Here is a 57671-nt window from a genome sequence, read left to right as displayed (position 1 = left end):
GGGCCATCGGGCTGATCAGGAACCGGTCGGTCGCGACCGGGAACACCTGCTCGAGGTCCCGCACGATCGCGTCGGCGTTGCGGACAATGTCGGTGGGGAACAGGATGCGCTGTGCGGCGCCGGTGCGCAGGCCGGCGGTGAGGGCGTCCAGGTCCACTGCGCGGTTGACGCCGAGCAGGCCGCCGGCGCCGGCGAGGAAGAAGCCGTAGCCGAGGGCGATCGGCACGGGCAGGGTCATCGACACGAGGAACAGCAGGGAGAAACCGGGCGAGCCGTCGGGCATCCGGGTGGTGATGATCCCGATCGCGCTGAGTTCGAACTTGCCGAGGACGGCGATCTCGACGGCTCCGACGTAGCGGCCGTGTTCCTCATCGACCAACAGGAACCCGCCCAGCCGCAGGGTGGGTGAGTCGATGGAGAGGCCGACCTGGTCCGGCGGGCGGAAGCCGAGCCCGGCGCCGCCGGCGCCGAAGGTGGCGACGATGCCGACGCGCCGTACCGCGGCGAACAGCGGGCCGACGTCCGCGGACCCGGAGACGGCCGCCTCGAGCCGCAGCTGTCCCCCACCGGCCCTCATGCCGAGCAGCAGCTCGGTGACGTGGATGAGGACCAGGTCCAGGTCGAGCGGTATGTCGAGTTCGATGGAGTCGGTGCTGGCCGGTCCGGTGCCGCCGACCTCCAGGCGCCCGTCGCGGTACGCGACGACCAGGTCGAAGGGTGCCTTGAGCTGCGCCGGCAGGACCGAGGCGAGGAAGCTGTCGGCGTCGTTGGCGGCGAGGTTGAGGTAGCTGCCGACCAGGACACCACCGGCCCCCAGGCCGGAGACGGTCAGCGCCGGTGCCGCTGCCTCGTCGAGGAAGGTGGCGGACAGGAAGAGCAGCCCGCCGGCACCGCCGATGACGACGGCGCCATCGACGAGGGGTTCCCCCCTGATCAGGACGCCGAGGCCGACAGCGTCGAGCCCGGGGTTGAGCTGAAGCGGCGGGCCGCCGGTCGGACCGGGAGCAGCCACCCACAGGGTCACCCCGGACTCGGGGTGCGCGAACCACGGCTCGGTGCCGAAGCGCAGGCTGACCGTGACGTCGCCGGCGTCGACGTCCTGGTGCCCGGACAGCCGCAGCCCGGTGCGGCCCGTCGCCGGATCGTGCACGAGACGGAGGGTCAGCGTGTCGGTGACCTTCACCGACACGCCGGAGGCGGCCGCCCGCAGTGCGCCCAGGACGGCGGCGAGCGGGTCCGGCAGCGGGCGGACCAGCCGCGGCACCGGCTCCGTGGTGCCGGCCGGGATCAGCGTGGCGCCAGCGAGCAGCGTGCGGGTGGTCGGTCCGCCGGCCCACAGGGTCCGGTCCAGCGGGGACGGGGTGCCGGGGGTGTCGGCCACCGCCCGCAGGATCACCTCGCTCGCCAGCGGCAGACCCCAGCCGAGCGCGAGGTCGAGCGCGCCCTCGATGGTCGCGTCGACCGTCATCTGCGGTGCCAGCGCGATCCGGAAGTCGTCGGCCGTACCGGCGCCGAGCGGCAGGATCTGGGCGGTGAAGCCGTCGGCGTCAAACGCGATCTGCAGCGCCGGCGCGACCGGTGCCAGCACGCCGTCGAGCGCCAGCCGCAGGCTGGCCGCGCCGGCCGGCGGTGCGCCGGCCGACACGGTGACGGACTCCAGGACGACCGGGCCGATCGCGACCTGCGCCGCGGTCAGCGTGACGACCGGAGCACCTGAGGCGTCCCAGCCCAGAGCCGCGGTCAGCCTACCGGTGGCCGGCAGCGGCACGGTCCAGGCGACGGTGCCGCCGGACGACGTGATCGCGCCGAGCGGTACCGGCAGCAGCGGCGGTGGCCCGAACAACGCGGCGATGCGTCCAGCGATGGCCGGGCCGTCGGCCGCCACCGAGTCGAGCCAGCCCGGCCGCAGCATCGACGCCAGCACCGCCGCCCGGTCCGGGCGCGTGAACCCGTCGGCGTCGTCGCCGTAGATGCCGAGCGCCTCGGCCAGGCGCAGCACGGCGGCCAGCACGGGCCCGGGTGGCGACAGCTGCTCGACCAGTTGCTGCAGCAGCGACGGCAGCAGGGCCTGCGCGCCGGCGACCAGCGCGCCCAGGCCGTCGAAGTGGGGCAGGATCGCGATCGGGTCGGCGCCGTCGGGCTCCAGCACGAGGCTCACGCCGGCCGCGGAGAAGCCGACGACGACCCGGACGCCGCCCCAGGTCCCGCCGGTCAGCGGGACCGTGAGGGCGAGCGTTCCGTCCGGGGCCGGAGGCTGCCCGGCCGGAAGGGCGAGCCCGAGATCGACGTCCAAGGTGGAGCCGGCGAGCGCCAGGGAGCTGGACAGGCGTACCACGAACGGGTCGACGGCGTACAGGCGCAGGCCGCCCGGCAGTGGCAGACCGTCGACGCCCGGCTGCGGCGGCACGCCGACGGCCGACCGGACCAGGTCGAGCAGGGCGTTCAGTCCCGCAGCGGTGCCGACGAGGTCGCGCAGCACCGTCCCCGGCGAGTGGAGCAGGGCATCCAGCGGCGGTACCCGGACCCCGCCGCTGAGGTGCGGTCCGGCCAGGACCCCGAGCGCCGCGGAGAGCAGGACCCTGGGTACAGCCTGGTCGAGGGCCGAGACGGCGTCGGCGGGCTGACCGGCGGGCCACAGCCGGACGGACGGCAACCACGGTGGTGCGGCCAGGTCGATGCTGCCGGCGCCCCCGGTCAGCCGGAGAGGGCCGACCGTGAGGGCAGCGGCGCCGGTGGCGCCGAAGGACGGAAAGGTCAGGGAGGCGTCCGCCGTGAGCCCGCCGAGGATGCCCGGCGGAGCATCCGGCGGTGTGTCGACGCCCGCCAGGCGCAGCGTCCACGGCGCCGGGGTGAGCGTCAGCGTGTGCGTGCCGGCCAGCACCGGCAGCCGCCAGCCGCCGTCGCCGTCCGGTGTCGCGCCGACCGCAGGGCCGAGAACCGCGAGGATCCCGGGCAGGCGCTGGCCCAGCCAGCCGGCCGGGGCGGCGGCGAACTGCTGCAGTGCGGGCACCGACCAGGTGCCCGCCGGGTCGGCGAGCCCGGCCGCAGCCAGCAGGGCACGGACGAGGTCTCCGGCCGGACCGTCGATCCCGGCGGGCAGGACCGGCGCAGTGGGTCCGGGCCGCAGCAGTGCCAGGATCGCCGCCAGGTCCAGGACCGTGGCGTCGTCGCCGGCCCGGCCCGCCTCGTGCAGCAGCACCACGGGATCGACCCGCAGCGCACCGCTCGGATCCCGTCCGATGCGTACCCGCACCTCGGCCCAGCGGACCCGCGACACCGCCCGGTCCCGTACGCCGCTGTCGCCGACCAGCCAGCCACCGGGTCGCCTGACCGCCGCGGTGACCGTGACCTCGTGCGGGGCCCGTGCCGGCTCCAGGCCGGGGCCGTTCCGGATCCGGGCGAGGTCGACCCGCAGGTCGACGTCCAGCCGGACCTGGCCGGGGACGCCGAGCGGCGTGGTGAACCGCTGCCGCGCCGCGAGGCCGAGGTGGGACACCGGCTCGACCGGTGCGGGCGGCGCCGCGACCGCGGCGGCCAGTGACGGGATCAGCGTGGCGGCCGGCAGCCGGGCGCCGATCGCCAGGCCCGGAACGGTGTCGGTGAGGCCGTCCTGGACGCCGACAAATCCGTCCGGGGTGTACGTCCCGGCGGGCGGCAGCGCGCCGTCGGCCACCGGCCCGCCGTCGAGAATGGACCCGAGCAGCGCGACCACATCGTCGACGGCGGCCGTGGGGCGGTGACCGAGCGCGCGGGCGAGGCGTACCGCGTCGGCGACGTCGTCCCGGGTGAGCGGGGTGAGGTCGGTCCCGACGTGCGGCGCGGCCAGCGTGATGACGCCGGCGACGCCGGCGACGCCGGCGGGGTTGCCGGCGGCGGCCACCCGGGCGACCACGCCGCCCGGTCCGTGACCGATCAGGGCGACGCGCGCCGCGCCGGTCACCGCCCGGACCCGGGCGGCGGCGCGGTCGACCTGCTTCACGAGGTGGTCGAGGCCGCCGACGCCGGGGTCGTCGAGCAGCACCGGGTACGCCGCGGCCACGGCGGTGAGGGTGCTCAGGTCGGCCTCGGGTGCTCCGCGCAGGTCGATGCGCGCGTCCGGGTCGTGACCGGGGTCGATGGCGGCGAGCAGGGTCCGCCAGTTGGTGGCGCTGGCGGTCACGACCAGCAGTGCGGGCGGGCGTCCCCAGGTGGTCAGCTGCGCCGCGACCTGGGCCACCGCCGCCGGGTCGGCCGGCAGCCGGTGATGCCCGACCGGCACCGGCGTGCCCACGTGCCAGGCCGGCGGTACGGCGGTCTGCGAGGCGTACGGGACCAGACCGTCGCCGGCGTCGAACCAGGCGGACAGTTCGTCCAGCGCCTGCGCGGCGGCGGCCAGGTCGCGCCCGCGCAGCGCCGGGGTGCCGGGCGCCAGGCCCGAAAGCAGCGCCAGACTGGTCACGGCGGCCGGGCCGGCGGGACCCGTCGTGGGCGCGGGATCCTGCCAGATCAGCAGCTCCGAGCCGGTGTCGCCGACGGGCAGCTGCCAGGGATCGGCGTGCGTGCCGGCTCCTCGGGGCCGGACACTGTCGGCGGGTGCCGCATCCACGTCGTCGGGCACCAGACCGGTGACGAGCGCGGCGAGCCAGTGCAGCGCGTACCCGGCGAACGGTGTGCCGTCCGACGACACGCCGTTGAGGACCGCGGTGGCGTGCTGGCGGACCGCTCTGACCGGATCGTCCAGGAGGTCGGTCAGGTGCTGCGGGGTCCTGGGCACCAGCGTCGGCCAGTCGTCGGGGACTCCGGCGAGATCACGGTGCAGGCCGAACAGTCCGGCGACGGCGTGGCCGGTGAGGTCGGTGCCCCACAGCGCCCAGGCCTGGGCCAGCAGGATGTGCAGCAGGTCGACCAGGTCGCCCGGGTCGATCGGAACGTTGAGCGTGGACTGGCCGGGGTCTCCGGGCAGCGCGAGATCCACCGGGCCGAACTCGTCGCCCCGCAGCCCCTGGATCGCGGTCCGGACCTGTGGCGGCGTACCTGGTGCCCAGTGGGCGGTGACCTCGACCCGGTCGGCCCACACGGTGGCGGCCTCGAGTTCGGCGAAGGCGAGGGTCAGGTTCTGGGCGCCGACCAGCGCGATGCGGGTCGGTTCCGACGGGGACAGGTCGAACGCGAGCAGCTCGCTGCTCCAGGCGGCCGTCCACGGGCCGGTGCCGGTGGCGACGTGCAGTCCCAGCCGCAGCAGGTGGATCCCGTCCGGCGTGGTCACGCTCCGGTCGTCCCAGGCGGCGAGGCTGATCCGGTACGCGTCGTCACCGGATAGCGGCAGCAGCCAGGGCGAGGTACGGGTTCCCTCGCCGGTGACCTCGTCGGTCAGGCCGAAGATGCCGCCGAGTTCGGCGAACAGGTGCCGCCACGTCCGGTCCGGGTGGTCGAGCGCGGCGCGGTGCACCTCGGCGATCGCGTGGAGCAGGTTGCCCGACAGCGCGGCCGCACCGACGGTCGGTGGGGCCGGACGCGGGTCACCGTCCGCCGGCCGGAAGCCGGTGAGGGCCAGCAGGTGCCGGGCGTTGTCCTGCCCGCCCAGCCCGGCGGTGAGCTGCGACAGCACGTCGTCGGCGACGGCCGCGACGACCGCGTTCGCGTCGGTCAGGTCCACGGTGTGCGGGGTGCCGCCGATGGTGATGTCCCGCAGTCGGAGCACCGGTGTGAGCCCGGCGGCGTCCCAGCTGACCCCGCCGTCCACGTGGCCGCCGCTGACCGGGACGGTGAGCAGCACCGCGGCCGACGGCAGGACGCGGGTGGGGGTGCCTGGGGTCGCGGCGAGCGGGATGGCCGCGACCATGGCGCGGGCCGCCAGCGTTGGCGTCGAGGCCACCGTGGTCAGGGCAGCACCGAGTTCGAGGGTCGGTTCGGTGGCGCTGCCACCGGCGCCGGCCAGGAGTTCGACGGCGACGTCACCGACTCGCAGGACGGGCGACCGCAGCGGGTCGGCGTGGGTGCCGGCGCCGCTGATCACGACGGAGTCGTCGGTGACCACGGCCAGGATCCCGGCGAGGTGGGTGAACCAGGCGGTGAGGGCGTCCGGGTCGCCGGCCACGCCGGCCAGCCAGCCGCGCACGGCAGACGGGTCGGCGATCGGGAAGGGTGGCAGCCTCTCGTCGCCGAGTCCGAACACCCCGGGCAAGTGCGTCACCAGTGACGCGACGGCGTCGTCGGTGCCCGTCTCGTACGCCAGCACCGAGCGCACCAGCAGTTCGACCGCGCGGACGGCCCGTGTGTCCATGGCGGCCGGGTCGAACTCGGTGACCGTGCCGGCGGCGTCCTCGAGACGTACCGCGACGGACACGGATCCGTCGACACCGGCCACCACCCGGATTCCCGCGGCGGTGATGCCCTCGGCTGCGGGGACGGTCGCCACGACGGTGACATCGAGGGGTCCCACCTCGGCTTGGGCGTCCCCGTCGCCGGTACGCACCAGCGGAAGCGTCGCGGTCAGCTGGACCGACGGCAGATCCGGCCGGACCGTCCGGACGGCGACGGTCACTCCGAGGAGTCCATCCTGGATGCTCAGGTGGACGTTGCCGTACGGGTTGGGAGCGAGCAGCGGATGCCAGCGCGCCCCGGCCGGCACCAAGGGGCCGGTGGTTGCCGGCAGCACCTCGTCCAGCAGGTCGAACAACGCCGCACGCTGGGTGTCGTCGTTGAGACAGTTGGCGATGCCGTCGAGCGGGTGCTCGAACCACGACGGGTCGAACGCGCCGTCGGAGTCCACCGCTCCCAGCGCCCGCAGCAAGGTCGAGAGGCGCGGATCGACCTGCACTGTCACACCCATCGACCGACTCCCCCCACCACCGGTCCCGACGACACTTGCACCGCCGTTCGCCACGGTCAACCCCGCGTCCGGCAATGTCGTCCGACCATCCACTTTCCTCACCCGATCCGGCGATGGAACGATGACGGCCTCGCCAAGGGGGTGGCCGATGACGACCGCGACGGTCGGTGGTGGCCTGGTTCAGCAGTTCCTCGGGCTGGTCGCGGGCGCCTTCGAGCCCGATCCGCGGCCGTCGGCAGCGCAGGGCCAGGTGCCCGTGCTGGCTCTTGACGAGCAGGTCGCCCTGCTCGCGCGCCAGCTCGACCACCTCCTCGATGTGCTGAGCCCCCTCCCGGGCGCTCCACCAGACGCGGTGACGAAGCTGCAGCTGCTGCGCGACGAGATCGTGACGTGGCGCGACGGGCGCTTCGATCCCGCCCTGTTCGCCCTCGGCGAGGGTGAACGGCTCGCGGCGCGTGCGCTGTCCACGTCAACCGTGGTGCAGATCGCCGCACCATCGATCATGGCCGCCGCCCAGCTCGCGGCGCCCGGCCGGTGGCTACCCACGGTGCAGGTCTCGCTGGCCACCCAGGCAAGGCACGTCGGCCGCAGGTACGTCGAGGCCATCGGCGAGACCTGGCGGTCCGGCGCCCTGGCCGGCCTGGCCGCGGCGGACGAGGCGATGCGCGGCTTCCCGGGGAAGGTGTGCGATCACTACCTGGGCCTGCGCGACGCGCTGAAGATGGCCATCGACGGGCTGGGTGGCCTGCGCGACAGCCTGGTCGCCCTGAAGAAGGCGAGCGGTCGCCCCACCTCCGGTGAGCCGGCGCTCGACGACATGCAACTCATGGCCGTCGTCGGCCAAGCCCAGACGTGGGGTCCGCTGCGACAGTTGAGAGAGGACCTCGAGTTCGCCCAGGCACCCTACAGCCAGGGCGACGCTAAGCGGGCCTATGCGCTGATCATCCCGCTCGCGGAACGGATTCAGGCCTATCAACTGGTCCTCACCGCGCTGCTCATCGACGAACAACTGGCCACGTTCGTGGACGAGCTCGTCCTGGCCGACGACCTCCGCGCGCGGCTCGGGGCGCACCGCACGACGCTCGCCGGCACCCTCGCGGTGCTGCACGAGGGCTTCACCGGCAAGACCGGCAGGCTCGCCGAGGGCGGCGCACAACTCAGCACGCTGCTACAGAACGAAGCGTTCAGCGACGACTTCGACGCCGCCGTCGACCGGCTCGAGAACCAGCAGATGGTCAAGACGGCCGCCCTGGTGGTCGCCGTCGCCGTGGCCGCGGCGGTGGCCGGTATCGCCGCAGCCGCCGTCGCCGAAATCGCGATCGTCGCGCTCGCCGGCCAGACCGTCGCGGGCACCGCCTGGGTGGCGGTCGGCGGGTTCGCCGCCGACGTGATGGCGTCCACGGTGGTCGACCGGCTCGGCCGGGAAATCCTGATGGGCGAGCAGAGCCTCGCCGGCAGCTCGGCCTTCGGAGACCTGCTCTGGAACGCCGCGTCGGCCGGATTGCTCCGCGGCGTCGGCAACGCCTACGGCAACATGTTCCGAGGGGCCAACGCCAAGAGCCTGCGGTTCCGGGTCGGCAAGGTCGGCACCGATTTCGTGACCATGGCCGCGTTCGGGCAGGTGCAGCAGCTGGCCCGTACCGGCGAGCTGATGGGCGTGCGGGGGACGGGAGAATCCCTGGTCCAGCAGGTCGCGGTGATGGCGGTGATGGGGGTGGGAGCCCGGCTGGCCAGCGCGGTGCGGCCGCGGCTGGGCCAGGTCGCGGAGGTGGCGGACGTGGCCGAGGTGAACGCCGCCGATGCCGGCGCCGCCGACCTCGCCAACCTCATCGACCGAATCAACAGTCCCACCGCGACACCGGCCGAGCGGGACGGGCTTCCCACCCTGGTCCAGGACCAGTACAACCGCGAGGTCCGCATCGTCACGTCGGTCCCGGACGGCACACCCGGCAAGGCGGAGGTGCTGGCCAACTACCGGCAGATCATCGGGGAGATGGAGCTCCGGCTCGCCCTCGCCGGGATGGAGACCGCGCTGGGCGGGCCGGACGCGCCCTCCCGGTTCGGGCCGGTTCAGCCCGGCGTGGTGGCGTTCGCCGACGGGGCCCGGCCCATCGCCGAGAACGTCGAGGCGAGCCGAGGGGCGTCGAGGCTCGCCGAGTCGCCGGCCGTCGAGGGTGCCCTGGAAGCGCCCCACCAGGACGGCACGCTCACCACGTACGTTCCGGCCGAGAAGTTGACTGCGCCGCCGCCTCCGAAGCCCGCCCGGATCGAATCGGCCAAAGCCGACCTCGACCTGGTGACGGTCACCGAATCCGGTGCGCCGGTCACGCTCGCCGACATCGCGCCGCTGACCGACGTCGGCCGGGCGAACCTGGAGAGCCGGTTCTCCGACCTCAGGGTGCGGACCATGCTCGACAAGCTCGACCGGACTTCCCCCGAGCACAAGCTCGGTTTCCTGCAGTTCATGTCCCACCCGGAATTCGCACCACCGGGCCCGAACGAGCCACCACGCAGGTTCTCTGGGGCCGACCTTGAGGCGTTCGCGAACAGCCCCGAGGCGCGTGACTTCGCCAACGCGTACGGCCCGGGGCTGGCCCGGCGCATCAACCACACCATCGCCGGCTCGGCACAGAAGAACTTCTTTCCGAAGGACGTCGTGGCCGCGCTCAGGAAGGCCACCGCGGAGATCGAGGCCGCCGCCCCCGCAGAGCGCGCAGCCGTCATCGAGAAGATCAGACAACGCACCAATACGCAGTGGCTGCTGGACCTCGGCGTAAAGGTGCCGCCGCCACCCCGGCCCGCCCGCCCCACGGCCGCGGACCTCGGCATCGACCGCAAAACGGCGATGTGGAAGGGAATTCTCGAGCTGCACCGCAAGCGGTACGGCACGACGAAGACGGACCCGGAGATCCAGGCCTTGGCCGAGATCGAGATGGTCATGGAGCGGGGACGCCGGGGCGACTTCAAGAAGCTGTCCCACGCGGACCGGATCAAGGTCCTTGTCGGCTTCGCCGCGCGGTGCACCGCGGCGGGCCTCAAGGACGAGGTCAACGGCAAGCTGGGCGCCCTGAACGAATACATGTTCCTGGACGAACCGTTCAAGAAGACGTTCTGGCTGAGCCGGGAGCGCCAACCGGTCAACCGAACCGGCGGGACGGTGCCGGACGCGTACTGGGCCGACCAGCACCGGATGCTCGAGCTCAAGGCCACCCGCTTCGACACGCTGGACCTCGGCGCGCTGAGGAATCGGGCCAGGCAGCACACGGACGAAATCACCGGTGTCTACGACGCGCAGGGCAACCTCAAGGAGACCGGGGATGTGCACAACATGCCGCTGGGGACCACGTTCGACATCTGGTACACGTTCAAGGCCAGCCAGGCGCAGATCGACGTCATGATGAAGGAATTCCAGCGACCGGGTTCCAAGGTAACGCGGGTCAGGTTCCACGACGGTCAATGGCTCGAGGTCAAGCCGGTCGCGCCGTGACTCCCCCGCGGCCAGTCGTCGCGGGCTGTCGGTCCTCAACCATGGTCACCATGGTCAACGGGTCACAGGCGCGGGGTCGGTCCGAACGGCTCCAGGGAGTCATCGCCCCAACCAGGCTGCATCTGCATGAGTCGAGACTACCGAGCGTCGGCAGGGCCACTTGTACGTTGAAAGGTGCATGGACGACGGAGAACGCGAGCAGGCGCTACTCACCGCCCTGACCACCGAGCATTTCGTGCTTCAGACCTCGCGCAGCGCGACCGTCACCGAGTCGGTGGGCCGGGCGACCGTCTTCCTGTCCATGCTCTCTGCCGCGCTGATCGGGCTCGGTTTCGTCGCCAGCAACGCCGCGCTCGTTCGGCCGTACCTCGGGGCGGTGCTGCCGACGCTGGTGATCACCGGACTGCTCACCTTCCTGCGGCTGGTGCAGAACATGGTGGAGAACGAGCTGGATCTCGCGCGGATCCAGCGCATCCGGGCGTACTACCACCGCCGGCTGGCCGGCGAGCACGACTTCTTCGCCGACGCGGTGCAGGGCGAGGGCATCATGCGGGCGACCTGGGCGGCGGTCGGTAACGCACCCCGGCGGGCGCAGCTGTTGCTGACGACGGCGGCGATGGTGGGCGCGGTGAACGCGCTGCTGGTGGGGCTCGCGGTCACGCTGCTGGCCTGGCTCGCGGGCCTGTCGTCCGGGTTCGCGATCGGCGTCGGCACCGTGTTGACTCTGCTGGCCTTCGCCGCCCAGGTCGCCTACATCAACCGCGAGTCGATCTCCCAGCCCGGGTAGGCCATCCTCGTCCTCCAAGTCGCCGACGACGTCCGCTACCCATGATGAAGATGGCTCAGTATCCGGCGTATCCACGTGCCGCACACCCATCAGGCGCTGGTGGAACGGCAGCTCACCATGCTGGCCAGCCGGCGGGCCGACTGGCAGCGGCGACAGCTGGTGGCGCGGCTGGCCGGGGTGGCACCACCGTCGCCGGCCGACCTGGAGGCTTACCGGCGGCTGCGGGCGCTGACCCGCCGCCGGACCGACATGGAGGTGGTGCTGAGCGCCGACCGGGCGGAACGGGAGCGGCTGCGCCGGCAAGCCGGCTCCTCCGCGGAGACCCGTGAGGCCCGTTCCACTGCCCGGGCCCGGCTGCGGGTGCTCTGGCCCCAGATTCAGGAGCAGCAGCAGGAGCTCGCGACGATGAACCGCGAGATCGGCAGCCTCCGCCGGACGCTCAGCGGCGCGACGACCCGACTGGCGCCGGCCGCCGGCGATGGACCATGCGCTGGAAGGCACCGTTGAACGCCTTCCAGATCGCCTTCGAGGGTCGGCTCACCCCGGCCAACCAATGACCGCCTCAACAACCAAGATCAGCCGTTAACTTGATGCTCCCACGCCCGGCGGGCCAGGCCGATCACCTGTTCCCAGGGGCCGTAGTGGTACGGGTTGTCCGCCAGGCGATCGGCCCGAGCAGAGCCACCTTCACGGTGATGTCCCCTCGGCGAGGTCGGCCGGATCGAGACGCAGGGTCGCGAGCAGCCCGGCGTGCCTGTCGGAGTCCACCCGCTCCGGCAGCTCACGCTCGACCCAGTCGGCCCTGGCCTGCTGGCCGCGCTCGCGTAGAGCTTCAACGATCCTGTGCTTGGCGATCCTCATCATCTGCTCCCTTGTGAAGCCGTTCCGGACGGTCATGATCACGGGGTAGCGGCTTGGGACGCGCTGGTCGAATCCCATCACCGGGGCGTCGAGGTGTATCGGCGGGCGTTCGAGCTCTCACCGTGACCGGCAAATCTACGGAAGTGGCATCCCCAGGGGGCGGAGCCGGCGTGGCGGGCACCTCGGATGTGGGATGTCGTCGATTCCGGGTCAACCCCAGGCTACGCCGCTCCGGCCCGGCGTGCCGTGTGCTCCTGAGGCGGTCAGCGGTCAGCGACACACCGTGATGAGCACCAAGGGCAGGAGTAGGACGGTCACCAGAAGGACCACCCGCATACGGAGCGCGCGGACGCCGACGGCCCGCCTGACCCGTACACCGAATGTCGAGGGAGCCGTTTCCCCGCTGACGGGCGGGGAAGACCCGGTCGCGGCGATCGGACGAACGGCCATGACATCGCCTCCTGGCGGCGGACCTCGGCGCGAGCTGCCACACCTCGACGAACACCGCCCGGGTCACGGCGACGGCGAGCGACGGGTTGGCCACACTCTCGCACACCTGGATGAAGACAGCGCGGACGAGACGGCGGTAGAGGCGACCGAAGGCGGCCTGGTCACGGTCGGCGATCCGACTGACGAGATCATTCACAGACTCTGGGTCGGGGATGACGTAGACAGGGGAAACAGGCATCGGATGCTCCTGGTGGTGTGCCTGCGGCTGCGGACACCACCAGGGACCAGGGCGGCCGTTACGCCCCCACCCTACGCCATCGCCCCAGTCATTCCCTGAGGCAACGGTGATGGATGCCGGCCAACCGGCACGGCGCTTGTCCGGCGGGGCCCGATTGTTCGGTCAGCCTGGTCGTGGCGATCGACACGACGCCTGCCCGACTCGACGCGGCCAAGCAGTTCGGCGCCGACATCCTCATCAACAACGCCGAGCAGATCCGATCGCGGCCGTCCGGGGACTTTACCGCGGGGCTTGGCGCGGACGTCGCGATCGAGGCTGTCTGAGGGCCGGCGACCTTCGGACTCGCGGCGGACCTGGTACGCCCGGCGGGACGGGTGCCGAACATCGGGTGTGAACGGCCAACCGATGCGGAGATGTCGACAGTCGCCGATCCGACGGTGCTGGCGTATGTTTAGGCGTATCCGGCAGTTGGTTGGCCCGATATCGGGACCTGCCCATGCCGGCTTCTAAGGGGCGGCATGGCCCGTTCACCCGGATCGACCACCACATTCCCCCGTTGCGGACCAGGGAGACCAGGCCGTCCGACTGTAGGACAGGCGAACAGCAGGGCGGCCCGGCTCGGCGCTACCGCCTGCCAGGGCATCCGGGTGAGGCGCCGGACGACTACACCTCCATCACCGGCTCTATGACCCAACTTTCCTTGAGGAACAGCCGACCCTCACGCAGGGTTGACTTCGCCGTCGTACCACCGCAGTCACCGCCGGCAGCCAGCGAACACCCTACGTCTCGCTGGCGGCGGTGGACAGGTGCGGACCAAGAAGAGGCGATCGTCGACGAGATCGATCGAGCGCAGGCCCTGAACCGTCCGCGCCGACCGGCTCCCGACGAGCCGACGTCGTCCCGGCCGCCCCGGGCAAAACCACCCTCATGCAACCCGAGCAGCACCACGGAGACGACCACCATGCGCTACCTCAGCGACGTCAATCTGCGCGCCGTACTCAACGTCCTCATCAGCCGGTCCGGTGGCACTGTGGAAATCCGCAACGAAGAACTGTACGACGCGATGCTGCCAGACCAGGGCCACGGCGAACAAGTGCTCATCGAGGAAACAGAAACGGGCCTCCGACTGTCCATCGTTTCCCGCCCGTAGGCCCGGCCCCGAAACGTCAAAGCCGCCAGGTCCCCGGACCGCGCGTCGCTGAGTCGTACGCCTCATCCACGAGCGCTGATCTCCAGTTCGCCGCGATACCGACCGCAGAACCTGCGGATTTCGCGCGACCGGTGAGCCCGCCTTACCGCGTTGACCTGCAGATACTCCCCCACCAGACGACATAGAGCGCCGTTGACGTCCGCTCACTGTGGCTGAGCACTCCGTGTGAATCCGGAAGCTGCACCGCCCCTCACCCGCGGAAACGTGAAGTCGCAGGCAGGAGCGGGTGCGGTTGGGCGCAGTTGAGAGCTGTTCGACGCCGTTCAGCATCGTTGACTGCACCTCGCCGCTCCCAATCCGCTCCCCGCTGCGACCGGTCCGGCGCTTGCCTCAGCTCATGCAAGTGGGTTGAGGCGCACCGGCGATGATGGGGTTCCGCAACGTCCCAATCCCGTCGATCTGGCACTCCGCCACATCGCCTGGGTGGATCTGCACGGCGCCGGGTGTCCCTGTGGAGATGACGTCGCCAGGGAAGAGCGGCATCACCCTACTGTGGAAGCTGATGAGATGCTGCGGGCTGAACATCATGTTCGCGACGTTGTTCTTGCGGTGGACATCGCCGTTGCGGACGGTAGCCACCGCGACGGAGGCGATGTCTCCGAACGTGGTCAGCACGTCGCCCATCGGCATGATGTGCGGGCCGAAGGAGAAGAAGCCCGGGAAGTTCTTCGCCCGGGTCAGGAAGCGTGGGTTGCGCGCGAGAATGTCCTCGGCCGTCTGGTCCAGCACTGGCACGACACCCCACACGTAGTCGAGCGCCTCATCGATGGTCACGTCCCGGCAGTAGCGGCCGATCACGAGTCCAAGCTCCGCCTCCGCCGTCACGCGCTCGCTCTGCCACGGCAGCGAGATCGCCTCGCCCGGCCCGACGATGGTGTGGTCGCCCTTGATGAACGACGCCGGCTCGTCCCTGGGGCTGGACTCGGCGAGGTCCGCCGCGTGTTCGACGTAGTTGAGACCGATGCCCCAGACCTTGCGGGGGTGGCGGTAGGGCGCGGTGAACCGGACGTCGTCGACCGCTCGGAAGCCGGAGTCGGCGGCGTCGGCCAGACGCTCCTGCAGCTCCGCCGCCGTGAACCGGGTGAGAACCTCAAGTGCGGTCGGGAAGTTGCCGTCGACGACCTGGTCGACGGCCACCATCCCCCGCTTGTCGTCGAGCAGTACGGCGGTTTCCCGATCGCTGAGGACAGCGGTGGCAAGTTTCATCAGAACTGCGGCGTGGAAACCCGGCCGTTTGGGGCCGGGAGGAAACGCCGCTGCCTCCCTTCGATGATTGTCTTACGTGGACGATAAAATGTGAGGTGTGGGTGGCGTGGTGAAGCGGGCGTACAAGTACCGCTTCTATCCGTCTTGTGAGCAGGCTGAGTTGCTGGGCCGCACCTTCGGTTGTGTGCGGAAGGTGTACAACCTGGCGCTGGAGGCACGTACCCGGGCGTGGGCGGTGGACCGGCAGCGGACCACGTACGTGCAGTCCTCGGCGTGGCTGACCGAGTGGAAGCGCACGGAGGAGTTGGCTTTCCTCAACGAGGTGTCCTCGGTGCCGTTGCAGCAGACGCTGCGGCACTTGCAGGCTGGGTTCGCGGCGTTCTGGGACAAGCGGGCCCGGTACCCGCGGTTCAAGTCCAAGCGCACGTCGCGGGCATCGGCGGAATTCACCCGCTCGGCGTTCCGCTGGCGTGACGGGCAGCTCACCCTGGCCAAGATGGACACCCCGCTGGACATCGTGTGGTCCCGGCCCCTGCCTGAGGGCGCGGAACCGTCGACCGTCACCGTGTCCCGGGACGCTGCGGGCCGCTGGTTCGTCTCCATCCTGGTCGAGGACCCGGCGGTGAAGCCCCTGCCGCCCGTCGATGCCGAAGTCGGCGTGGACGCTGGCATCACCAGCCTGCTCACCCTGTCCCGTCCGGTGCCCGGGGTGAGCGACGAGCAAGGCAAGGTGGCCAACCCGCGTTACGGGCAGGCCGACCGGCGCAAGCTGGCCAAGGCTCAGCGGAACCTGGCTCGCAAGCAGGAGGGCTCCGCGAACCGGGCGAAGGCCCGGCTCAAGGTGGCCCGAATTCATGCCCGCATCGCCAACCGGCGGCGGGATCACCTGCACAAGCTGACCACCCGACTCGTCCGTGAAAACCAAACGGTCGTGATCGAAGACCTCAGCGTGCGCACCATGCTCCACAACCACCGACTTGCCCGCGCCATCTCCGACGCGGCCTGGTCCCAGTTCCGCAGCATGATGGAGTACAAGGCCGCCTGGTACGGGCGCACGGTGATCCCCGTCGACCGGTGGTATCCCTCGTCCAAGACCTGCTCGGCGTGCGGACGGATCAACACCGCGCTCACCCTCACCGTGCGCACCTGGACGTGCCCCGGCTGCGGGGTCGAGCATGACCGGGACATCAACGCCGCTAAGAACATCCTCGCCGCCGGGCTTGCGGAGAGGTGAAACGCCTGCGGAGCTGATGTAAGACCTCAAGGGAGTCCTCCCAGCGGGCAGTCGGCGATGAAACAGGAAACCTCACGGGTGACCGTGAGAATCCCGGTCCTTCAGGACCGGGAGGATGTCAAGAGAGCCTTTCGGTGAGGGGGGGGGGAACTAGTACGAGCCGACGAGGCCGCCGTCGCAGCGGATCTGCTCACCCGTCACGTACCCGGCGGGTGTGCCACAGAGGAAGGTGACGACCGAGGCGAACTCCTCCGGTCGCCCGTACCTGCCTGCGGGAATGGCCGCCTGCGACCGGGCCCGGACGTCGTCGACATCGGCGCTCTCCCGCTCCGCCTGAGCGCGGTCTAGGGCGGAGACCCGGTCGGTGTCGATGCGACCGGGCAGCACCATGTTGACGGTCACCCCGTCAGCGGCGACCTCGCGCGACAGCGTCTTCAGGTAGGCCGCCAGCGAGGCGCGCCCGAGATTCGACAAAGCGAGGTTCGTCAGCGGCTGCTGAACTCCGCTGGAGCCGATTGCCACGATCCGTCCCCAGCCGCGCTGTCGCATGCCGGGAAGGACCTGGGACACCAGTTCGATCTGCCGTACGAGCAAAGTCTCGACGGCGGCGCGGGCGGCGTCGGGGGTCAGTGTGGCGGCGGGTCCCGGCGGTGGCCCGCCGGCGTTGAGGACCAGGATGTCCACCTCCCCGAAGGCGTCACGGGCGGCAGTGACGAGGGCGGTCGCCGCATCCGGACGAGTCAGGTCGACCTGCACGCCGACGGCGCTGGGCAATCGGGCTGCCTCGGCATCGGCGACGTCGCCGCGGCGGCCGGAGAGGACGACGCTGGCGCCCTCGGCGGCCAGGGCGCGGGCGACGGCCAGCCCGAGCCCCGAGGTCGATCCGGCCACCAGGGCCGTACGTTTGTTGATACCGGTATCCATCAGGGCTTTGCTCCCTCATATACATCGAGGTGCATGGTCAGGATCCGGCTCAGCGCCTCGGGCATCGGCGGCGCGGGCGGACGTACCGCGGCGTCGGCGAAGATGCCCCTTCTGCGCAGCGCCTCCTTGCGCAGTGCCAGGCTGATACCGGGTTGCGCCTCGAAGTTCGCCAGCGGCAGCCACCGCGCGTACGCCTCATGGGCTGCGGACATCTGCCCGGCCTTCCAGGCCTGCAGCGCGGCGAGCAGTCCCTCGGGACGGGAGAAGCCCGTCATGGCGCCGGCCGCGCCGGCGGCCAGCTCGTCGAGCAGGCCCACGCCGCCGAGCCCGCCGAACACCGGCACGTCGGTGTCCGCGGTCAGCTCCGCGATGGCCGCCGCGGTGGGCGGCGCCTCGGACTTGACCGCCACGACGAACGGGCACTCCGCGAGGGTGGCCAGGATCTGCGCGGAGCTGATCCGCACCCCGCTGACCACCGGATAGTCCTGCAGGACGATTCCGGCGCCGGTGGCGTGGTGGATCACCGTGAGGTGCCGGGTGAGCGCCTCCGGCGACGCGGTGTTGGCCTGCACCATCAGCCCGGCGAGGGCGTCGCCGGCGGCCCGCACCGCGGTGGTCGCCTGCTCGATGGCCGGGGCGGTGTGGCGGGCGGAGAGGCCCACCACCACCGGCAAACCCCGCGCCTCGTCGACCACCGTCTCGACGACCTGCCGCTGTTCGGCCGTGTCGAGCGCGGCCCCTTCGCCGAACACGCCCAGCGCCACCAGTCCGGTGGCGGGCAGGTCGCGGAAGAGGGCGACCTCGCGGCGCAGCGACACTTCGTCGACGTGGCGGTCGGGGCCGGTGAACGGGGTCGCGAGGATTCCCCACAGCCCGCGCCCAAGCTGGGTGTGACGGTCCGTCACGACTGCCTCCTGTCCTGCACGATCGGTGGGATCACCCCGGAGCGGATGGTGGCCAGCCGCTGTTTCTCCCGCTGGTGCCGGCTGGTGGCGCCGTCCACTGCTGCGGCCAGGTGCCCGCGCGGCAGGGATATCACGCCGTCGGCGTCCCCGATGACGAGGTCACCGGTGCGGACCACCCGGCCGCCGACAGTGACGTCCTCGCCGATGGTGCCGTCGTGGGACTTGCCGGCGTGCCGCATGCACACTCCGATGGCGAAGACCGGGAAGCCGAGCCGCTGGATTTCCTCCACGTCCCGGATCGTCCCGTCGATGACCAGCCCGGCGAGGCCCCGAACCAGGGCGATCTCGGTGAGGATGTTGCCCCAGTGCCCGTACTGGTGGCCGCCGGCGTCGACGACCAGCACAGAGCCCGCCGGGGCCGTGCGGACCGCGCGCTGGATCGCCAGGTTGTCACCGGGGCCGGTGCGGGCCGTGTAGGCCGGGCCGGCCAGGCGTGCGCCCGGCCAGACCGGCCGGATCCGGGTGTCGAGCCAGCAGTCCAGGCCCGAGCCCTCGTAGGCGGTCGACGACCCGAAAGCTGCCAGCTGTCTCACTTGCTCGGCCTCGTCGGCTTCGAGCAGCGGACCGTTCTGCAAGACGTCCATGTAGTTTCCTCAGCCCTGCTCGGCCCTGGCCAGCGGCACCAGCTGGGTCCACTTCTGCTCCAGCTCCGTCCAGGTTTTCTCGGCCCAGGCGGTGTCCTCGTAGCCGAACACGTAGCCCCCGGCCTCCATCTTCGCCTTGAACGCGGCGTCCTGTTCGGCGGCGGCGACGGCGTCCTTGATGGCGTCCTGCAGCTTCTCCAGCACCGGCGCGGGCAGACCGTCCGGGGCGGAGAGCACGTTGTACGAAGCCCAGATGAGGTCGTAGCCCTGGTCCTTGGCGGTGCGGACCTGCTCAAGACCGGGGATGGGCTCGGTGTCCAGCGCGGCGAGCGCCTTGACCTCACCCGTGTCGAGCTGCGACTTGAAGGTCGGCACGGTGCCGAGGGACACGTCGATCTGGCCGCCGATGAGTGCGGTGAGCTTCTCGCTGCCGCTGTCGAACGGCACCACCTTCAGCTGGGTGCCGGTGGCCTGCTGGAACTCCAGCGCGGCGATGTGGTCGTCGCCGGTGAGGCCGTCGACGCCGACCGTGAGCTTGCCCGGAGCCGCCTTTGCCGCGGCAACCAGGTCCTCCAGCGACGCCCAGGGTGCCTTCTTGCCGACCGCGACGATGCCGCGGAACCGGTTGATGCGGGCCAGCGGCTGGAAGTCGTCCTTGCCGTAGGTCGCCTTCTTGTCCGGGTTGATGTACGCCAGCGACGATGGCAGGTTGGTCAGGCCGATGGTGTGTCCGTCGGGCTTGGCGCCGGCGAGGGCGGTCAGGGCGATCTGGCCACCCGCGCCCACCCGGTTCTCGATGACGACCTTGGTGCCCAGTTCCTTGGCGAGGAACGGCTCCAGCTCCCGGACGAGCAGATCGGAGGAGCCGCCCGCGGTGTAGGGCATCAGGATGGTGACCGGCTTCTGGCCCGGGTAGTTCCCGGCGGCTTCGGAGCCGCTGCCGGACAGCGAACCACAGCCGGCCAGCACGGTGAGCCCTGTCAGCAGGGCGGCGGCTCGCAGGGTCAGGCGACGATGCATGGGGGTCTTCTCCTCAGGATTTCGTGTCGGCGAGGGATGTGGGTTCGGGAGACTGGGGGGTCTCGGTGGGGCGGGGGGACGTCGGGACGGTGCGGCGCGCCGGACCGGCGGCGCGTACGACCGGCGGGAGCACCACCGCGCAGAGCGCGGCGATGAGCAGGACGAGGGCAAGCGGGCTGCGGGCGAAGGTGGTGACGTCGCCGTCGGCGAGCAGGAGGGCGCGGACCAGGTTCTCCTCAAGCATCGGGCCGAGCACCATGGTCAGGGCGATGGGAGCCAGCGGTACGTCGAGCTTGCGCAGGATGTAGCCGAGGACTCCGGCGCCGAGCAGCACCAGGATGTTGACCGGGGCCTGGGTGACCACGTAGGCACCCAGCAGCATCAGGCCCACGACAAGGCCGAAGAGGATTCCGTACGGGATGCGCAGGATCGCGAGCCACACGCGGATCAGCGGCACGTTCATCAGCAGCAGGAGCACGTTGCCCACGAAGAGGCTGGCGATGATCGCCCAGGCGATGTCGGGGTGGTCGCGGAAGAGCAGCGGGCCTGGCACCAGGCCGTGGACGACGAAGGCGCCCATCATGATCGCCATGGTCACCGAGGACGGGATGCCCAGGGTGAACATCGGCACCATGGTGGCGATGCCCAGCGCGTTGTTCGCCGTCTCCGGGCCGGCCACGCCTTCGACGGCGCCCTTGCCGAACTGGTCCCGGTGCTTCGACAGGCGCTTCTCCACCACGTACGAGGTGAAGGCCGTCGCGGTGCCGGGCGAGCCGGGCAGCAGCCCCATGAAGAATCCGATGACGCTGCCCCGGGCCATCGGCCCCACCGAGCGGCGCCAGTCCTCCCGGGTCGGCGCGATCCGGCCCAGCCGGGTGACCCCGCGGCCGATCATCCGCTCCTCGAGGCCGACCAGCATCTCGCTGAGGCCGAAGAGGCCCATGATGACGGCGACCAGGTCGATGCCGTCGAACAGTTCGGGCAGCCCGCCGGTGAAGCGGGGGGTACCGAGGACCGGGTCGAGGCCGACCAGGCCGATGCTCAGGCCGATCACCGCGCACGCGAGCCCCTTGACCACGTGGCGTCCGGCCAGCCCGACCACCAGCGCGAGGCCCAGCAGGCCGAGGGCGAAGTACTCCCGGGGGCCCAGCGCCAGCGCCTTGAGCGCCAGCGGGGCGGCGAAGACCATGCCCAGGGTGCCGAAGAGGCCGCCGACGAACGACCCGACGGCGGCGATGACCAGCGCCGGACCGCCGCGGCCCTGGCGGGCCATCTGGTAACCGTCCAGGGCAGTGGCCACGGAGGACGGTTCGCCCGGCACGTTGAGCAGGACCGCGGTGATCGTGCCGCCGTACATCGATCCGTAGAGGATCGCGGCCATCATGATGATGCCGGGGATCGGGCCGATGACGAAGGTGACCGGCAGCAGCAGGGCCGTGGCGGCCGGCGGTCCGAAGCCCGGCAGGATCCCGACGACCATGCCGAGGACGCAGCCGACCAGGGCAAAGGCCAGGTTGGCTGGTTGGAGGACCTCCTCGAAGCCGAGAAGGAGCCCGGAGAAGGCGTCCACCTCAGCACCTCCCCTTCAACAGCTCAGGCGGGGTCACAGCAGCGGCCCCAGGAACGGGGCGAGCACGCCGTACGGAAGTTGGATGCCCAGTGCCGTGGTGACCAGCAGGAACGTGGCGACGGCGAAGAGCGGGCCGGTGATGAGCGCGGTACGCCAGCGGGCACCGGCCAGGGCGGTGAACAGGCTGACCGCCAGGGCCGAGCAGAGCAGGTACCCCAGTGGGCGTAGCAGGACGGCGTAGCCGCCGATCACTGCGAACGTCGTCAGCGCCTTGCCGACGATGCGGCGGTCCGGCGGAGGCTCCACGTCGCCATCGGGGCGGTACCGGCCGCGCAACCCGCCCACGAGCCACAGCGCGCCCAGCGCGACCAGGGCGCCGCCGATCAGGGTCGGGAACAGGCCCGGCCCGGGAAGCTGGCCGACCCGGAAGGCGTAGGACTGCGCGGCGAGCAGCAGCGCGACCCCGAAGGCCACGGTCGCTGCCGCTCCCCCGATGTTGGCCAGCCGGAAAGCCGATGGCGACCAGGCGGGGCGGGCCTTGACCGCCTGCCCAGAGGCCGCTCGTTCGGTCGAGCCGGTCACGACGGTCTCGGCCGATTCACGCGCCGTGGGACGGTTCGTCATCACCCACCACCCGTGCGATGTCGTCGAGCAGGAACAGCGCTTCCTCGGCCGACGACTCGGCGAGGTGGTACAGCGCGAACTGGAGGGCGTAGGAGATTAGGAACGGCACCAGCAGCGACCGCTGGTTGGCGTTGGGGCCGCGGGGCGCAACGATGAGCTGGTTGGGGGCGGGGTCGTAGAGGATGCCGTCCTCGTCGGCGATCACGGCGGTGGACGCTCCGACGCTGTTCGCGTACCCGTTGATGCGGTTGAGGCGACGGTCGGGCCGGCGCAGGACGAACGAGATGATCAGGTCCTCGGGGCGCAGGGTGATCAGGTGTTCGGCGATCAGCCGACCGCTCAACGGCAGCACCAGGGCGTCAAGGCCGAACCGCCGCAGCCGCCGTTCGAGCACGGTGAGCACTGCCTGCGCGTATGGGGGGCCGAACAGGTAGCAGCGCCGGGCCCGCAGGATCTGTCCGGCCAGCTCGTCGATCTCGTCCTGGGAAATCACTCGGGCAACTCGTTGCATGGCGGCCGTCTCGTCGTCCACAAGGCTGGCCAGGGTGTAGGCGGACTTGGGACGGCTGCGCGCCCGGTCGGCGCTGGTCAGGTCGGCTAGCGAGGGCCGCGCCAGGTCGGCACGCAGCTCCCGGTACCCGGCGTACCCGAGCCGCTTTGCCAGCCGGATCACCGTCGTTTCGTGCACGTCGAGGCGGGCGGCGACCTGCGCCGCGGAGAGCTTCGACATCTCCTGCGGCTCTTCGAGCAGCAGGTTGAGCGCCCGGCGTTCGGCCGGGGTCAGGCTGGCCGTCAGTTGACGGGCCATCTCACTGATACCCACCGGGGCGTGCCTCCTTCATGTGATCCTGCCAACCTGCGCAGGACTGCATGTTGTTGGCCACACTTCGGCCACGTCAAGGCCTCGTTACGTTCCTGTTACCTGCGCCGCAACCAACGGGCGGCCAGCGGCCGGCGCGACGCGCCGATCCGGCGCACCCGGACGCTCTGCCGGTTGGCCAGGCGACGCCCCCCGGCAGATGCCTCACATGGCGACGAATCGGCAGAGATTCTCGGCTCCGAATATGCGTACTGAGCGATGTATCACCACAAACAAGCGACCTCTTCGAGTTCGCCGAAGAGGTCACCGAGGAGAGGGCCCTGGTCAGGTCGTTGCGCATGAGATTGGCGTTCCAGAAGATGGAACAGCCAGCGGCGACGGATCGGAACCGCAGGCGATCGCCGTGGTGACCGACCTGGGCTCAGCGCCCGAGCGGTCGGCCCTGCTCGGCGGCTTGAAGCTCGACCCGGACGCGGACCCAGACGACGAGCTGCGGGCAGGACTGCTTGACGGGCTCTACCCGCAGCACATGACCACCACCCGGCATAGAGCGCGCGGTGGATCCGACCAGTGCCGCCACGCGGATCGCCATGTCAGTGCGTCACATCAGTCTGCCCAGGAAACACCGGCTGTCGTGTGCCGCTGACACCGCTGAAGGTGTCCGACGAGCACCACGGACGGATGGTCCTTCGCGCAGCGAGCGGCAAGCGGTTTGTGCGGCATCATCGAGGCGTGGCGAACCTGTTGCAACGTTGGCGACGACGGGCTGAGACGACTCGGAAACTCCGTGCGCTGGGGGATTGTCCCGCGTGCGGCCACTCGTGGATGGAGCACGGCTTCGGCAATGACGTCGACGGCATGTGCGGTGAATGCGCGTACGAGTTTGAGCATGACCAGCGGGAGACTCCGGAGCCTGGCTGCAGGCTGCCGGCCCCGCCAATCGAGTGAGAAGGCGCCGAAAGTACATCGCAGCATGAGCCGGCCGTGATCTGCGACGGTCGGCCGTGATCGGCGAGCGCCTCGGTCGCTCAGGCCGTCGCGGCCAATCGTCCGCTCATCGGCTTGCATGGGCGCCTCGTATCCGCACGAGTGCCTGCACCTGCTGAGCCATGAGGTGCCGGGCCGTTTCATCGGGTGCGCCCGGTAGCGTCGGCGAGGAAGAACCAGTGTCCACTTGTGCTGGTTCTGCCCGGGGATCTTCGGGGAGGCCACGCCCCGAACGGGGGGCGGGTCGAATGACCCGCCCGCCCTTGGCACCCAGTTACCGAAGCGCCCTGGCCCTTACCGCCGGCGGCGGCTGGGCTCCGGGATGTTCGCCTCGATCTCCTCGTGCCGGACCTGCTCGTCGATCGGCTGGTCCTCGACCACCTCGTTCTTGGCGAGGCGGACCCGCTCGACCGGCACCCGGTCCTTTGCCGCCACGGGACGTTCGGCGCGCAACTGCATCTCCTGCTGCGCCTCACCCATGTCGGCGCGGACGTTGCCCGCGTCCGCGGCGGTGATCGGCTCGCGCTCGACGTACACCTCGTCGTGCTCGACCGGCACGGTCGTGTGCACGTTCTCGGTGACTACGTTCTTGCGCAGCACCGCCTTGCCGGCGGGCTGGCTTTCGGTGCCCACGCGCAGCCGTTCCTCGGAGCGGATCAGTTCCTCGCGGCCCTGCGGGGCCTGCTGCGGCTGGATCCGGTAGTGCGCGAACAACTGCGCGGTCTGCTCGGCGCTCAGCGGAGCAGCGGCGCCAGGCGGCACGCTCGGGGCGTTCTGGACGGTTGCCTTGTCGTAGGCAACCGTCAGCCGCCCGTCCTGCATCTGCGCGTTGCCCAGCGGGGCCATCGGCTCCTGCCGACCACCGGTCTGCACGCTCACCCAGGCCGGGTAGCCCGCAGTGGCCCATACCTGGTCAACACTGCCGATCTTCGTACCCGACTGGTCCTGGACGTCCTTGCCGTACAGCGAACGCACCTGCTGTTCAGTGAGTTGCACGGTCGTCCTCCTCTCGCGTGTCACCCACCGCGTACCCGACGACCTCCCGGCGATTCGCCGCCCTCGGGTCTACAGGAGTTGGGCCGCGGGCCAGTAGCCACCCAGGCATAACGTCCCCACATGTGGGGATTCGCCGATTACGTGCGCGACCTCGATGGGCGCGTCGGACAATCAAGGCAGGCACGTTCGGCGCAGGGAGCGATCATGGCGCGCAGGAGAAACTCAAGAGCTCGGCAAGCGTTGATCCTTGCCTTCGAAGTAGGGGCGTTGACCGGGGCGGCGGGACGCTGACGCTGCGACGTCGCAGACAGGCGGATGACATCCCGGCGGGTGATATCGCCGGCCACTGGGCGACACCGCCTGGCCGTCACCGGGCCGGCGTTTCGACGAACCCCCACAGGGCTCGGTGACAACACCAGCGGTACAGCAAGGCTGACCCGGCAATCCCCCAGCACCCGTCGGACGTGTCAAAAAGGCCATACCACCCACACCGACGGCGACCAGGGACAGCCTGCGGGCAGACACCGAGACGATACGCAGCGCGACAGGTCGGAGGCGGTCATGAGCATGGCAAACGCAAGCAACGACCCGGACAAGATGCGGCAGGACATCCAGCAAACGCGCGCGGAGCTGGGCGACACCGTCGCCGCGCTGGCCGCCAAGACCGACGTCAAGACCCGCCTACGCGGCAAGGCCAGCACCGCCTCCGGCGGACTCCGGCAGCGCTTGACCACGGCCGGCCAATCAGCCAAAACCTCGGCAACCCAGATGTTCGGCACGGTCAGCCAGAAGACGTCCCAGCGCGCCGCAGCCACCAAGCAGAAGACCCGTCAGGCCGCAACCACACCACGCAACTCCGCCGCACGCGCCACCCACACCACCGGCGAAGCCAAGTCCGCCGCAGTCACCTCCGCACGTGCCGTGACAACGAAGGTCGGCACCGCAGTACGCGCCAACCCCGTACCAATCCTCACGGCCGCCGGTGCCGCAGCCGCCCTCACGCTCGTGGCCTACCGCCGCAGGCGGACAAGATGACCGACGGCCTGGTCGCGGCCTGGGCCTCGACCGCGTCGACCCGCCCGGAGCCGGCCCGGCCCGTTCTGACCCCTCGCTTGTAAGTTCTGAGCGCTTCGTCCGGCGGCGTCAACCCCTGTCCGCCAGCTCGGCGTTCGTCCGTGGACCGCTGTCGCCGGCTGTCGTGATATCGCCCCGTTGCTGTCGCCGGCGCAAGACACACGGTTGAGGAACGGTGTAGCGCTTGCCGCGCAGACCCTCCTGCTACCAGGGCAAACGTCTGATCTCTTGCCAGCGTTGCGCTTGATCATTCCGCGCATGTTCCGGATCTTGCCAATCTCGGCCCTCGCGGTCCCGGCATGACCTTGGCCCCTGTTACCGCTCCTGGCGGCTGCGGGCACCCGTCGGGGGACCGGGTGCAGCGGCGCGGCAGTGACCCGGATCAGCTTGTCGCCGAGTACCCCACCGCTGATCGAACAGGCCGACCCGCCCATCGCGGTTGACGGCGGCGTTGGTCTGGCTCCTTGCCAGAGCGCAGCGTGGTACGACTTTGGTTGTGACCGTTACAAACCCGGTAAAACGGGCGAGTCGATGACGACGGGCCCGGCGGCCGGGATTCTGCGTGAGGGCGGGGGCCGGAACCAGGCTACCTTCCTGGAACTGTTCTTCGACCTAGTCTTCGTCTTCGCGCTCACCCGGGTCACGCAGCGGCTGGCCGAAGACTTCACTACCCAACGGCGGATCGTATTGCCCGAAGTCGGTCAGACGACGCTGCTGTTCCTGGCACTTTGGCTAGTATGGACGCTCGCCGCATGGGTGACCAGCAGGTACAACCCCGAGCGACCGTTGATTCGACTGCTCATCGTCGCAGTCATGTTCGGCAGCATGATCATGGCGGTCTCGGTGCCCGAGGCGTTCGCCGACGACGCACCGGTCTTCGCCGGAGCCTACGTCACGATCCAACTCGGCCGCCCCCTCGCGCTCATGCTCGCCCTGCGCGGCGATAAGCAGCAGCAGCGCATCCCCGCCCGGATCGCGTGCTGGTCGGCGGTTTCCGCCATCGGGTGGATCTGGGGTGCCACCCTTCCAGAGGGCAAGGCGAACGGGATCTTGTGGGCGCTCGCGCTCGGCGTGGAATATCTGGGGTTTCTCCTCGGCTGGCCGACGCCGGGGCTCGGCCGCGCCCGAATCCCTGGGTGGAGGATCGCCGGCGAGCACCTGGCCGAGCGCCACCAGCATTTCCTCATCATCGCGCTCGGCGAATCGATCCTGCTCACCGGCTTGACCTTTTCCGCCGGACCTTTCGGCGTCGAGCAGACGGCGGCGTTTATGGTGTCCTTCGCCACCACGGTGCTGCTGTGGCAAATCTACTTCTCCCGGGCCGGGTACGCGCTGGCAGAGGCGGTCCGGGCGGCGGAATGGACCACCCGCCTGAGCCTGTCGTCGACCTACACCCACATGTTCATGGTCGCCGGCATCCTGGCCACCGCCGTCGGCTACGAACTCATCATCCGACACCCGACCGGGCACACGGACCCAGCTTGGCTGGCCGTCATCCTCGGCGGACCCGCACTGTTTCTCGCCGGGCGGAGCCGCTTCGGCTACGAGGTGTTCGGCCGAAGGTCCCGGACCGGGATCGGCGGGCTGCTCGCGCTGGCCGCGCTGGCACCGGGCATGGTCCTCGTGCCCCCGCTGGCGGTCGCGTCCGCCGCCCTCCTCGTCCTCGCTGGTGTCGCCGTCGCCAGCGCGATCCGCGGCCGCCGCCGGCCCTCTGACGGGCCAACACCGCCGGCCTGATACGGACCGCGCTGGCGCTGATCCGCACCGCGTCCAGGTCGACGTCCTAGCCAGTCGAACATCACAAGCGCGTCCGCCCGCCACAACACCAGGTCGACCCGCAGCCTTCTCGGCCGCCCGGTGGCCCCAAAGCGTAAGTGACACCTGCCGAGTCTCCTCACCTCAGACCTTGAAGCGGAACTTAGGGCCGCGCTCGGCCCACCAGCGGCAACGTTGCCCGATAGCTGGTCACAGGGCGTCTGAGGCTGCCATGGTTGCTCCCTGGTCGACAACGTTTGACGGTGTCTCGTGCCCCCTGTGCGCCCCACGCGGCCGAGACGTCTCTCGACGTTGTGGACCAGAATTCGCGAGTCATCTACATTCGGTCGGTGGATGTCGGCGCCGTCGTCGAGTTTGGTCTGGTGGTCTTCGCAGGCCCTACCTGCCTGCCACGATGCGCTGGACACCCGAGCCGCCCCTGACCTCTCTGCCCGCCAGTGGCGGCGTCGGCCGTGGTGCGCCGGGCGTCCGCCGACGAAAACGATCCTCTTCCCGCGCAATGACGCAGTCACGTGTCCTCCTCAGGGGTGTCGCCCTGACGACCAGGTTTGTGGTGCGGGACGGCGGGTAGCCCGCGTCACTCACATGCGTTGACCCGGCGGATGCGGTGGGGCGCGCCCGAGTGTCCTTCAGCCAGCCCGTCACGGGGGTGACTCGCCGTCGCCATTCCATACAAGGAGCGTCCGTCCATGCCCGGCGTGACCGAGATCTCATTGACCAGCATCCCGCTCGAGCGGGCGCAGCGCGCACTCGACGCGGGGCGAGCCAAAGGCATCGAGCTCGGCACCGCCTTCACCATCGTGGTACTCGATTCCGGCGCGCATCTCGTCGCAGTTTCGTGAATGGACGGGGCACTGGCCGCGATTGAGACCAGCCAGATCAAGGCCAGAACGCAGTGCTGTTCGCCCAACCCGCCAAGGACCTCGCCTCAGCGGTACAACCCGGAGCGCCGATGTTCTCGATCGAGGCCGCGACCCGTGACCCACTGGCGTTCGTACCGGGTGGAATACCCGTCACCGACGCCGACGGGCGGGTGATCGGAGCGATCGGCGCCGGTGGCGGCAACCGGTGATCAGGACCATCAGGTCGCCACGGCCGCCATGGCGGGGATGTAGCGCAGACGGGGTGGCGGCTGATCTGGAACTGGGCGACGGCCCCGCGGACGTTAGGAGTACGCGCATGACGGTTCTAACCCAGCGGGAGGATCCCCGCCTCATGCCGGTGCTGTCCGCCGACCGGTGCTGGACCGGTGTCACCACCACGCCCGACGGGCGGATATTCGTCAGCTTCCCGTCCGCGGACGGGCCCGGCCTCCAGGTCGCCGAGGCCATGCCCGACGGCCGGTTCGTCCCATACCCCGACGCGGAGTGGAACCGGGTCCGTGACGACCACGACCCGGCCGGCGCTTTCGTCTGCGTCAACGGGCTGCGGACCGGTCCCGACGGGCGGGTCTGGATCGTCGATGCCGGCGCCCCCGGCATCGGCCTGCCCGCCGTCGCCGGCGGCGCCCGTTTGATCGTGATCGATCCCGCCACTGACGAGATCGCGCACATCTACGACCTCGGTCCGGCGCTGCGGGAGACGAGCTACATCGACGACGTCCGCTTCAACCGTCAGATCGCATACATCACCGACGCCGGCGCACCCGGGCTCATCGTGCTCGACCTGACGACCAGCCAGGCGCGTCGGGTGCTCGACAACCATCCGAGCACCGTCGACCGCCGCACCATGCGGGCGGACGGGCAGGTCCTGCGTGGGCAGGACGGCAGCGAACTGCGCGTCCACGCCGACCAGCTCGAGGTGTCCCCCGACGGACGGTACCTCTACTTCCAACCGGCCTCCGGGCCGCTTGCCCGGATCGAAACACGCTGGCTGGACGACCCGTCGGTCCCCGACGACACCCTGGCTGAGCGGGTCGAGACGTGGCTGGACACCCCGACCACCGGCGGCACCGCCATCGACGCGGCCGGCACCATCTACCTCAGCGACGTGGAACTACGCCGCATCCTGACCATCACGCCCGACCGGCAGGTCGACACCCTGCTCGCCGATCCGCGCCTGATCTGGGCCGACGCGATGTGGATCGACGATTCAGGGCACCTGTGGATCCCGGCCGCCCAGCTCAACCGGACTCCGGGACTGGCCGGTGGGGCGCGGTCGGTCGACTACCCCGTCTGGATCTACAAGCTGAAGATCGATGCCGCCCCGCCGGCCCACGACCACACCTGACAGATGTCACCACGCCCGGCGGCCGGTGGCATGCATTGCACTGTCATGCCGCTGATCACGCGTGCTGGTTTGGACGTTCGCTTCCGGGCCGATGGGTGGCGCGGTCCGCTGCCCGGATGCCACCGATCGGTCGGCACCGCCTCCTGTTCTGCCGCTGGGCGAATGCGTCGGCTCGCGAGGCGTCGTCACGGCCGCCACCGCTGTGGCAACCGACGAGCGTTAGGGTCGACGGGTGCGGAAATGGGCGCCGGCGGAACGCGGATGACGCCGCGATGAGCGTTGACTGGGGTCGCCTCGGGCACGCGTACGGCCGGGCCACCGACACGCCGCAGCACCTGTACGCACTGGAGTTCGGAGACGCTGAGGCTCGAGCCGCCGCGCTGGACCATCTCGACAGCGCCGTACTGCACCAGGGCTTTCCCGAGACGGCGACCGCGCCGGCCGTCCGGGTCGTCACCGAGCTGCTCGCCGAAGGGCGGGCCCATCCGGACACCGTCGAACCGCTCCTGGAGTTCCTCGGCGACGCGGCCCTGAGCGTTACCCACCTGTCCGGCGATCGCTACTTCGCCGCGTTCGCGCCGCTCCTGCTCCCTCACAAGCGGCTTCGGCGGGAGCCCGCGCGGCCGGCCCTGCTATCGCGTACGCGATGAGCCCGCCGACCGCGAGTAGCGCAGCCGTCACCGCGGCCGCCTTGCTGTTGGGGGCTTGCAACTGCCAGGTGAGGACCGGGTTCGAGGCCCAGGGTGACAGGGGAAACACCACCGCGGCCAGCGTCCAGCCCAGCGGCAGGAACCAGGATCGGGACGCGCCGATCGTCACCGCTCCCAGGGCGGTCAGCCCCAGCAGCCCGGCCGCGTCGCGGACCACCAGCCAGGCGGGACCGAAACGCGCACCGGTCACCAGCGTGGCCAGTAGCAGCCCCACGACGACCGCCAGCGCCGCCAGCAGATGCGCGGCTCGCCGTGTCGGCCACGACAACGCAGCAGTGCGCTCCAGGGCATCGTCGGGGCCGGCGAGGGTGGCGGTGAGCGCCGCTACCAGCAGCAGGACGGTCAGGATGACCATCGGCACGCCCACGTCCCGGGCGTCGGAGAAGACCGACCACAGTGACCACGTCACCACCGCGGTGCCGCCGGCTGCCGCCAAGGCGATCGGTGCGCGCCGGGAGCGCAGGTACAACGTCAGCCATCTCATCGCGCACTCTTGGTGAGTAGTCCGTCGAGGTCTTCGCAGGCCAGCGCGGCGCGGCGGACCGCCGCCACGCGGGCTGCCGCCTCCTTCTCGGGCAGGCGCTGCAGGCCCCGCCACAGCGTCACGGCTTGGGCGTTGTCCTCGGCCGGTTCGTCGGCGGACTCGGCCAGCGGCTCGCGGCCCATCAGCCAGTAACCGGCCGCGCGCGCAACCGACCTGTTGATGCCGCCACGGCAGCCGTGCGTGTTGGCACCGGCCGCATACAACATGTCGGGGAGGATTGTCGCCTTCGACGCGAGGTGACCGTACTTGTCGGTCCTGACCGTGATCAGCACGACGTCGGCCTTCCGGGGTGGCGACGTATCGGGGTAGTACGTGGTGGTGTCCTCGTGCACGGTGGTCGGCGGGTCGGCAGCTTGGCCAGCATCGCCAGGGCCTGCCGGGCCAGCGGGGTCACCTCGGGCAGCAGCCCGGAGTGGACGCGGCTAACGCAGACACGGGGGCTGCCCTCGGCGCACACCTGCTCCTGCGCCACCGGGTCGACGGGGTTCGCGACGAATTCGTCGTTCCGCGGAATGACCATGATCGCCACGGTGGCGCCGAGCGCCGCCGGCAGCAGCGCCGCCACGCGGGTCCGCCAGCTGCCGGAAGCGAGCAGCACCGCGGCAGTGACGGCGAGCGCGGCAAGCCAGATGGCCTGCGCGGCGCTGACCCGGCCGTACACGGTCTGATAGTCGGTGTACTGGCCCATGCCGTACATCGGTGAGAACACCAGGGCCAGCCACTCCCGGGGACGGACGGCGGCGGGAATGACCAACAGCAGCCCGATGCCCACCACGGCCAGCGCCGGCGCGGTCACCAGGGACGGCACCAGGCGACCGATCGCCAGGCCGAGCCAGGCCGCCGCGACCAGCGCCAGCGCACCGACGGCCGCGACGACGAAGGCCGTCGCCGGCAGATAGCGGGCCGTGTCGATGATCCATGGCACGCCCACCGCCACCACCGCCAGGTAGGCGCACACCGCCGCGATGCCCATCGCACCGAGAGTCGGCACCATCCGCTGGGACCGTGGCCGGGCAGTGCTGGCGAAGAGTTCGGCCACGTTGGACCGGTGCTCACGGCGGGCCTGCCAGGCCCCGGCGGCAAGCGCCAGCGGCCACAGCAGCACCAGATACTCCCGCTGCACCATGGCCAGCGGCATCCATCCGGTTGACCATCGTTGCGGTGCGGCATAGAGCAGGACGGCGCCGGCCACCAGCAGGATCAGCACGGCACCGGCAGCGGCGGAACGGCGCAGCTCGATACGTAGAATGCGGCTCACCGGCCCGCCTCCGCCCGGTGCCTGCGCAGCAGCGCCGAGTAGCCCCGCTCGGCCGGGCTGTCGCCGGCGTCGCCGTGGCCGCCCTGCGTGATCAGGTCGTCGGGGGTGCCCTGGTAGACGAGTCGGCCTTCGTCGATCATGACGACGTCGGTGCACGCGGCCACCACGTCCTCCACCAGGTGGGTGGAGACCAGGACACAACTGTCGACGCCTATGTCGCGTAGCAGTTCGCGGAAGTCGAGGCGCTGCTCGGGGTCGAGACCGACGGTGGGCTCGTCGAGCAGCAGCACCTCCGGGTCGTTGACGATCGCCTGCGCGATGCCGGCCCGGCGCAGCATGCCGCCGGACAGCGTCTTCATCCGCGCGCCGGCCTTGGCGGTCAGACCGACCCGGTCGATCGCTCGCTGCACCGCACCCGGCACCAGGCTCTTGGGCATCTCCTTGAGCCACGCCATGTACTCGACGAACTCGCGCACCGTGAATCGCGGGTAGAACCCGAACTGTTGCGGCAGGTAACCCAGACCACGACGGACCCGCTGCAGGTCGGAGCGGCCATCGACCGACTCGCCGAGCAGGGTCAGCCGCCCGCCGGCTGGCTTCACGACCGTGGCCAGCGCGCGCATCAGCGTGGTCTTGCCGGCGCCGTTCGGGCCGAGCAGGCCGTGGACGCCGGTGCCAAGAGCCAGGTCGAGCCCGTCGACGGCCAGATGCCGGCCGGCGCGCACCCGCAGCCCTTCGGCGTGTACGGCCCAGGGGTGGGTGGTGGGAGCCGTCTCGGCCGCGCTCACCGAACGCATCATCGAAGCCTCCGTTGGCAGGAACGTGCGAGGGGTTGTCATCTGCGGCTGGACAGCCGTCGGTAGCCGTCGGCGCGGCTCGCCGCGAAGGCGGCCAGCGCCACCGTGGCCAAGGCCCAGGCCGGAACGCTGCCCGGCTCCAGGACCACCGGCAGGCGTTCGGTGGCGATGCTGGGCAGCACCACGGCGAACGCCCAGAGCACGCCGACACCCGCTGCGGCCCGGCGCACGCCGACCACGGCGCCCAACGCGATGGTGGCGGCGGTGAAGGCGAGGCACGGCAGCAGCACCAGCGCCAGGGACGCCCCGGAGCCGGCACCCGCCAGGGCGAGCGCGGGCACGACGACGGCCAGCACCGACGCGGTACGCCGTAGCAGCATCGTCATGCCGGCCGCGGGCGTACCGGCGATCAACTCCCAGGCCGGGTCTACGCGGCGGCTCCAGGCGACGGCCACCCCGGGCAGCGGAGCCACCGGAGCCAGCAGCAGTACCAGCGAGGGCAGGTCGGGTTTGAGCGTCTCGAGCAGGACCGCGCAGCCCAGCACCGCCACCGTCATGGTTAGCCACGGCAGCAGCGCCCAGACCAGCCAGCGCCGCTGCACGGCCGACCACGGGCGGCGTGCCCGTACCGGAGCCGGTCCGGCGGCGATACCCTCGTCCAGTCCGGCGGCGACCCGGTCGAGCAACGCCCGGGTGTCGTCGGTCGCGGTGCCCGCCAGCCGGGCGCGGCAGTCCGGGCAGCCCTCGAGGTGCACCTCCACGGACCACACGGTGGCGTCGTCGAGGCCGCTGCCCCCTTCGGCATAGCGGGTGATCACGGCGAGATTCGGATGGATGGTCATGACAGTGCCTCCCGCAGAGCGATCCGAGCCCGCCGGGCGCGGGACTTCACCGTGCCTTCCGGCACGCTGAGCAGCAGGGACGTCTCCCGCACGGAGAACCCGTCAAGAACCATCGCCTGTAGCACCTGCCGCAGCTCCGCCGGCAGCACGAGCAGCGCCCGCTCCAGCTCCTGGCCGACGCACCCGGCCATCACCTGCTCCTCGGCGGCGGGTGCGACCGTCTCGGCGAGCGGCACCGCCGCCACCTGCGCCTGCCGGGCCCGCCGGCGGAACGCGTCGACCAGACGGTTGGCGGCGATGGTCCACAACCAGCCCACCGCGCTGCCGGCGGCGGCCGACCCGGCGAAGCCGCCCGCCGCCCGCCAGACCGCCAGATAGGTCTCCTGCATCACGTCGGCGACCACGTCTTCGTCGGCGCACCGGCGACCCAGCCGCACGGCCAGCCAGGGTGACGTACGCCGGTACAACTCATCGAACGCCCGCCGGTCACCGGCGGCGACGCGGCGCACCAGTTCCTCCTCGTCGGCCGCGTCCAGGCTTCGTCTCACACCAGGTAAGACGATCCCCCCCTCTGGCACGGTTTTCGGACAGCTGTGATCCCGATCACTCGGCATCCAGGAACCACGAGCCGATACTCGCCGAGCACTTCCTTCGAAGCGCGAACTGACCCGGTGCAGCGCATGTGAACACATCAGCCGGCGCGACCGCGCATCGTCTACGGCATGTGCGGATGTCAGGTCAGCGGCAGATCGCAATCCTGACCCCAGACAGTCCGTAGGGCACGAACCGGGGAATACCAGGTGTGCACAGCGGTCATACGATCCCGAGCGTCCGACGACCGCTCGATTTCAGACCAGAAGGAAGTCGCCGCACGTTTCGTCACTGGCCGTGACGCCGGTCGGCGGCAGTTGAGTGCGACCGATCTGACGCGGATGCGGGCACGGCGTGACGACTCAGGGCTCGCGCTTCTCGACCCGAGTCCACCCGGTCCAACCACGCTCGGCGATCAGCTCCCGCAGCCGCGCGACGGCGGGGTGGGCGCCATCGGCGAACGAGTCCATCAGGTGGATGAACGCCGCGTCGGGCATGTGCTCGTCCTGCCGGTCCAGCTCCCCGCTGACCGTCGCCTGCTCGAACAGTTCGCTCATGAGGTCGGCCGTCTCGCGCAGGAGCTCCTCGTCCTCCCAGTTCTCTGCGATCCGACCGATGAGCTGGTAGAGCCGGACGATGTTTGGGTTGGCAAGCTGGGCCACCTTGTCGGCCATGATCGCCGGGATCGCTTCCGGCCATCGCGCCGCCATCAGGATCCAGGCGTCTCGCTCGAGGTCGATGACCGCCTCCGGCGCTCCGGTGGCACGCAGGCGGTTCAGGTAGTCGACCACCTCTTCGGGAAGAGCCAACGAATCACCGGAGCCCAGCTGCGCGATCCGCCGGCGGTGCTCCTGCAGCGCGCGGATCTGCGCACGTAGGTGCCGGTCGACCTCGGTGGTCGCGGCGGCGAACGTCTCCGGGTCAGCGTCGAGCAGCTCGCGGACCCGGGCCAGCGGGACGCCGGCCTCGGCCAGGGTCCGGATCCGGATGAGTCGCACGACCGCGACGGCGTCGTACGTCCGGTAGCCGGAGGCATCGCGCTCCGGCTCTAGGAGCAGTCCGATCTGGTGGTAGTGCCGCACCGCGCGGATGGTCACCCCGGCGTAGGACGCAAGCTGTCCGATCGTCAGCATTGCTTCAGCCTGCCCGATGGCGACGCATGGTCAACTGATCTTGCGATGGTAGATGGCCATGGCGAGGGCGTACGCGACGATGAGGAGGCCGACACACCAGGCGAGGGCGATCCAGAGCTGGCCACCGACCTCCTGCTGAGCGAACAGGTCGCGGATCGTGTTGACGATGGAGGTCACCGGCTGGTTCTCGGCGAAGGCGCGCACCGGGCCGGGCATGCTCTCGGTGGGTACGAAGGCGGAGCTGATGAACGGCAGGAAGATAAGCGGGTAGGAGAACGCGCTCGCGTCGTCAACGGACTTCGCGGTCAGGCCGGGGATGACGGCGAGCCACGTCAGGGCCAGCGTGAACAGCATCATGATGCCGGCGACCGCGAACCAGCCCAGCGCGCCGGCCCCTGAGCGGAAGCCCATGAGGAGGGCGACCAGCACAACGACCACGAGCGAGATCACGTTGGCGACCAGCGAGGTCAGCACGTGCGCCCACAGCACGGACGAGCGTGCGATCGGCATGGACTGGAACCGCTCGAAGATGCCGCCCTTCATGTCGAGGAAAAGCCGGTATGCGGTGTAGGAGATGCCGGAGGCGACCGTGATGAGCAGGATGCCAGGCAGCAGGTAGTTCACGTACTTGTCCGATCCGGTCTGGATCGCGCCGCCGAACACGTAGACGAACAGCAGCATGAAAGCGATCGGCATGATCGCGGTCGTGATGATGGTGTCGGGGCTGCGGCTGATGTGGCGCAGGGACCGCCCCAGTAGGACGGCGGTGTCCCCGAAGAAGTGCTTGGTCATCATGAGTCCTTAGCTGTTCGTGCCGTCGGCGCTGGCCGCGCCGGCTTTGCTGCCGATGCCCTTGTCACCGACGATGGCGAGGAAGACGTCCTCGAGGCTCGGCTGCTTTTCGACGTACTCGACCTTGGCGGGCGGGAGCAGCTGCTTCAGCTCGGCGAGGGTGCCGTTTGCGATGATGCGCCCCTCGTGGAGAATCGCGATCCGGTCGGCGAGCTGTTCGGCCTCGTCCAGGTGCTGCGTGGTGAGCAGCACCGTCGTGCCGCCCTCGGCGAGCTCCTTGACGCTGTTCCACACCTCGACCCGAACTTGCGGGTCGAGCCCGGTGGTCGGTTCATCGAGGAAAATCACCGGCGGGTCCCCGATGAGGCTCATCGCGATGTCCAGGCGGCGACGCATGCCACCCGAGTACGCCGACACCTTCCGCTCGGCCGCGTCGTTCAGCCCGAAGCGGGCCAGCAGATCATCCGCGATCCGACCGGCGTCCTTCAGGTGCCGCAACCGGGCGACCAGCACCAGGTTCTCCCGCCCGCTGAGGATCTCATCGACGGCCGAGAACTGCCCCGTCAGGCTCATGGACTCGCGCACGTTCGCCGCTTGCGTGACGACGTCGAAGCCGCAGACGCTGGTCGTCCCCGCGTCTGCCTTCAACAACGTGGACAGGATCCTCACGACCGTGGTCTTGCCCGCCCCGTTGGAGCCGAGCAGGGCGAAGATGCTGCCCCGTGCCACGTCGAAGTCCACACCGCGCAGCACGTGCAGATCCTTGTACGACTTCTCAAGACCCTGCACGTGGATCGCAGGCCCCCGGACCTGCTCGGTTGTCATCTGGAAATCTATGGACATGGCGCCAGCATGCGGGGTTGACGCTGCGTCAAGGTCAAGCCCCGGGAGTAAGGAGCGCAGTCCGGTCACGCTCCGGGGAGTGGCGTCAAGGCTGATCCTTCGCTCGCTCATCGGCAGGACCGGGTGTTCGCTGCATGCACTCCTCGCCACGCACTGTGACGCCCGGTCGGCGGCAGATGCGTGCGTCGTCGTCTGGGAAGCCGCGCGGCGCGGACGCCAGCTCAGGGAAGGTCTGGATCTGGGTGCTCGGCCATGAAACGCTCGCCCGTTTCGTCGTCGACCAGCGAGTTGTCGACCAGCCATTCCACCGCCCGCCGCCTTGCGCGCACGTCGCGGAAGGCGTACCACGCCGGCAGCAGGTGCGGATACTCCTCGTGCAACTCGTTCTTGAACCGGCGGAAGGCACCCCGGCCCTGGATAGCTCGCGCGAGTCTGCGGCCGGCCGCCGCGTCACTGATCCTCTCAGCGAAGTCGGCCATGTCCTGGTACCAGACGTAGGACGGCAGCGGGTCGATGCCCACCAGGTCGAGGTCGTCAAGGTCGACGGGCGTGTCTCCGTCGATGCCGCCGTCCGCCGTCCAGAACACGATCTCGCCGGTCTGCGGGTTGATCAGCCATCGGTGCTCGTAGTCGGTCTGGTCCTCGAGCGCGGTGGCGATCTCCTCCAGGTCCAGTCTGCTCAGGTCAAGCATCCGGCCACCATAAACCCGCTTCCTTCCGTGCTTCGACCAGGGACAGCGCGACCAGCGACATGGCGAAACGGCGCTGGCGGCAGATCCTTGCTGGGGATCTGGCCGGAGTCGTGGCGCAATCTTCTCGGTCGGCGACATGGCGATGCTCGCGGTGCGGGGCGGAATGCCGACGTCTTTGCTCTCGTGTTCACTGTCAACCGTGGATCGTCAGCGGCTCAGCAGCATCGCGCACTCGCACCACCCGATCGCGGCACCGATTTTCGGCGTCAACGTCAACCGGCTCTTGCGCCGGGCGGACCGGCGACCGGCGGCACGCATTCTCGACCTCGGCTGCGGGGAGGCAGCCTGGGCACTGCAAGCCCTCGCTCACTACCCCGACGGGCACGCGGACGGTGTCGACGTCAGCCGGTACGCCCTCGAACGCGCCGCGGCAGCGGCCGCTGAACGAGGCCTCGCCGATCGGCTCACGCTGCATGAGCGCGATGCCCGGACGTACGTGCCGGACGGCGACTACGACCTGGTGCTGTGCGTCGGGTCGACCCACATTTTCGACGGATTCGCCGGAACGCTGCAGATGGCCGGCCGGCACGTGAACTCCGACGGGATCCTCGTGATCGGCGAGGGCTTCTGGCAGGTCCCACCGACTCCGCAGGCCCTCGCCGCGCTCGACGCGAAACCGGAGGACTTCACCGATCTCGCCGGCCTGGTGGACGTCGCCGAACAGGCCGGCTGGACCCCGGTGTACGCCCACATCAGCGATGCTGCCGAGTGGGACAACTACGAATGGTCGTGGGTCGGCTCGCTCACCGAGTGGGCGCTCGACAACCCTGGCCACCCCGACGCCGCCGAAGCGCTCGCGGTCGCGCGCGAGCACCGGGACCAATGGCTGCGCGGGTACCGCAATCTGTTGGGCTTCGCAACCCTGGTGCTGCGCCACACCTGACCGTCGGCGGCGTCGAGGGCTATTGGTAGACGCTGACTCCCCACGTCCAGCCATCGGCATAGTCGCGCGACCAGCGGCAGATGTGCTCATCTGACCTTGCCCTCGGATCGCCGGATGCGGGCACCGCGAAAATCGACGCGCGTTCCCGCGCTGGCCCGGCCTGCTCTGCCAATCCGAGAGCCCGTACTGTCGCGTGGTGAACCTGGAGCAGGTCCGGCAGGCATATGCGTCCGTCGCGGAGCTCTACATCGAGCTGTTCGGTACAAGCCAGCAGGTACATGCCGACGACCTCGCCTTCATCGGGCGACATCTGGCGGGCCGACCTGGCACGGTGCTCGATCTGGGCTGTGGGCCTGGCCATATCACCGATTACCTTCGCTCGCTGGGCGTCAACGCAACGGGAATCGACATGGTCCCCGAGTTCATCGCCCATGCGCAGGCAGCTCACCCGAGCGGCAGCTACCAACTCGGGTCGATGGAAAATCTCGCCGTTGCCAACCACTCCATCGCCGGCATCCTGGCCTGGGGCTCGTTGATCCATCTGCCGCCGAAAGATCTCGACGGAGTGCTCGCTGAGTTCCGGCGAGTAATGGCCCCGGCCGGAACGTTAGTGCTTGGTCTCTTCGTAGGTGACGAGGTCGCCGCCTTCGACCACAAGGTCGTTACCGCCTATCGCTGGCCTGTTGACGAGTTCTCCGAGCGACTGGCGCGAGCCGGCTTCACGGAAGTTGAGCGCCTGCAGCGGCCCAGCGAAGGCACTCATCGGCCACACGCCGCCATCGCGGCAATCGCGACCGAAGGGTGAGCTGAGTCGGCGAGCCACCGTGCACTCACATCGGCCACGACCGAGCGTTCGACCCACCGCCCCTCGTCACGGAGCGTGGCGCCCGGTCGGCGGCAGATCCGGATGCCGTGAACCGCGGTCGGCGGTGAACTATGCCGGGACGAGTACCGTCCGGACGTGGGGCGTCGGATCTCGGGCAGCAGCCCTTCGTCTGCACGTGGGCAGGTGACCGGCGCGCTCCCGGTCCTGAGGACGAAATATGGCGCAGGTCCGGGCCAACCAGGGCAGCGGCGCTTGCCGGATCGTAGGTGCCCTGGTGACAGGACTCCTGCCAGATGAGATCCCACGCCGGGGAACTGGGGTTGGCTGTCGCGTTGAGCGAGGGGCCGTAGACACCGCGCCTGCCGCGACGTCGGGTCGGCCGCCGGCGGCGGTGGCAACCGCCTGGGTCGACGCGGTGCAGGCTCCGGCTCCGGCTCGGCGCGTCACTGGCAACAGTCTTGACAGAGACGTGCGAAATCGACACTCTTCGCTAGAGAGCGCTCTCCCGGAACTCGACTGTCAGCCTTGCTCCCCGCTTCGTCCCACCCCTTACGCCGGAGGATGCCCATGCCTCGAACACTGCGCTCGTTCTGCGTCGCCGTCACTGCCCTGGCGCTCGTCGGCGTCGCGCCGTCGCCGGCCCTGGCCGGCACCGGGTCTACCACTGCCCCACCCGACCGCGCGGGCGTCGCTGGTCTCGCTCCGGACTTGGCCGCGGCGATGCGTCGTGACCTGGGATTGACGGCCGCGCAGGCCGTTGACCGGCTGCGGACCGAGGCGGCCGCGCCGGTGGTCGAGAACCGTTTACGAGCCCGGCTCGGGGCGGCGTTCGCTGGTGCCTGGATCCCGAAGGGCGGAGATCGCCTGACCGTGGCGGTGACGGATCCCGCGCTCGCCGCGGTGGTCCGCGCCGAGGGGGCTGACGTCAGGATCGTCGCCCGCAGCGAGAACACCCTCAACTCCCTGAAGGGCTCCCTGGATCGGCGGCGGGACAAGGCAGACCCGAGGAACATCTACAGCTGGTACATCGACGTGGGCAGTAACAGTGTCGTCGTCACGGCCAGGCCGGGTGCCGCCGCCGAGGCGGCCGCGTACGCGAGGGCCAGCGGCGTGCCTGCCAGCGCGCTACGCATCACCGAATCCGCCGGCGCGCCACGCCCGCTCTACGACATCCGCGGCGGTGACCAATACGTCATCAACGGCAACACGCTCTGCTCGGTCGGCTTCGCCGTCGTCGGTGGCTTCGTGACGGCGGGCCACTGCGGGCGCCCCGGCAGCCCCACGCTCGGCTACAACAACGTCTCCCAGGGCACGTTCGTCGACTCGTCCTTCCCCGGCAACGACTACGGCTGGGTGCGCACCAACAGCGCCTGGACCCCGCAACCATGGGTCAACAACTACGCGGGAGGCAACGTTGCCGTCGCCGGCTCGCAGGACGCGACGATCGGCAGCTCCGTCTGCCGCTCTGGACGCACCACCGGCTGGCGCTGCGGCACCATCCTGGGTCGCAACGAGACGGTCAACTATCCGCAGGGAGCCGTGTCCGGGTTGACCCGCAGCAACGCCTGCGCCGAGGGCGGCGACTCCGGTGGGGCATGGGTCTCCGGTAACCAGGCCCAGGGTGTCACCTCCGGAGGCTCGGGCAACTGCTCCTCCGGTGGCACCACCTGGTTCCAGCCGGTCAACGAGATCCTCGGCGTCTACGGGCTGTCGCTGGTCACCACCGGCGGCGGGAACCGGATCATCAGCAACTGGAACAATAAGTGCATCGACGTCCCGAGCTCGAACTTCTCCGACGGAGTACCGCTGCAGACCTGGACCTGCAACGGCACCAGCGCGCAGGCCTGGACCTTCACCGGTGGAACGCTGCGTACCCAGAACAACAAGTGCATGGACGTGGCGTGGGGTTCCACCGCCAACGGCGCGGTGATCCAGATCGCCAACTGCAGCGGCAACCCCGCCCAGCAGTTCGTCCTCTCCGCAGCCGGCGACCTGGTCAATCCGCAAGCCAACAAGTGCGTCGACATCAAGGACTGGAACGGTGCCGACGGGGCCCGACTCCAGCTGTGGGACTGCGCCGGCACCGCGAACCAGAAGTGGCGCCGCGGCTGAACCGCTCCATCCGCACCTCGAGGCGCGGGTCTGGGCAGGAGAGACGATCCTGGCGGGATCGGCTCACTGCTGGGCGTCCTCGGATCGATTTCCAGCCGTCCCCGCGGTGCCGCCGGGTGACTCGCACTACGCGGGCCACCCGGCGGCCCCGGGGGTTTACCGTAGCCAGCGAAAGGCTGACGATGGCCTGTACGGCTCGGGCAGAGCAACCGCGCAACCTCAGGCGGTGAGGGCCTGGCTCCCGCCACTGCGTGCCGGGCTACACGGCGGCGGCGCTGTGAACGACGGATGATCGGTGGGTCTGGCAGAACGGCTACGAGCCCATTGCCAGCTGGCTTCCGACATGGCGTTCGTCAGGCCGCGTAATCGGCGCAGCGAGCCGGCATTTGCGTAATCCATCAAGCGAGATCAATGTGTAACGCATCAACCGGAGTCGGACAGCCGGCCGCCGGCGGGCCGAGTTGTGTGCGGTGGCGGTGGTCAGCCGGTGGTCCCCTCAAGCACCTCTGCGATGACGCCCTCGCCGCGGCGGCACCGGCCCTGGTGTGGAAGCGCCGCAGCTGCGGCGATAGCGCCAAAGGTCCGAGACTCTACGACTGGGCCGTCGCGTCCCTCCCCAACACCGGCACCGGTCATTACGGCTTCGCCAACTGGCTGCTGATCCGCCGCTCGATCGAGCGGCGTCCCCGCCACCGCGGGACGGCCGGAGGACTTCACCCCGGTGGCCGCGGCCGCCGCGTCCGTCGGCCTGGGCTACCTGCAGCACATCGTCGCAGTCTCCGCCGACGCGTGCGGTGACGCGTTCGTCTACCACGCCACTGACGAGGAACTGCTCACGCTCACCCATCAGACCGGCCAGCAGCGGTGGGCGGTGGCGCACCTGAAGGTCCACGCGGACCTCCTCGTGTTCAGCTCCGCCGTCGGACCGGCCGCTGCGCCGCGACCCGGGCGGCGCCGCCGCGACGGGGGTGACCGCCGTGGCTGAGCGCCCCCCAGCCGAACCGGATCAGCCGGCGAACCTGGCAAGGGACCTGCACCGCGACGAGAGCCGCGACACCGACGGACGCCGCGAGACGCCGGACGGGCCGGACGGCCTGTCGGTGTGGGCGACCGCCCAGCAGACCGGGCCGGTGCAGCGCCGCGGCCGCTACGTCCCCGAGTCGGTCAAGCACCCCGCCCGGATGCTCCCCGCGATCGCCGCCCACGCCGTGCACGCCTACACCCAGCCGGGCGACCTCGTTCTCGATCCGATGTGCGGGATCGGCACCACTCTCGTCGAAGCGATCCATGCCGGACGCGACGCGATCGGCGTGGAGTACGAGCCCCGCTGGTCGAACATCGCCGACGCCAACATCACCCACGCCCACCACCAGGGCGCGACCGGCCGGGCGTCGGTGGTGCGCGGCGACGCCACCCGCCTGGCGTCCCTGCTGCCCGCCGCCCTCGCCGGACAGGTCGCCCTCGTGGTCACCTCTCCCCCGTACGGGCCGGCAGTGCACGGCCTGGTCCGACCCGGAGCGGACGGCGTGGCGAAGTTCGACAACACCTACAACGACGGCACCGACAAGGGGAACCTCGCCTACCGCGACCTCACCGGCCTCGCCGACGGGTTCGAGCAGATCCTGCTCGGCTGCGCGATCCTGCTGCGCCCCGGCGGGACCGTCGTGGTCACCGTGCGGCCGTGGCGCAAGAACGGCCAGTTGGTCGACCTGCCCAGCGCGGTCATCGCCGCCGGCGTCCGCGCAGGCCTCGTACCAACCGAGCGGTGCGTCGCCCTCCTCGCCGCGGTCCGCGACGGGCACCTCGTCGCCCGGCCGTCGTTCTTCCAACTCCAAGCCGTGCGCAAGGCCCGCGCCGGCGGCACCCCCCTTCACCTGATCACGCACGAGGACGTGCTGATCTTCCGCCGACCGCAGATCTCATCGGGTTCTCAGGAACCCGAGCATCCGGATGACTAACCCGAGGTGGCAGCCGGGTCAGATGATCCTATGCGCACTCGGGTTCAGGGCGAATTAGAGCGGTCGGTGGTGTGTGGTTGTCCGAGAATTTGGCGAGCCTCGGCGACGACGTCGGCGTCGACTTCGGCATCGGTGACGTTCGAGTATTCGACGCAGTCGTAGACGTCGTCGAGGTCCACCAGCTTCTCTGCAAGGGCCAGTTTTCCGTGGCCAAATCGCGAGTGAGCCCAGACCGTGAGCTCTGGGAGGCAGAGTTCCGGCCACCGCCCTGGCAGCCAATGTCCTGACCGCCGCTTCGGCGCCTGCGGTGCTGTCATCGTGGCTAGGCAAGGCGAGGGCGCTCCTGGTTATCCGGCTCCAGCGGCGGTGTCGTGCCGGCAGTGGGCCGGCCGGTTGGAGGGCGAAGGAGTTCGCGGGCGTTGATGGCGTATCGGATCGCACTGAGCTTCGTCAGCTGAGCCTTTGATCCGCGCCGCGTCCCGGCCCACGAACGAAGACCTGCGGCGCAATCCCACGCCCGCAAGCCGGCGAGCCACGCGCCACGCGCCACGGGCCGCTCACCTCCACCGCCCATGGACGCCGGTCAACTCCACCCGGCCCAGCCGGTCGGGTATCGCTGGGTCGGTCACCAGCTGATCGCCGTCCGGCTCCAGACCTAGCATTGTCCGCAGCAGCAGCAGCGGAGTTCCGGTGGACCAAGCCTGCGGACTGCATGCGGTCGGGTATTCGACGGGGTACTTGGTGAGTTCCCTGGGGTACCCGGCGAACGCTTCGGGAAGGCGCCCGTCGAAGTACTCGGCGGCTTCGATCATGCCTTCGGCGATTCGGCCCGCTTCCTTCCGGAAGCCGTACCGCCACAGACCCCACGCGATGAACGAGTTGTCGAAAGGCCACACAGTTCCCACGTGGTATCCCACCGGGTTGTACCGTTCCTCCCCCTCGGCGAGGGTGCGAACGCCCCAGCCGGAGAACAGGCGGGAACCGAGTAGGTGCCGCGCCACCATGGGGGCCCGGTCGGATTCGACGATTCCGCTCCACAGCAGGTGTCCAATGTTTGAGGACAAGACGTCCGCTGGTCTGCCGTCGCAGTCCAGAGCGAGTGCATAGTATTCGCCGTCGGATACCCAAAAGTCACGGTTGAAGCGTTGCTTGAGACCTGCGGCCTCCCGCTCCAACCGGTCGGCGTATGCGGGGTCGTTCCAAAATGTTCGCGCCAGGCGGGCACCACGTCTCTTCGCGTCGTACGCGTAACCCTGGATCTCGCACGTGGCGCGCGGCGCTTTCAGTAAGGTGCCGTCGCGGTAAAAGATCGAATCCGGCGAGTCTTTCCAGCACTGGTTTTCCAGGCCACTCTGCTCGTTGCGGCGCTGATACCAGACGTAGCCGTTGCCCAGCAGGTCACCGTATGTGTCGATCCACTCCAGCGCCGCACGCGCTTCGGGTTCCAGCCTGCGGACCGCCCCGGCGTCGCCGGTCCAGCGTTCATACTCGTCAAGCAGGACCACGAACAGCGGCGTCGAGTCAGCCGCGCCGAAGTACGAGGCGAAGGGCAACTCCTCGAACGCCGCCAACTCGCCGTAGCGCCACTCGTGCATCACCTTTCCCGGTTCCTCGTCCCGAAAGTCATCGAGCCTGCCGCCCTGCATCGACGCCATGGTCCGCAGCGTCGTCAGGGCGAGTTCCGGGGCGAACGGCAGTGCCTGCAGGCTGGTGAAGATGCTGTCCCGGCCGAAGATAGCCATGAACCAGGGCAGCCCAGCCGCCGGCACGCTGGGTCCACCGAACGCCAGCGGCACCAGCCGAAGCGCGGCAAGGTCGACAAGACTGCGCCGGTAAGTCCGCTGCAGGGCCTCGCTGTCCGCATTGAGGCGGGGGGCGCTCGCGAGCCATTCATCGAACTCATACTGGAGCCGAGGCCGAGAGGGCCCGGGCTGGCCTAGCAGGCTGGAGCGGATGTCGCGGCCGTCCGCGCCGAGAGTATGTACGTGCAGGCACACGGTCCACTCCCCGTGCCCCTCGAGATGGACGTCGAAGGTCATGCCCTGCTCGTCGACCTTCGCCGGGACCGTGGCTGAAACGAGCGTCTCGCGCCGGAAGGTCTCACGCTCATACCCCATCCGCAGGCGACCGTCCTCGACCCGTACGTAGGTCCGCCCCTTCTTCTGCCGCACGTCCTTGATCTCGAACACATCGGCGAAGTCGCTGGCCGCCTCCACCCGCAGCCTGAGGTCGATCGGTTCGCGAGTGTGGTTGAGGATCCTCACCTGCTCGTCGAAGCTGTTGCCGATCGACCGCTGCCTGATGATCGACATCTTGGCGTCGACGTAGTGACTCGCCCCCGCCGGGACCAGGAAGAAGCGGCTCTCGAAGTACTGCACATCGTCGACGGACAGCGCCTGGAGCTTCTCTCCGTTGAGGGTCAACTGCCACTTCGACAGGTAGCGGGTGTCGAAAGAGAAAAGGCCGGTCGGGATGTGGGGGGCTGCGTCGATGTCGCCGCAACCATCGCTGACCACGAACGTGTTGCCGTTCAGGATTCGGACCGAGTCGCCGCCGGTCACGATCGCCTCCCGCTGCTCGCCAGCACCCGCGGATCACGCGCTCCAGCAGGCCCGGGAAGCAACTTGTGGAACATCTCCAACCAGTACAGGCTGCCCACGAGCGCCAACCGGTGGCGAAGCCACGCCGATCGCAGATCCGCCTCACCACGGACGACCCGCTCGAACCACTCCCGATCCGCGCGGATCACACACTCGGCGTCGCGATCGTCGCGGCTCACGTGGACCCGGCCGTAGCTGATCCGAAAGAACCAGTGATCTACCTGCTGATGGCCCCAGGTCAGGTCCAAACGGACTGTGCCCTCGACTTGACGGTACTGATCATGGTTCCGGCGGCCAACCTCGGCGAAGAACTCTTCGATCGGATCCGGCATCCGCTATCTCCTCCGGTTGACATCCCGACAGCGGCCAATCGGCCCAGCGGACAGGCGCCCGGGAAGAAGATCCTTACCCCAGGTGCAAACCAGCTTGCCCTCAATCAGGGTGAGGCCAGCACCACCCGGAAGGGATGAAACTCCTCGCCCAGAGCGGACACCTCCCCTCGGTGACCAGCCACATCAGCCTCCTACGGTTGCTCAGCGCTCTGCCGGACGGCGACGGCTCAGCTCGAAGGGTGCTCCAGTCGGCGGTGCGGATGTCGCGGTTGATGGGTCGTACTTTCGCACCGGTCGACATTCTCACCGCAGGGTTCCTCCTGGCCCGCTGTTGTGCAATGGACGACAAAAGCCCCAAGGCTCATGGGCCTGGACGTAGGCCACGTCACCGACGCGGCCCTATGACTGCCACGCACGATCGCGCTGCGGGTCCTCGGCAACGGTCGTCCCCCAGCAAGCCGCCCGCCCGCTGCGGCTGCTGCTGTGCCCCCACCGCTGCGAAGCGCCGCACGGCGAGTAGTCGCCGCCCGATCCCGAACCACTCCGGGCTGATCGCCACCGAGCCGGGCGCGCGCCGATCCCGGCGTCGGCCCACTACCGGCTGCCTTGGTAGACGTCCGCTGAGCCAAGACCGCTCACCGCCAACACCAGCCAACCCGTCGCCCCGTTGTAGGCCGGCGCCCACACATGTAGGCGCCAGCCAACCCCCAGCCCGCCGGCACCAACTCGTCGAGGCGGTGCCGTTCCCCTGTGACGGCGCCTGCCTCAACGCGAGCCGCCGGCCACCCAATTCGCACGCCGAGATCGCCACTGTCCGAGGCGCGCCGCCCTGCTTCACAGCCCAAGGAGTGCAGCCATGTCATCCCACCAGCCGCAGACCGCCGAGACACCGCCACATGGCGGCAACGGCGCGTGGACTCTCGAACGGATCCGCGCACTCGGCGCGGTCACCGATATCGCCACCGCCGGGGAGATCTTCGGCCTGTCCCGCAGCCGCGCCTACGAGCTGGCCCGTGCCGGGACCCTGCCGGTGCCGGTCATCAGGGTCGGTTCCCGCTACCGGGTGTCGGTGACCGCCATCCTCACCGTCGTGGCCGCCACCGACCCCACCGGCCCGCCGCCGGCGACTTGACCGGTCCGCCGTGGCGAGCGTCGATCACCAATCGACGACACCGACAATCCGATGCCGCCGCGCCGCGGCACCGGGTAAAGGAGAACCATTTCTGATGGCCGACGGATCCATCACCAAACGCTGCAGCTGCCGCCACGGCGGAAAACGCCTCGGCGCGAAGTGCCCCAAGCTGCGCCGCGGCAACGGGTGGAACCCCCACCACGGCAGCTGGGCCTACCAACTCGAACTCCCACCCGACGCCGCCGGCAGCCGCCGGCAACTGCGCCGCGCCGGCTTTGCCACCCGAGACGAAGCCGCGACCGAACGCGACCACGCCCGGGGAGTGCTCGACCTCGCCGGCACCGACAAACTCCTACGCCGCCACATCGCCGACCTGCTGCACCGCCTGCCGCCCGGCGAGCCGCTGCCCGACCGCGACCACATCGCGCGTCGCATCCACGCCGGCGCACCCGCCGCCGACCCGGAGCTGACCCTCGGCGCCTACCTCACCACCTGGATCAACAACCGGACCGGCCTGTCACCGGCCACCCTGCGCAGCTACCGCGACCACCTCACCAAGTACTGGATCCCGCAGCTCGAGCACGTGCCGCTGCACACCCTCACCGCCGGGCACATCCAGACCGTCTTCGCCGCCATCGAGGCACGCAACGCGGAGATCATCGCCGCCCGCAACAGCCCCCACCAGGCCGTCCGCGACACGGTCAAGGGTTTGCGCACCGTCGGCGCCGCCAGCAATGCACCGCATCCTGGCCACCCTGCGCAAGGCCCTCAACGACGCCCGCCGCCTCTACCACCACCAACTCGTCGACCACAACCCCGCCGAATCCGTCGACCTGCGCTCCGGCACGCCACCCAAGCCGAGACTGTGGACCGTCGCCGCCGTCAACCGCTGGCGGCACACCGGACGACGACCCAGCCCGGTCATGGTGTGGACACCCAGCCAGGTCGGACAGTTCCTCGACTACGCCGAGGCCCACGACCCGGAACTGTCCGCGCTGCTCAACCTCGCCGTGCACCGTGGCCCCCGACGCGGTGAACTCGCTGGCCTGCACGACTACGACGTCGACCTGACCACCGGCGAACTCACCATCACCGAACAACGCACCAGCGTCGGCTACACGGTCATCGAGAAGGAGGTGAAGTCCGCCGCGGGCGACCCGGTCGTGCCCCTCGCTGAGGAGACCCTCACCGTGCTGCGCGCCTACCTCGCCCGACGCGCCGGATGGAAACTCGCTGCCGGCCCCCGCTGGCACGACAGCGACATCTTCTTCGTCCGCCGCGACGGCCGCCCCTGGCACCCCGAACTCATCACCGCACGCTTCGACCGCCTCGTGGCCGCCAGCGGCCTACCGCCCGTACGGTTCCACGACCTACGACACACCGCCGCGACCCTCATGCTCGCCGCCGGCGCCAGCATCAAGGAAATCCAGGACACCCTCGGCCACGCCTCCTACAAACTCACCGCCGACACCTACACCTCCGTCCTGCACGAACTCAAACGCGCCACCGCCGAAGCCACCACCAAACTCATCCCCCGCCGACACCGCACCGCGGCATAACCATCACCCCACAGGCGCGGCAGCCGCCCGCATCGCACCTGTCACCCATGGCAGCACCGGGGAGCAACGCCACCCGGGCTTTCTTCCCGAGCGGACCACCACCATGGGAGTCGGCCGGTGTCCGGGGGCTACCGGGCGCAACCCAGGCTGACGCGTGACGTGCTGCCGGACACGTGACCGGGCCAGCCGCGACTGACAACCGCCCGTGCGTCGGCGACTAGTCCCGGTCGTAGCGGGTGCCCTGGGCCTCCAGCCGCGCCCGCACCTCAGCCCCATGCGCGGCGGCGACCGTCATGTCGGCGCCAGCCGCAGCCAGCAGCTCGACCGTCGCACCGCTGATGCCGTGCGAATCGGCCATGGCCACGCCCGCCTGTATGCCCAGCAACCGCGGGTCCGTGGTCACCGCGCACACCGCGGCGATCGCCTCGTCTCGCGGCCTCTCCCGGTCGGCGCCATTGCCGTATCGACCGGCCACGCCGGAAAGCTGGGCTAGCACCAGCCTGTCCCCTTGCGGCAGTTTTGCCACGTCCACCATGCGACGACCGTACTGCGCACGTGCGGGTGGGGGCGACAGGCGCGGGGACAACCCTCCGGGGGCGAAGAGGGGTCGGGTGTCCCCGGCTCCTGTCGCGTGGACGCTCACACCCCGCCCGATTTATGTGCGCCGACCGCCCCTACTGCGCTACGCCGGGCTGGCTGGTCGGCTATCGCAGTACCCGCCACCAGGCGAGGTGGAACTTTGGCTGCTGGGGTCCGTCTAGGCGTTGGGCGGCAACCACGACGGTAACGATTCCCGACAGCAGTCCGAACCAATGTGAGTAGAGGTCGGCTAGCAAGGCGGAGTGCGGTTTCACCAAGCCATGCACAGGCCTCGGCGGACCGTCGAACAGGCGCTCCACGAGGTACGGGGCCGTCGAGGGTTCCGACGGCCCCGCGTCACGTGCCTGATCAGTAGACGTTGACCCCGTAGGCGGCCAGCGCCTCCTTGACCGGCTGGAAGTAGGTGGTGCCGCCGGTAGTGCAGTTTCCGCTGCCACCGGAGGTGAGGCCGAGGGCGGTGTTTCCGGCGAATAGCGAGCCGCCGCTGTCGCCGCCTTCGGCGCAGACGTTGGTCTTGATCAGACCGTAGACGGTGCCCTCGGCGTAGTTGACGGTGGCGTTGAGCGCGGTGACCGAGCCGCTGCGCAGGCCGGTGGTGCTGCCGGAGCGCAACACCGATTGCCCGACGTACGCGTCACCGGCGCCGGTGATGTCGCGGTAGGAGCCGTTGTAGAGGTAGACGTTGCCCGGGCGGGTGACGTTGCTGTTGTCGTGCCGGACGATGCCGTAGTCGTTGCCGGGGAAGCTGCTGCCGGCGCGCGGGCCCAGGTAGGTGCTCAGGGACGAGTTGGCGTACCAGTACAGGGAGATGTTGGTGCAGTGGCCGGCGGTCAGGAAGTACTGGGTGCCGCTGCTGTTTCGGACGTTGAACCCGAGGGAGCAGCGTCCACCGCTGCCGGCGTAGATGGCGTGGCCGCCAGAGATGGTGGTGCTGAGCACGCCGGCGTCACGTTGCAGCCGGGCGGCGGCGCCGAGCTGGTCGACGGCGGAGCGCACCCGGTCGAATGCGGCTCCGGCGACGGTGCTGTCGACGCTGACGACGACCTGGTTGGTGGTGGGGTCGGTCCACCACGCGGTGCCGGGGATCTTTGCGGTGCGCTCCAGTGCGGCGGTTGCGTGGCGCAGCTCCGCCGGGCCACGCGCGACGATCCTCGGCGTAGCGCCGGCGGCGGCGACCTGCCGTGCTGCCGCCGCGTCGGTCACGGTCACGACCATGTTGCCGCTCGCGTCGAGGTAGCTGCCTGCTGACCGGTCACCGAGGGTGGCGACGAGCTTCGCGGCGGTCTCCGGGGAGGCGGGGGCGGCGTGGGCCGGTGTGCCGGCCAGTGCGGTGACCACCAGGACGCCGCTTGCGGCGGCTGCGGCGGCTCGACGCCAGGTTGACCTTGTGGGTCGCATTGCTCCTCCAAGGGGGGTTGGGGGTGGGCCGGCGCTGCCCGTGGACCACGCCGGCCTGGAGGGATCAGTCGAACTACATAGATCGTGCTAGATCATCTTGTATTGGCCAATACCGATATTCATCGTGCTTTATCCATAAGTTCATGTGATGCCTTGACATGCACCGAATGCCGTCGGCAGGGGTGATGCTTCCCGGCAGGTCGGCCACGGGCGGGACCACGGCGTCCGGAACCGGCGTCATCCCGTCGCTGCCGGCGGCGCGAGACGGCCCCGCACCGCTCGGTCCGCCGCCGGTCGGCCGCGCCTGTACGCCGGCACCGAAGCCCAGGCCGAAGCCGACGAGCAGGCATGCTGCGGCGAGCCAGATGACGCCCCGCCTGCGGCGCCTACCGTCGGCGACAGCCCCCGCCCAAGCCCGTTCGTCCGGCCGCTCGTTCCGGTCTCGGGCCCGGGATGCCGCTCGGTAGGACGGTTGATCGGCCGGCCATCGTCCTGGTCGGGGTGAGCGCAGGGGCGGCTTCTGGTCAGGGAACGGATCACGCATGTCAGGCTCCTCGCGGGCCGCTGAGACCCAGTCGACCCGCGGACCGGGGCCAGCCGGGGACGATGGGTGCGCCACTGGGGACAGCGGTGGGACGGTCAGGAGACGGCTGGCCCCGGTCGGCGGGTCGGCTTGCCGGCACGTCACCCGTCCGGTCCGGGGTGGGTGCGTTGGTGGCCGGCCGGCCCTGCTCGGGGCGCCCCCCGCGTGGAGAACGGCGTCGGCAGGCGAGTCGGCCGCGACTCTGGCTTGGCAGTACTCGTTGACGTGCTCGCCGCCACCCGCGGCGGTGACCGGACGATGAAGGCCGCGGTCTTCGATGCCGCACCCGAATCTGCTGCCACCCGGCGGTACGGGTGGAGCAGCGTGAGCCGAGCACCGGCCGCTTCCGGGGGAGTAAGGAAGCGGCCGGTGCCGGGTTCGCGGCTCCCGCAGCACGGGACGCGCGGCGAGAGACCGGGGCGGGACGGGTCGAGCCTGCCGGCACCGTCGCCGGTGCCTGCCTTTCTCAGAAGGTGGCGACGTTGAGCAGCTTCTCCTTGATGCCGTCCGGGTCGTCGACGTTGTTCCAGTCCGTCGTGCCGGCTGACTGGAGGGCGGACTTGACAGTGCCGGGGGAGGCGGAGGGGTGGGTGGCCTTGTAGAGGGCGGCGCCACCGGCGACGTGCGGGCTGGCCATCGAGGTGCCGGAAATGGTGTTGTAGGCGGCACCCTTCCAGGTCGACTCGATGCAGACACCCGGGGCGATCAGATCCACGTCGGCGCCGTAATTGGAGAAGTCGGCGAGGGTGTCATCGACGTCGCTGCGGCAGGTGGCTGCGGCGCCGCCGCCGGGCAGGCCGTTGAAGTCGGCGAGCGCGCTGACGGTGATCACCTCGTCGTACGCCGCCGGAACAAAGGTGCTGGAGTCGGCGGAGCTGTTGCCGGCCGCCACCACGTACGTCACACCGGCGGCGACGGAGCGGCAGATCGCCTCGTGCATCGCGTCCTTGTTGCTACCGCAGGCGCTGTCGGAGCCGGAGCCACCGAGGCTCATGTTGGCGACCTCGATTTTGTCCGCGTTCGCGGTGACGTAGTCGATGCCGCAGATGATGTCGGAGAAGCTGCCGCTGCCGGAGTTGCTCAGCACCCGCACTGGCCAGATCCGGGCGCCCGGGGCGACGCCCACCACGCCGGTGCTGTTGTCGAGGGCGCCGATCGTGCCGGCGACGTGCGTGCCGTGCCCGTTGCCGTCGTCCGCAGTGCGCCCGGTGCTGCAGTTCTTCGCACCGGCGGTGTGGACGTTCAGGTCGGGGTGGTCTAGGTCGACGCCGGTGTCGATGACGGCGACGTCCACGTCGACCCGCTCGTCCGCACCATTGATCTTCGCGGTCGGGCTCAGCTCGGCGTCGGCACGGTTGATGCCGGTCGGCATCGACTGCGCCGTGGTGGTGGCCACGCCGTCGGCCTGCACGAAGAGAACGCGCGAATCGTGCGAGATCCGCTCCGCGGCGGTGGCGCTCATCCGCGCCGAGTAGCCGCGCAGAGCGTGCTGGTAGACGTGGCCGACCGTAGCGCCGTTGGCGCGGGCATGCTCGAGGGCGATCGACGGGGAGTCGGCGTCGGCGCGGAGCACGACGATGTAGCCGGTGGTCGCGTCGGCGGGGGCGGCGGTGGCGCCCGTCGCTGCGGCGGAGGCGACGACGACGATGCCGGTGAGCATCGCGACGCCGATGGTTCTGCGCATGGGGTTCCTCTCCACGTGCGGTAGGGGCGGTTGGCCCACACGCAGGTTGCCCCACCAGGAACGGCCTGGACCAGCAGGAACAGGAATCTGTTATTGGAAATATATAAATATGGATGAAGGGGACATACCGGCGGACCCGACGTCGGGGACGTCGGGTCGCGGACCCTCCTGCCGGGATATCGGCGGGTAGGGCCTTCGCGTTTCACCACACCCTCTTGGTGCCGTGACAGCGGGCGGATACCGTCGAGCCAGCCACATCGAGAGGGGTCCGCGAGGGTATGGAGGTACCGGATCCCGCCGTCGTCCGTCGGGCCGCCGCCGGAGATCCAGCTGCCGTAACCCAGGTTCTGGCGCTGATCAGGCCGATCGCGGTCCGCTACAGCCTGGCGCGACTGGGTCACATCGGCGTCGGCGGAGCCACCGCTGAAGACGTCGCGCAGGAGGTCTGCCTCGCCGTGCTGCGCGCCCTACCGCGGTTCACCGACCAAGGTCGCCCCTTCCTCGCGTTCGTCTACGGCATCGCCGCACGCAAGGTCGCCGACGCCGGCCGCGCAGCCCAGCGGGACCGGGCCGACAGCGTCGCCGACGTCCCGGACGCACCCGACCCCGCCCCCGGCCCGGAGATGCGGGCTCTCACCGCCGACCTCAACGCCCGATTGGCCGGGCTGCTGGCCCAATTGCCGGCGACCCACCGAGAGATCCTGGTGCTGAGGCTGGCGGTCGGCATGACGGCCGAAGAGGTCGGTACCGTGCTGGGCATGACGGCAGGCGCCGTACGACTAACACAGCACCGCGCGCTCACCCGGCTCCGCACGCTCGCCGGAGACGCCTTCACCGAGGTGATCCTGTGAGTGAAGGCGCACCCCCTGGTTCGTCTCCCGACCCGGTCGAACGCGACGACCAGCTGCTCGACGCGATTAGTCGCGGTGACCCGCCGCCGGTCGACCATCCGGCCGACGACCCGCTCGCCGCCCTGCTGATCCGCTGGCACGCCGATGTGGTGGCACGGTCGCATCAGTTGGAATCCAGGTTGGAGGCTTCGGGCACGACGGCGCCAGTCCGCGCCATTCCCCCGTCGCACTCGACCGTCGACGCCGCGCCGGGTGAGCCGGCCCAGGCCCGATCCGGCGGGGCGGGCCACACCCCTGCCGTCGCCGCGGTCAAACCGGCGGTCGGGCGGCGACACCGGAGACCGAAGGTGTTGGCTGGCGCCACGCTGGCCCTGGTCACCGTCGTCGGCACCGTCTGGCTCGGTGCCGCCCGCGCCGAGCCGGGCGAGCTGTTGTGGCCGGTCACCCGACTGGTCCACGCCGACCGGGCCGAGGCGCTACGCACCGAACGCGAAATCGGCCGACTGCTGGACCAAGCGCGGCAGGAACTCGCCGACGGCCAGCACGCCCACGCCCGCTACCACCTAGAGCGTGCCACGGCCCTGCTGAATGGCATCGGCGACGACGAGACCCTCACCCGACTGCGAGACGACATCAACGAACTGCGGCACCTACTACCGCCCCCGGACCCGACGAACCCGCCAGCCCCCGGCACCTCAGTCGGGGCCAGCGTGCCGGCACCGTCCGACACTGCATCGGCGACGTCCGCCGTCCCGCAGCCCGCGGCAACCGTTCCGCCTTCGTCGCCCCGCCCACCGATCCAATCGACACCGACCCCACCAACAGCCGAAAGCCGACCGACGAACCTGCCCGGACGCACGCCGCCAGCCCAGCCGAACGCCCCAGCGGTAAATCCGCAGCCACAAGCTCCGCCGGCAACGGCTTCCACCACCGGCGCCGACGCGCCCCGTCCCACTCGAACAAGTGTCCCCTCGCGCCGGTCTCCCGATCCGACCCCCAGGTGACTGTTGGGCAAGGTGGGGTCCTGGCCGGGGGCTGCCCGATCCGACCCCGGTGGGACCAGCCGAGCCATGGCTGCCTGCCTTTCGCAGGCCGTCCGCCACGCGGATTACGAATTCGTGTCAGCCGTTAACGGCGGCGGAGGCTAACCTGGGATCGTCGTCAGCGCGTCTGCTCGATCGCCTGCTCGGCAGCGCGGCGTACGTCGTCAAGCAGGATCTCCATGTCGTGGCGGGTGGTGCGGTAGTTGAGCACGCAGCCGCGCAGCGCGAAGCGGCCATTGATGGTCGCGTTCGACAGGTACGAGCTGCCGGCCTGCTGCAGTGCCACCATGATCCGTTCGTTGAGGCGGTCGAGTTCCTCCTCGTCGGCCTGCGACCGCGAGCCAGCACGCGCGTTCGGCGGCAGGTAGCGGAAGCAGAAGATGGATAGTTCGACCAGGGCGAGCAGCTCGAAGTCGGCGCTGGCGTCAACAAGCACGGCCAGGTGACGGGCGCAGTCGAGGTTGCCCTCGATCGCGTCGCCCACAACTCGGGAACCGGCGTGCGCCAGCGCCATCCAGACCTTCGCCCAGATCCTGCGCCGGCAGCGACTGACCCGACGCGTTGTGTTCACCGGCGACCTCAACGACGAACCCGACGCCGACACCCTCGCCCCACTACGCGAGGCGAACCTGACCGAGCAAATCCGCCTGGGTACCACAGTCGCCGGCCCTAACCGCAGCGACGCCCTCATCGACGACAAATTCGCCGACCTGTCCCCCACCATCTGGACGCACCGTCACCGCGCGAAGGGCATCACCACCTTCGCTCTGTACGACCAGATCTGGACCAGCCCAGACCTCACCGTCACCGCCGCGCACGTCATGCGCCGCACCCAGATCAGCGGCGACGGATCCGACCACGATCCCGCATACGTCGACCTTCACCTTGGTTAGCGATCGCCGGACCGCCGAGGGTGGCTAACTGCGTCAGCGATGCTCGTCGGACGCCCGGCACTGGTACAGGTGACCGCAGACGGGGTCTGGTCTATCAGCCCAGCCTGACCTGAGGCGGGAAGCCGGCCCCCACCAGCGGAGGCCGGCTTCCCGCTGTTGGCTCTACTCGCAGCGGTCTTACCCGCCCATACTGCGGATTATGAGATCATGTTGGCTGCCCACGGACCACCTGCCGGAACCCACTTCTACCAGCGGAAACGGCTTCCAACATCTCACACCGCTCCCCCTTGTCCGTCGCCCTCTTGTGGACTAGATGCGGACTGCGCCGCCTGGACTGCACCCCCGCGGCGATCGTAGGCTCATTTCATGGTGTCAGTGATCGAGACGGTAGGACTTGTTGCCGTTGTCGCGATCCTGCTGACCCTCCTGGTGCTCATGGCGATCACTCTGTTGAAGCCACGAGACTCCGGGTCCGACGACGGGCCCCTTGACCTCCCGCTTCACCCTCCACCGGACGGGGGCGCTGGCGGCGATGCAGGTGACGGTGGAACCTAGTTCAAGCGGCCCGGGAATGCATTGGGAAACCGTGCTCAACCGGTCGGGATGTCCGAAACGCCTGCTCGAGCGGGACCGCGGGGTGCGTCTCGTGCCCGCTCCTGACCGTTGGGCGCGGTAACTACTGGCCCGTGTGTGGCCCGGCAACCTCGTCGGGCTTCCACACCAACCACTTACGTTCGACCTCGGCTTGCAAGTTGACTCCGTGGTGTCGAGCCATCAGCAACACCTGCGACAGCACGTCGGCAAGCTCAGACCGGAAGCTCTCATCGAGCTGTTGCTTGGAATGCCCCTTACCCCTGGCCTGGCCGGCACGCATGAGGAACGCCTGAGTTAGCTCCCCTACCTCTTCTTGAAGCTTGAGCAGGAACCAGGTCGCATCGCGCTCGATCCCGTGCCTTCTGGCGTAGAGACTCGAAACCGCTTCAACCTCATCGGTGAGTTGCGTCAGGTCCACCACGGCAGCCTAGTACTCCAGCCGGGGATGTTGACCTTGGCTGAGCTGCGGCGTGAGGCGGCGGGAGAACGAGAGCAGCCACCGTCGATC

Annotated in this window: 50 protein-coding genes and 2 pseudogenes (1 of these 52 running past the window's edge); 22 read left to right on the top strand and 30 right to left on the bottom strand. The window is 70.0% G+C overall.

The features are described 5' to 3' along the window. Positions 1–6811: the 5' portion of a DUF6603 domain-containing protein gene (locus ACTMS0_RS20970; protein ID WP_441156934.1), read on the bottom strand. The gene continues 1538 nt to the left of window position 1, outside the view; only the first 6811 of its 8349 coding nucleotides appear in the window; the start codon lies at positions 6809–6811; its stop codon lies off the left edge, out of view. 148 nt (positions 6812–6959) lie between these two features. Here ACTMS0_RS20970 and ACTMS0_RS20965 point away from each other — a divergent pair, with 148 nt between their 5' ends. From ACTMS0_RS20965 to ACTMS0_RS20955, 3 genes are all read left to right on the top strand, one after another. Beyond that, a complete protein-coding gene (locus tag ACTMS0_RS20965; protein WP_441156933.1) occupies positions 6960–10298 on the top strand; it encodes a hypothetical protein in 3339 nt (1112 codons plus the stop codon). 178 nt (positions 10299–10476) lie between these two features. After that, entirely contained in the window at positions 10477–11085 is a 609-nt protein-coding gene (locus ACTMS0_RS20960) for a hypothetical protein (protein ID WP_441156932.1), read from the top strand. A 75-nt stretch (positions 11086–11160) separates the two neighbouring features. Continuing rightward, entirely contained in the window at positions 11161–11592 is a 432-nt protein-coding gene (locus ACTMS0_RS20955) for a hypothetical protein (protein ID WP_441156931.1), read from the top strand. 180 nt (positions 11593–11772) lie between these two features. Here ACTMS0_RS20955 and ACTMS0_RS20950 read toward each other — a convergent pair whose 3' ends face one another. Beyond that, the gene (locus ACTMS0_RS20950; protein ID WP_441156930.1) at positions 11773–11982 is read right to left on the bottom strand and encodes a hypothetical protein; all 210 of its coding nucleotides are present in this window, start codon (positions 11980–11982) and stop codon (positions 11773–11775) included. Between the two features lie 825 nt (positions 11983–12807). Here ACTMS0_RS20950 and ACTMS0_RS20945 point away from each other — a divergent pair. Next, positions 12808–12957, top strand: coding sequence for a hypothetical protein (locus tag ACTMS0_RS20945; protein ID WP_441156929.1), 150 nt, complete (start codon positions 12808–12810; stop codon positions 12955–12957). A 638-nt stretch (positions 12958–13595) separates the two neighbouring features. Beyond that, positions 13596–13784 (top strand): hypothetical protein, encoded by a 189-nt coding sequence (locus tag ACTMS0_RS20940; RefSeq protein ID WP_441156928.1) that lies wholly within the window; start codon positions 13596–13598, stop codon positions 13782–13784. Positions 13785–14174: 390 nt separating this feature from the next. Here ACTMS0_RS20940 and ACTMS0_RS20935 read toward each other — a convergent pair whose 3' ends face one another. Beyond that, positions 14175–14984: a fumarylacetoacetate hydrolase family protein gene (locus tag ACTMS0_RS20935; RefSeq protein WP_441156927.1), complete on the bottom strand. Its 810-nt coding sequence runs from the start codon at positions 14982–14984 to the stop codon at positions 14175–14177. A 163-nt stretch (positions 14985–15147) separates the two neighbouring features. Between ACTMS0_RS20935 and ACTMS0_RS20930 the strand changes: the two genes are divergently transcribed. Then, on the top strand, positions 15148–16284 hold the full coding sequence (locus tag ACTMS0_RS20930) for an RNA-guided endonuclease InsQ/TnpB family protein (RefSeq protein ID WP_441156926.1): 1137 nt from the start codon (positions 15148–15150) through the stop codon (positions 16282–16284). 150 nt (positions 16285–16434) lie between these two features. Here the strand turns inward: ACTMS0_RS20930 and ACTMS0_RS20925 are convergent, their stop codons facing one another. The 8 genes from ACTMS0_RS20925 to ACTMS0_RS20890 all read right to left on the bottom strand — a co-directional run bounded on the left by ACTMS0_RS20925 (position 16435) and on the right by ACTMS0_RS20890 (position 24774). After that, positions 16435–17208: an SDR family oxidoreductase gene (locus ACTMS0_RS20925; protein WP_441156925.1), complete on the bottom strand. Its 774-nt coding sequence runs from the start codon at positions 17206–17208 to the stop codon at positions 16435–16437. Further along, positions 17208–18113, bottom strand: a complete 906-nt coding sequence (locus ACTMS0_RS20920) for a dihydrodipicolinate synthase family protein (protein ID WP_441156924.1) — start codon at positions 18111–18113, stop codon at positions 17208–17210. Before ACTMS0_RS20920 ends, ACTMS0_RS20925 begins: the two co-directional genes overlap by 1 nt. Beyond that, the gene (locus ACTMS0_RS20915; RefSeq protein ID WP_441156923.1) at positions 18110–18757 is read right to left on the bottom strand and encodes an RraA family protein; all 648 of its coding nucleotides are present in this window, start codon (positions 18755–18757) and stop codon (positions 18110–18112) included. Before ACTMS0_RS20915 ends, ACTMS0_RS20920 begins: the two co-directional genes overlap by 4 nt. A gap of 9 nt (positions 18758–18766) precedes the next feature. Next, complete coding sequence (locus tag ACTMS0_RS20910) at positions 18767–19777, bottom strand: tripartite tricarboxylate transporter substrate binding protein (RefSeq protein WP_441156922.1); 1011 nt, start codon at positions 19775–19777, stop codon at positions 18767–18769. A 13-nt stretch (positions 19778–19790) separates the two neighbouring features. Continuing rightward, the gene (locus ACTMS0_RS20905; protein WP_441156921.1) at positions 19791–21347 is read right to left on the bottom strand and encodes a tripartite tricarboxylate transporter permease; all 1557 of its coding nucleotides are present in this window, start codon (positions 21345–21347) and stop codon (positions 19791–19793) included. A gap of 33 nt (positions 21348–21380) precedes the next feature. Further along, on the bottom strand, positions 21381–21971 hold the full coding sequence (locus ACTMS0_RS20900) for a tripartite tricarboxylate transporter TctB family protein (protein ID WP_441156920.1): 591 nt from the start codon (positions 21969–21971) through the stop codon (positions 21381–21383). Beyond that, positions 21946–22794: a MurR/RpiR family transcriptional regulator gene (locus tag ACTMS0_RS20895; RefSeq protein WP_441156919.1), complete on the bottom strand. Its 849-nt coding sequence runs from the start codon at positions 22792–22794 to the stop codon at positions 21946–21948. Before ACTMS0_RS20895 ends, ACTMS0_RS20900 begins: the two co-directional genes overlap by 26 nt. A gap of 1278 nt (positions 22795–24072) precedes the next feature. Beyond that, positions 24073–24774: a PRC and DUF2382 domain-containing protein gene (locus ACTMS0_RS20890; protein WP_441156918.1), complete on the bottom strand. Its 702-nt coding sequence runs from the start codon at positions 24772–24774 to the stop codon at positions 24073–24075. A gap of 561 nt (positions 24775–25335) precedes the next feature. On the opposite strand from ACTMS0_RS20890, the gene ACTMS0_RS20885 reads away from it, so the two are divergent. The 5 genes from ACTMS0_RS20885 to ACTMS0_RS20865 all read left to right on the top strand — a co-directional run bounded on the left by ACTMS0_RS20885 (position 25336) and on the right by ACTMS0_RS20865 (position 29853). After that, positions 25336–25809 (top strand): DUF3618 domain-containing protein, encoded by a 474-nt coding sequence (locus ACTMS0_RS20885; protein ID WP_441156917.1) that lies wholly within the window; start codon positions 25336–25338, stop codon positions 25807–25809. A 411-nt stretch (positions 25810–26220) separates the two neighbouring features. Beyond that, positions 26221–27585 (top strand): low temperature requirement protein A, encoded by a 1365-nt coding sequence (locus tag ACTMS0_RS20880; RefSeq protein ID WP_441156916.1) that lies wholly within the window; start codon positions 26221–26223, stop codon positions 27583–27585. Positions 27586–28313: 728 nt separating this feature from the next. After that, positions 28314–28466, top strand: coding sequence for a hypothetical protein (locus ACTMS0_RS20875; protein WP_441156915.1), 153 nt, complete (start codon positions 28314–28316; stop codon positions 28464–28466). 53 nt (positions 28467–28519) lie between these two features. After that, positions 28520–28696, top strand: a complete 177-nt coding sequence (locus ACTMS0_RS20870; RefSeq protein ID WP_441156914.1) for a heme-binding protein — start codon at positions 28520–28522, stop codon at positions 28694–28696. 107 nt (positions 28697–28803) lie between these two features. Continuing rightward, positions 28804–29853 (top strand): L-dopachrome tautomerase-related protein, encoded by a 1050-nt coding sequence (locus ACTMS0_RS20865; RefSeq protein ID WP_441156913.1) that lies wholly within the window; start codon positions 28804–28806, stop codon positions 29851–29853. A gap of 185 nt (positions 29854–30038) precedes the next feature. Here ACTMS0_RS20865 and ACTMS0_RS20860 read toward each other — a convergent pair whose 3' ends face one another. The 11 genes from ACTMS0_RS20860 to ACTMS0_RS20810 form a co-directional block, all read right to left on the bottom strand. After that, entirely contained in the window at positions 30039–30398 is a 360-nt protein-coding gene (locus ACTMS0_RS20860) for a hypothetical protein (protein WP_441156912.1), read from the bottom strand. Next, complete coding sequence (locus tag ACTMS0_RS20855) at positions 30391–31032, bottom strand: hypothetical protein (RefSeq protein ID WP_441156911.1); 642 nt, start codon at positions 31030–31032, stop codon at positions 30391–30393. Before ACTMS0_RS20855 ends, ACTMS0_RS20860 begins: the two co-directional genes overlap by 8 nt. 11 nt (positions 31033–31043) lie before the next feature. Then, positions 31044–31379, bottom strand: a complete 336-nt coding sequence (locus tag ACTMS0_RS20850) for a hypothetical protein (protein ID WP_441156910.1) — start codon at positions 31377–31379, stop codon at positions 31044–31046. Continuing rightward, entirely contained in the window at positions 31373–32365 is a 993-nt protein-coding gene (locus ACTMS0_RS20845) for a hypothetical protein (protein WP_441156909.1), read from the bottom strand. Before ACTMS0_RS20845 ends, ACTMS0_RS20850 begins: the two co-directional genes overlap by 7 nt. After that, positions 32362–33162 (bottom strand): ABC transporter ATP-binding protein, encoded by an 801-nt coding sequence (locus tag ACTMS0_RS20840; protein WP_441157053.1) that lies wholly within the window; start codon positions 33160–33162, stop codon positions 32362–32364. The genes ACTMS0_RS20845 and ACTMS0_RS20840 overlap by 4 nt, the downstream gene beginning before the upstream one ends. A 38-nt stretch (positions 33163–33200) precedes the next feature. Continuing rightward, on the bottom strand, positions 33201–34004 hold the full coding sequence (locus ACTMS0_RS20835; protein WP_441156908.1) for a hypothetical protein: 804 nt from the start codon (positions 34002–34004) through the stop codon (positions 33201–33203). Beyond that, a complete protein-coding gene (locus tag ACTMS0_RS20830) occupies positions 34001–34552 on the bottom strand; it encodes an RNA polymerase sigma factor (RefSeq protein ID WP_441156907.1) in 552 nt (183 codons plus the stop codon). The genes ACTMS0_RS20835 and ACTMS0_RS20830 overlap by 4 nt, the downstream gene beginning before the upstream one ends. Positions 34553–34957: 405 nt before the next feature. Further along, entirely contained in the window at positions 34958–35728 is a 771-nt protein-coding gene (locus tag ACTMS0_RS20825) for a MerR family transcriptional regulator (protein ID WP_441156906.1), read from the bottom strand. A gap of 30 nt (positions 35729–35758) precedes the next feature. After that, entirely contained in the window at positions 35759–36520 is a 762-nt protein-coding gene (locus tag ACTMS0_RS20820; RefSeq protein ID WP_441156905.1) for an ABC transporter permease, read from the bottom strand. Between the two features lie 9 nt (positions 36521–36529). Then, positions 36530–37363 (bottom strand): ABC transporter ATP-binding protein, encoded by an 834-nt coding sequence (locus tag ACTMS0_RS20815; RefSeq protein ID WP_441157052.1) that lies wholly within the window; start codon positions 37361–37363, stop codon positions 36530–36532. 221 nt (positions 37364–37584) lie between these two features. After that, positions 37585–38055, bottom strand: coding sequence for a UPF0158 family protein (locus ACTMS0_RS20810; RefSeq protein WP_441156904.1), 471 nt, complete (start codon positions 38053–38055; stop codon positions 37585–37587). Positions 38056–38191: 136 nt separating this feature from the next. On the opposite strand from ACTMS0_RS20810, the gene ACTMS0_RS20805 reads away from it, so the two are divergent. The 6 genes and pseudogenes from ACTMS0_RS20805 to ACTMS0_RS20780 all read left to right on the top strand — a co-directional run bounded on the left by ACTMS0_RS20805 (position 38192) and on the right by ACTMS0_RS20780 (position 43894). Next, positions 38192–38998, top strand: a complete 807-nt coding sequence (locus tag ACTMS0_RS20805) for an SAM-dependent methyltransferase (RefSeq protein ID WP_441156903.1) — start codon at positions 38192–38194, stop codon at positions 38996–38998. Positions 38999–39194: 196 nt separating this feature from the next. Then, positions 39195–39803 (top strand): class I SAM-dependent methyltransferase, encoded by a 609-nt coding sequence (locus tag ACTMS0_RS20800; RefSeq protein ID WP_441156902.1) that lies wholly within the window; start codon positions 39195–39197, stop codon positions 39801–39803. A gap of 588 nt (positions 39804–40391) precedes the next feature. Further along, entirely contained in the window at positions 40392–41936 is a 1545-nt protein-coding gene (locus tag ACTMS0_RS20795; RefSeq protein WP_441156901.1) for a ricin-type beta-trefoil lectin domain protein, read from the top strand. Positions 41937–42479: 543 nt separating this feature from the next. Then, positions 42480–42611, top strand: a pseudogene (locus ACTMS0_RS20790) (IS701 family transposase); the annotation flags it as partial. A gap of 4 nt (positions 42612–42615) precedes the next feature. Further along, positions 42616–42921, top strand: a pseudogene (locus ACTMS0_RS20785) (hypothetical protein); the annotation flags it as partial. A gap of 46 nt (positions 42922–42967) precedes the next feature. After that, on the top strand, positions 42968–43894 hold the full coding sequence (locus ACTMS0_RS20780; RefSeq protein WP_441157051.1) for a TRM11 family SAM-dependent methyltransferase: 927 nt from the start codon (positions 42968–42970) through the stop codon (positions 43892–43894). Positions 43895–43938: 44 nt separating this feature from the next. Here the strand turns inward: ACTMS0_RS20780 and ACTMS0_RS20775 are convergent, their stop codons facing one another. The 3 genes from ACTMS0_RS20775 to ACTMS0_RS20765 all read right to left on the bottom strand — a co-directional run bounded on the left by ACTMS0_RS20775 (position 43939) and on the right by ACTMS0_RS20765 (position 46826). Beyond that, positions 43939–44211 carry a hypothetical protein gene (locus ACTMS0_RS20775; protein WP_441156900.1) on the bottom strand — a complete coding sequence of 91 codons (273 nt, stop codon included), beginning with the start codon at positions 44209–44211 and terminating at the stop codon, positions 43939–43941. A 240-nt stretch (positions 44212–44451) separates the two neighbouring features. Next, a complete protein-coding gene (locus ACTMS0_RS20770) occupies positions 44452–46455 on the bottom strand; it encodes an amylo-alpha-1,6-glucosidase (protein WP_441156899.1) in 2004 nt (667 codons plus the stop codon). Next, entirely contained in the window at positions 46452–46826 is a 375-nt protein-coding gene (locus ACTMS0_RS20765) for an SCP2 sterol-binding domain-containing protein (RefSeq protein ID WP_441156898.1), read from the bottom strand. Before ACTMS0_RS20765 ends, ACTMS0_RS20770 begins: the two co-directional genes overlap by 4 nt. Positions 46827–47682: 856 nt before the next feature. Here ACTMS0_RS20765 and ACTMS0_RS20760 point away from each other — a divergent pair. Beyond that, on the top strand, positions 47683–47958 hold the full coding sequence (locus ACTMS0_RS20760) for a helix-turn-helix domain-containing protein (protein ID WP_441156897.1): 276 nt from the start codon (positions 47683–47685) through the stop codon (positions 47956–47958). Between the two features lie 734 nt (positions 47959–48692). Next, positions 48693–49517 carry a tyrosine-type recombinase/integrase gene (locus ACTMS0_RS20755; RefSeq protein WP_441156896.1) on the top strand — a complete coding sequence of 275 codons (825 nt, stop codon included), beginning with the start codon at positions 48693–48695 and terminating at the stop codon, positions 49515–49517. Between the two features lie 217 nt (positions 49518–49734). Here the strand turns inward: ACTMS0_RS20755 and ACTMS0_RS20750 are convergent, their stop codons facing one another. The 3 genes from ACTMS0_RS20750 to ACTMS0_RS20740 form a co-directional block, all read right to left on the bottom strand. Continuing rightward, complete coding sequence (locus ACTMS0_RS20750) at positions 49735–50052, bottom strand: hypothetical protein (RefSeq protein WP_441156895.1); 318 nt, start codon at positions 50050–50052, stop codon at positions 49735–49737. A gap of 413 nt (positions 50053–50465) precedes the next feature. After that, entirely contained in the window at positions 50466–51515 is a 1050-nt protein-coding gene (locus ACTMS0_RS20745; RefSeq protein ID WP_441156894.1) for a S1 family peptidase, read from the bottom strand. Positions 51516–52564: 1049 nt separating this feature from the next. Then, positions 52565–53782: a S8 family peptidase gene (locus ACTMS0_RS20740; RefSeq protein ID WP_441156893.1), complete on the bottom strand. Its 1218-nt coding sequence runs from the start codon at positions 53780–53782 to the stop codon at positions 52565–52567. A 278-nt stretch (positions 53783–54060) separates the two neighbouring features. On the opposite strand from ACTMS0_RS20740, the gene shbA reads away from it, so the two are divergent. Together shbA and ACTMS0_RS20730 are read left to right on the top strand one after the other, a co-directional pair. Next, positions 54061–54633: an RNA polymerase sigma factor ShbA gene (gene shbA, locus ACTMS0_RS20735; protein WP_441156892.1), complete on the top strand. Its 573-nt coding sequence runs from the start codon at positions 54061–54063 to the stop codon at positions 54631–54633. Next, positions 54630–55637 (top strand): anti-sigma-D factor RsdA, encoded by a 1008-nt coding sequence (locus tag ACTMS0_RS20730; protein WP_441156891.1) that lies wholly within the window; start codon positions 54630–54632, stop codon positions 55635–55637. The genes shbA and ACTMS0_RS20730 overlap by 4 nt, the downstream gene beginning before the upstream one ends. A 157-nt stretch (positions 55638–55794) precedes the next feature. Here the strand turns inward: ACTMS0_RS20730 and ACTMS0_RS20725 are convergent, their stop codons facing one another. Beyond that, on the bottom strand, positions 55795–56190 hold the full coding sequence (locus tag ACTMS0_RS20725; RefSeq protein WP_441157060.1) for a hypothetical protein: 396 nt from the start codon (positions 56188–56190) through the stop codon (positions 55795–55797). Between ACTMS0_RS20725 and ACTMS0_RS20720 the strand changes: the two genes are divergently transcribed. Continuing rightward, positions 56138–56569: an endonuclease/exonuclease/phosphatase family protein gene (locus tag ACTMS0_RS20720; RefSeq protein ID WP_441156890.1), complete on the top strand. Its 432-nt coding sequence runs from the start codon at positions 56138–56140 to the stop codon at positions 56567–56569. The genes ACTMS0_RS20725 and ACTMS0_RS20720 overlap by 53 nt on opposite strands. Before the next feature lie 676 nt (positions 56570–57245). Here ACTMS0_RS20720 and ACTMS0_RS20715 read toward each other — a convergent pair. Beyond that, positions 57246–57581 carry a pyrophosphatase gene (locus ACTMS0_RS20715; RefSeq protein ID WP_441156889.1) on the bottom strand — a complete coding sequence of 112 codons (336 nt, stop codon included), beginning with the start codon at positions 57579–57581 and terminating at the stop codon, positions 57246–57248. Positions 57582–57671: the final 90 nt, after the last annotated feature.

The sequence above is a fragment of the Micromonospora sp. H33 genome (assembly GCF_052068455.1).
GTDB lineage: Bacteria > Actinomycetota > Actinomycetes > Mycobacteriales > Micromonosporaceae > Micromonospora.
This window is presented reverse-complemented; position numbering and strand designations above follow the sequence as displayed.

Excerpts from the sequence above, each read along its gene's own strand:
- ACTMS0_RS20965 (WP_441156933.1), top strand. The coding sequence starts at position 6,960 with ATGACGACCGCGACGGTCGGTGGTGGCCTGGTTCAGCAGTTCCTCGGG.
- ACTMS0_RS20960 (WP_441156932.1), top strand. The coding sequence starts at position 10,477 with ATGGACGACGGAGAACGCGAGCAGGCGCTACTCACCGCCCTGACCACC.
- ACTMS0_RS20950 (WP_441156930.1), bottom strand. The coding sequence starts at position 11,982 with ATGACCGTCCGGAACGGCTTCACAAGGGAGCAGATGATGAGGATCGCC.
- ACTMS0_RS20940 (WP_441156928.1), top strand. The coding sequence starts at position 13,596 with ATGCGCTACCTCAGCGACGTCAATCTGCGCGCCGTACTCAACGTCCTC.
- ACTMS0_RS20935 (WP_441156927.1), bottom strand. The coding sequence starts at position 14,984 with ATGGTGGCCGTCGACCAGGTCGTCGACGGCAACTTCCCGACCGCACTT.
- ACTMS0_RS20925 (WP_441156925.1), bottom strand. The coding sequence starts at position 17,208 with ATGGATACCGGTATCAACAAACGTACGGCCCTGGTGGCCGGATCGACC.
- ACTMS0_RS20915 (WP_441156923.1), bottom strand. The coding sequence starts at position 18,757 with ATGGACGTCTTGCAGAACGGTCCGCTGCTCGAAGCCGACGAGGCCGAG.
- ACTMS0_RS20910 (WP_441156922.1), bottom strand. The coding sequence starts at position 19,777 with ATGCATCGTCGCCTGACCCTGCGAGCCGCCGCCCTGCTGACAGGGCTC.
- ACTMS0_RS20900 (WP_441156920.1), bottom strand. The coding sequence starts at position 21,971 with ATGACGAACCGTCCCACGGCGCGTGAATCGGCCGAGACCGTCGTGACC.
- ACTMS0_RS20885 (WP_441156917.1), top strand. The coding sequence starts at position 25,336 with ATGAGCATGGCAAACGCAAGCAACGACCCGGACAAGATGCGGCAGGAC.
- ACTMS0_RS20875 (WP_441156915.1), top strand. The coding sequence starts at position 28,314 with ATGCCCGGCGTGACCGAGATCTCATTGACCAGCATCCCGCTCGAGCGG.
- ACTMS0_RS20865 (WP_441156913.1), top strand. The coding sequence starts at position 28,804 with ATGACGGTTCTAACCCAGCGGGAGGATCCCCGCCTCATGCCGGTGCTG.
- ACTMS0_RS20840 (WP_441157053.1), bottom strand. The coding sequence starts at position 33,162 with ATGCGTTCGGTGAGCGCGGCCGAGACGGCTCCCACCACCCACCCCTGG.
- ACTMS0_RS20835 (WP_441156908.1), bottom strand. The coding sequence starts at position 34,004 with ATGACCATCCATCCGAATCTCGCCGTGATCACCCGCTATGCCGAAGGG.
- ACTMS0_RS20825 (WP_441156906.1), bottom strand. The coding sequence starts at position 35,728 with ATGCTGACGATCGGACAGCTTGCGTCCTACGCCGGGGTGACCATCCGC.
- ACTMS0_RS20820 (WP_441156905.1), bottom strand. The coding sequence starts at position 36,520 with ATGACCAAGCACTTCTTCGGGGACACCGCCGTCCTACTGGGGCGGTCC.
- ACTMS0_RS20815 (WP_441157052.1), bottom strand. The coding sequence starts at position 37,363 with ATGTCCATAGATTTCCAGATGACAACCGAGCAGGTCCGGGGGCCTGCG.
- ACTMS0_RS20810 (WP_441156904.1), bottom strand. The coding sequence starts at position 38,055 with ATGCTTGACCTGAGCAGACTGGACCTGGAGGAGATCGCCACCGCGCTC.
- ACTMS0_RS20805 (WP_441156903.1), top strand. The coding sequence starts at position 38,192 with ATGGCGATGCTCGCGGTGCGGGGCGGAATGCCGACGTCTTTGCTCTCG.
- ACTMS0_RS20795 (WP_441156901.1), top strand. The coding sequence starts at position 40,392 with ATGCCTCGAACACTGCGCTCGTTCTGCGTCGCCGTCACTGCCCTGGCG.
- ACTMS0_RS20775 (WP_441156900.1), bottom strand. The coding sequence starts at position 44,211 with ATGACAGCACCGCAGGCGCCGAAGCGGCGGTCAGGACATTGGCTGCCA.
- ACTMS0_RS20765 (WP_441156898.1), bottom strand. The coding sequence starts at position 46,826 with ATGCCGGATCCGATCGAAGAGTTCTTCGCCGAGGTTGGCCGCCGGAAC.
- ACTMS0_RS20760 (WP_441156897.1), top strand. The coding sequence starts at position 47,683 with ATGTCATCCCACCAGCCGCAGACCGCCGAGACACCGCCACATGGCGGC.
- ACTMS0_RS20755 (WP_441156896.1), top strand. The coding sequence starts at position 48,693 with ATGCACCGCATCCTGGCCACCCTGCGCAAGGCCCTCAACGACGCCCGC.
- ACTMS0_RS20750 (WP_441156895.1), bottom strand. The coding sequence starts at position 50,052 with ATGGTGGACGTGGCAAAACTGCCGCAAGGGGACAGGCTGGTGCTAGCC.
- ACTMS0_RS20745 (WP_441156894.1), bottom strand. The coding sequence starts at position 51,515 with ATGCGACCCACAAGGTCAACCTGGCGTCGAGCCGCCGCAGCCGCCGCA.
- ACTMS0_RS20740 (WP_441156893.1), bottom strand. The coding sequence starts at position 53,782 with ATGCGCAGAACCATCGGCGTCGCGATGCTCACCGGCATCGTCGTCGTC.
- shbA (WP_441156892.1), top strand. The coding sequence starts at position 54,061 with ATGGAGGTACCGGATCCCGCCGTCGTCCGTCGGGCCGCCGCCGGAGAT.
- ACTMS0_RS20725 (WP_441157060.1), bottom strand. The coding sequence starts at position 56,190 with ATGGCGCTGGCGCACGCCGGTTCCCGAGTTGTGGGCGACGCGATCGAG.